This window comes from Pseudaeromonas pectinilytica (assembly GCF_054780855.1).
This window is the reverse complement of sequence record NZ_BAAGVN010000004.1, coordinates 1-41,636: the sequence shown is the minus strand read 5'-3', so window position 1 is coordinate 41,636 and position 41,636 is coordinate 1. Positions and strand designations below refer to the sequence as shown.

Genomic DNA, 41,636 nt, shown 5'->3' with positions numbered 1-41,636 from the left:
ACCAGTCTGGGCGAGAGCTTCAGCGTGGTCCTGGTGGATGACGACAACACCTCGCTGACCCAGAGCCTGGATGTGACGGTGGCCGACGATGCTCCGGTCCTTACCTCGGTCGAGTCTGCTGCTCTACTGAACAGCGATGCTGGCTTTGCCTCTGGATCCTCGGTCTTGAACCTGGGTGCCGATCAACCGGCGATAGGTGATTTGACCGGCAATATTCCGGGATGGGATGGCACCAGTGTGACTTATGCCCAATCGTCCCTGACCTCTAATGAAAAACCGGTCTACTTCTTCGTGGATCCGAATAATCCAGAAACCCTGTTTGCTTACACCAGTGAAACGGCGGGTGCTTATGATCCTGATTCATTGACACAGTCCCTGATCTTCACCCTGGATTATCAGGAGTCTGGTGATTACGCCTTGACCATGGACGGTAAACTGGATGCTCCGACTCAAGAGTTTGGGGCCTCATTCTCCACTACCATTGGTGGGAATCAGGATTACTTGGTGGTCACCAACACAGGAGGCATTTACAAACCCGGTGCTACCATTCCGGATGGTCAGACTGTGGTCATGATGATTGATTCTGCTCCGGGTGTAACCGTGAATTCCAGTCAACAAGGTCTGGGGGCTGACGGTCAGTGGATTGAGGGCGATGCGGTCATCAATTTCAACTTCACGACTCCAGTTGTCAGCGCTGAGTTCAAGATCGATATTCAGTCCGTGAACGAGGGTGCTGACACAACGAATGATGTCGATTGGGTAGTTCACGGCACCGATGCCAATGGCAATCTGGTGACCGAAAGCGGAACAACCCCCTTCACCGATGGCGTCATGACCCAGATCCCGACCACATTGACCCACATTACCAAGGTCGAGTTGTCGGATCATAGCGATCTTGACGGCAGTAGTTTCCGGGTGAGTGGTTATGAGGTTGTCGATCGGGTTGATGAGGAGCCGTTTGATAAGTCGTTTGTGGTTGGTGTGACGGATGCGGATGGTGATACGGCGAATGGTCAACTGACAGTTACCTTCAACCCGGATGGTGACACTCAGTTACTCGTCGGTTCGAATGCCAATGATGTTGCTGGTAGTTCAGCTCGCTTCATCACGACGGCAGATGCCGGAGCCATTGCGACAGGGAGTGGTGATGACATTCTGGTGGGCGATGAAGGGCGTAGTAGTTTGGTTGGTAAGAGCGTCAATCTGATACTGATGCTGGACACATCCGGCAGTATGGACTCCAAGATCAGTTTTGATGGTGGCCATAACAACACGACCCGTCTGGAGGCCATGCAGGATGCAGTGAATAACTTGCTGGCTAATCTAGCCGGTGGGGCTGCCGATCATGTGCGGGTTCATATCATCGACTTCGACAGTACTGCGACCAGTCTGGGTTCGTTTGATGTCAAAGATGGTGAGCTGACGGCGGCGGAACAGGCAGTTAATCAGCTGAAAGAGGGTGGTATAACGAACTACGAGGCAGCCTTGCAAGCGGCGTTGAACTGGTTAGGCTCAAGCGGAAGTGATGCGCCGTTAACTGGGGCTAATGTCATCAACCAAGCCATCTTTATCTCCGATGGTCAGCCCAATAGTTGGCTGATAGGGAATAGCTCCGATTTGGCTAATTACAAGCACCCGGACGGTTCAGAGGCCGAGGCTCTCAAGCAGATTTTGGGACTGTCTGGATCCGATAGCGTCAATGAGGTCGCCTTGTTGGAACAGTTGTTTGCCCAGATCCAGGCCATTGGCATCAATGTTAGTGCCAATGATCTGAACGTTCTGAATCGGGTCGAAGGCGAATTGGCGAATGTAAGCCCTGACGCGGCCACTAATATCACCACCGCTCAACAGCTCGATGATGTATTGGCGAACCTGGATCCATCATTGGTATTGCGTGACGCCGGTAATGACCAGCTTTCTGGTGATGGCGGTAATGATCTGCTGTTCGGTGATGCACCCTTTACCGATACGCTGGCACATAATGCCGGGCTTATGCTGGCGGCTGGCGCAGGCTGGCAAGTCTTTTCCGAACTGGAGGCGGGTCAGAGTACGGTCGATGGTTATGATCACTGGACTCGCGCCGATACCGTTGCTTACATCCAGAATCATGCCGAGGAGTTAGCGCAAGAATCGGGTCGTAATTTAGGCAATGATATCCTGGATGGCGGCGCCGGTAATGACTATCTGTTTGGTCAGGAAGGCGATGACCAGCTCGATGGCGGCGTGGGTAATGATCAACTGTATGGCGGTTCCGGTAGTGACGAGATGACGGGCGGTAACGGCAATGATGTCTTTGTCTGGTTGAAGGGGGATGCTGATAAATCAACCGATACCATCACTGATTTCACCATCGGTCATGACAAGCTGGATCTGGCCGATGTCTTGAACGATCCGACGGGTAATCTCTCCAACTATCTGTCCGTTACCGGCAGCGGGGACGATGCTCTGGTCAAGGTTTACAGTGCGGGTAATGCCAGTGGTGGCGGCACTGCAAATTTGACCATTGTTCTGGACGGTTTGGCCTCAACGTCTACCGAGTTGCAACAGTTGCAGGATTATCTGCTCAATCAGGATGGAGTCATCAAGTAAATCGTGGGCAACGGATTGGGCTCTCGGGCCCAATCCGGATAGTCCTTGGTCGGTTAGCATGAGTTGTCGAGCGATTGGTGCACAAAGCAGTTGCTTGCCAACTGATGAATTGGTTAACTAGCGGCGAATTGATGTGGGTATTTGATGGCGTTTCGGGAGGCCGAGTGGCGATGATTAACTGGCTGGAAGTAGAAGGCGTTCGCTATGAAGGGCAAGGGGATACGATCCATTGCCAGACGGCGGTTGGCTTCCATTCTCAGTTGCCGGGCCACACGCTGGATGGACTGGAGGTTGCCGATGCGCAGGGTAATCCATTGGGATACCTGAGCGTTGACTTTGAATCGGGGAATTTGGCGATTTCACCTTTGGCCTCGACGGCGGAGTTGGCCTCGACCCAGATCCTGATGTCCGATGAGAGTGGTGTGCATGCGATCAGCCTGCACGAGATCGAATCGTCGCCTATGGATTTATCCTGGTTGGCAGCAGAGTCAGATTTTTTGGATCCGGCTGTGTTGGCGGCACCGCTGGAGCCGCAGGAGAATTACACCTTAGCGTTATCCTCGGTGGTGTCAGATGGTGACGAAACTCTGGATGCTTTTTTTGGCGAGAGCTCGACTCACGAGATCCCGGCTCATGAGGTACTGTCAACGGACACCTCGTTGCAGATGACATCCGTGTATCTGGAATATGGCGTCGAACCGCTGCATATGCCGTTATTGCCTGAACATACCGATTTACATCATCTGTTCTGATCGGTGTTCTTGTTAACACCTACCTATCTATGACTCTGCGATGGAATAACCTGTCATGCTGAAAACTAGTGCTCTTCTTACTTGCCTGTTTATCTGTGCGGTTCAGGCTCAGGAACAGGGCGTTCCGGCGAATGCACCCCATATAGTGACCACCGGAAGTGCGGAAATTCGGGTACCAGCCGATATGGCAACGCTGGATTTTTCGATTAGCTTGTTGGAAAAAGAGACCCTCAAGGCTCGGCAGGCGGTGGATGCTCGGGTGGCGGCGTTTGTGAACGCCTTGGAAGCTGCCGGATTTAAACGCCAGGATCTGGTGGCGGGTAATCTGCAATTAAGCCCTGAGTATGTGTATGCCGACAATCAGAAGCCCAAACCCAATGGCTATCGGGCGACACGGGAAGTGAGTGTACGCCTCTACCAGTTGGAGCGTGTCAGTCAGATCATCGATGTGGCGTTGAAAGCTGGCTTGGAATCGGTGCAACGGATCCAATATGGTGTGCGTGATGAGACTCGCTATCTGAATCAAGTGCGCCAGCAGGCCATTGAGGATTCCAAAAGTAAGGCGAACGAACTGGCCAAGGCCTATACCATGACGCTGGGTAAGGTTTATTCGATTCAATACAATACCACGACGCCACAACGCCCCATGGTGATGGGGAAGATGATGATGGCAGAGGCGGCCCCGGCAGACAGCTATATTGCCGATGATATCCGTTTTAGTGATAACGTCAGTGTGGTGTTCAATCTGGAGTAATGCCGCGGATTGTTTAAATTCAAGCCATAAAAAAAGAGCCCTTGCGGGCTCTTTTTTGTGCATCCAAGTACAGGATTAATGCAGGATCCGGGCGCGGATGGTGCCATCGATTTGCTTCAGACGTGCGAGGGCCTCTTCGCTGCGTTCCGTTTCAACATCAATGACCACATAGCCGATGTCCGCTGTGGTTTGCAGATACTGACCGGCGATGTTGATCCCTTCGTCGGCAAAGGCTTGGTTGATCTTGTTCAACACCCCGGGCTGGTTGCGGTGAATGTGCAGCAGACGGCTGGAGCCGCGATGCTCGGGCAGCGAAACCTCCGGAAAGTTGACCGCCGACAGCGTGGAGCCGTTATCGGAGTACTTCACCAGCTTGCTGGAGACTTCCAGGCCGATGTTCTCTTGAGCTTCCTGAGTGGATCCACCGATATGGGGGGTCAGCAACACATTATCGAAAGCTTGCAACGGAGAAACAAACGGCTCGCCGTTGGCTGTCGGTTCAACGGGGAACACATCGATTGCGGCTCCAGCCAGATGACCACTGGCCATGGCGGCGGTCAGGGCCGGTATATCGACCACGGTACCGCGTGCGGCGTTGATCAGGATGGCGCCAGCCTTCATCTTCGCCAACTGGGCTTCACCGATCATGTCTTTGGTCGAGGCAGTCTCAGGCACATGCAGGGTGATGACATCGGACATCGCCAGCAGTTCATCCAGGGTGGCAACCTGAGTGGCGTTGCCCAAGGAGAGCTTGTTCTCTATATCGTAGTAATAGACTTTCATGCCGATGCTTTCGGCGATGATCGACAATTGAGTGCCGATGTGACCATAGCCGATAATGCCCAGCTTCTTGCCGCGAGCTTCGACGGAGTTGTTGGCGCTCTTGTCCCACTCGCCGCGGTGAGCCTTGGCATTCTTGGCCGGGATACCCCGCAACAGCAGCAGGATCTCGCCCAGCACCAGTTCGGCCACACTACGAGTGTTGGAAAACGGCGCATTGAAGACCGGGATGCCACGCGCCGCAGCTGCTTTTAGATTGACCTGATTGGTACCAATGCAGAAACAACCAATGGCGACCAGCTTCTGTGCGGAAGCCAGCACTTGTTCGGTCAGGTTGCTCCGTGAGCGGATACCGACGAAATGAACATCCCGGATTTTTTCAATCAGTTCAGCTTCTTCCAGCGAGCCTTTGATGTATTCGATATTGCTGTAACCAGCGGCCTTGAAGGTGTCGACTGTGTTGGGGTGTACACCTTCCAGCAGCAGGATTTTGATCTTGTCTTTTTCCAGTGATACTCGGCTCATTTCGGTCCCTCATGCGCAACGTTATGGATGCAACGTCAAGTCACTCAGCTTGTCGTTCCATGTCTGGTGAGGGGAGTAAACTAGCAAAAAATAGCAATGTTGGGCAATCAGCTTTCGGTGCCGGAGTGCAGTTTCCTCCGGCATTTCCATGAGGACGGCGCATCTTGGCACCCGATGACCGGTGGTGCCTGAACAAAATATCTGCGGTTGTCGCGCTTGGTAGGCAAACGTTTACGAGGTCAGGTACTCCATCACCCGTTCCGTGTTCAGTAATTGTACCGGGTCGGGGATCAGTAAATTCTGCCACATGAAGTTATGGTGCTCGATGATGCGAGTTGCTTCCAGATGGGGGCGATTAGCCGTGGTATGGGCATCTTCAACGGCGATGAGTTGATAATCGAGACTGGCGGCGGCACGCAGTGTGGTATCGACACAAAAATCGGTGGCACAGCCTGTGATGATGAGACGGCCAACGCCCAGTGAATAGAGCAGCGGCTGCAGCCCGGTGCGGTAAAACGCATCACAAGCTGTTTTGCGGATCAGGTGATCCGTGGGTTCACGGTGTAGTTGTGGCAATAAGTGCCATCCGGCGGTATGAGGCTCTAAGGCATCATCCGTCGGGCCATCATGTTGAATAAACACCACGGGCGTGCTTTGCTGATGACAAGCATCGATGAGCAGATTGATATTGGCGACGACACTGGCGCTGCGGTATCGACTTTGTTCCGAGGCAAAGAGTCCCTGCTGCATGTCGATGACCAGCAAGGCTAGGCGGGAATGAGTTAGCATGCTCAGCTCCAATTGAGATGAGATGCCATGCTAGCAGAGCCGACTGCGGCCCGCTATCTCGGGTCGGGCACCTGGAAACACAATAGGAAAATAATATGATTGCATCACGTTGGTTGTTCGCCATGTTGCTGGTTGCCAGCAGCTCTTTTGCTGCTGATTCTGTGGTGGTGGGTACTGACAGCGCCTCCGGAAACACCATCATCTCGACGGGGCCGCGTCGTACCGACGTGCTCATTCCGGTGGATGGCACCGCCGAGCGAGTGTGCTGGTTTGATGGACAAAAGTTCTCTAAAGGCGCTCGGATCAAGGCCGGAGATGAGTGGTTAGTCTGTGCTCGGGAAAATGATTATGAAACCAACGGTAGCTTGAGCTGGCGAGCGGCCGCCGAGCTGTCGCAACAGAGCGGCAGTAAAATCCAGATCAATTAGCGTCAGCTGGGTGATGGCTGAGCGTCAATAAGCGGGAAAAGAGTACAAGATAAGGTTTAAAACGCCTCCAGCTTGTACATTTGTTGCTCTGTTTTCTAGTCTTTGGGAAGAGATAAAGCTCTGACAGGAAATGAGCATGACGCTTTCCCGATTATTTAATGTCTGCATGATGGTCATCTTGCTATTGGTCACCTTGTTACTGGTGCGGGTCCAGATCAGCATGGTGCGGGATTCCATTCATGACCAGATGGCCGCGAATTTGGAAACCGCATCAACCTCGCTAGGCTTGGTGTTGCAAGGGGCCTTTTTAGGTGGCGATCCTGTGATGGCGGAAACCATCGTCAATGCGATGTTCGATGGTGGCTACGTCAAGTCCATCCGGTTAGTGGATCCGGATGGCAAGGAACTATTCAAGCGTGAGTTTGCTGATGATGAGGCATCCGCTCCGGATTGGCTGGTGCAGATGTTGGCATTTCCCCGCACCGAGCTATCCCGTGAAATTACCGATGGCTGGAATGTGCTCGGTACCTTGCACATCGAAGGTCACCGCGGCTATGCCTATGGCTACTTATGGCGAGCCGTGCAGTCGCAGCTGTGGATCCTGGGAATTGGTTTGCCTCTGGCCGTCGTGGCGATAGCGCTTCTGGGCCATGTGCTGTTGCGACCATTGCGCCGTGCCATCATGCGTATTGCTATTTTATCTCTCAATCACCTCCCGGGTACCCTACCGGGCTCTGCCATCCGCGAACTGGATGCGTTAGCCCAGTCCGTCAACCAGCTGATCCAGGAAAAACATCGCAACTACCTGCGTCGTAAACTAAAGCTGCTCAGGTGGCGGCAAAGTCTGGGGTTCCATAAATCGCCTCGGGTTGTTACCTCCCTGACTCCACCTAGCCAATTCAGATCTACCCAGGGCGATATGTTGCTCTATCAACGACTGCCGATCCCGATGTCGACACTCTTGACCTGGCGTCAGAGTGAGAGTCGGGATTCTGAACGCATCTGGCTGGAGTTTCAGCGGATATGGCCTCTTGCGTTGGCAGAGCCCGGGCGCGGGGTGCCGATTGCATTAACATTACTGGCGGATCCCTGGTGGCCGCAGTTACGCGCTTTGTTATCGAGCCAAGGCCCTTTGCAACTGGAGTGGCAGGCCACAGCGGATGCCTTGCCTGAATGGTGTTTTGAGCGGTTGTTCGAACTCTCCCGATTGGGGTTTATCCATCAGCTAGGCAATTTCATGGCCGATAAATCCAGTTTCCTGCTGCTGGAAAAAATGCAGCCACAGTGGGTGATTACGCCGTGGCAGCCCGATATCCCGCCAGCCTATTGGATTTTGCATAATGTTACTGTCCATGATCTGGGGGCCGGGGTGTTGCTCGAGGACGCACCGCAGACGGAATCGCTGCTGGAGCTGGAGTTTAATGGCTATTCATTGGCGGGAGGTGGCGATGGGCTCACCTCTTAATCGGCTCCTCTTCGGAGTGCTTCTCTGGAGCCTCAGCCTGTTGAGCTGGGGCGCAACGCGAGGACCGATCGTGATTGCCGGTGGCGATCTGAACGGCGTCTATTTCCAGATCGCGGGCGAGTTTTGCCGTTTGGCCTCGCTGGACAATCCGGATCTGGTCTGCTCTGTGATGCCGAGCGCTGGCTCGACTGAGAATTTGCAGCTGTTGCGTGAAGGTCTGGTCAATTTGGCGCTGGTCCAAGGGGATCTTCTGTATTGGGCGCAGCGCGGCGAAGGTCCCTATCAGGGACGAGCTATCCCGCAACTACGCTCTGTGATGGCGACTCATGCCGAGCCGTTCACCTTGATGGTGCTCAGTACACAAACGGCCAATCTGGCCTCACTACAGGGTAAGCCGCTCTATCTGGGGGCTGAGCATTCAGGCTCGCGAGCCACGGCCTTGCTGGTGCTCAAACAGTTGGGATTACCCGATGTGGAGCAGCAGGAAGTTGCGGTTGATGACCCGATGACGGCACTGTGCGAGCAAAAAATCGCGGCCTGGGCTATGGTCATCGGTCATCCTAACAAACAGGTATTGGATACGGTCAAGCGCTGCGCCATTCGCTTCGTTCCCATACTACCGAGGAATAAGCCGGGGGCGGCCGAAAAGTATCCCTTTTATCGCGTCAGCCAAATTCCGGGACGTCTCTACCCCGGGGTGCTGACCAATACGCCAACCTTGGCATTGCCAGCCATCATGGTGACGACGGATCGCATGGACGATCAGTTGGTCAGTGGGCTGATCACGGGCTATTGGCAACACCGTAAATCCTTTAACAAGAAAGTATCGGCCTATGCCAATCTGTTTTGGCTACCTGCCCATATGCAGCAAGCGGCCATGCTTATTCCCATGCACCCAGCTGCCGCTCCTGCGCTAGCGGGCCTGCGTTAATCCGGATGATTACAGAACCATGCGTGGCGATTTGAAGTTACCGTTGCCGATGCGACTACGATAATCGGTCCACAGTTTGAGCCGATCCGCATCACCGACCAGTTGCGTTTCTTTGCGCTGATTCATGATCCACAGGCTCTTGGCATCAAAGCTGTAAACAGGGAATAGATCCGGACGCTTGCTGGCTGGATATAAGGCGGCTTTGATATTATCCAGCACCAATGGATCGGACTTCTTGGTCGGGTAATAAGCCAGCACCATATGAAATTGGTTGTAATCCAGCGCCTTGACGTAGACCAGTCGCAACTTCTCCTCGGCAACCCCCAACTCCATCAGGGTGTAATACTTAGCCAGGCTGTAATCTTCGCAGTCGCCACCGCGCGCCCCTAAAAACTCCAGCGGGCGTGCCCAGAAATCATCCTTTCCCCACAGACGCTGATCCGGTACGTAGATCAGTTGATTGAAGAAGTTGTTGACGCTCTCGATCTTGCTGCGCTCGGCCATACTCTCCTGACGTTTCAGGGTGGCGAGCCATTGATCGATGCGCGGTAGTACGGCGGCACCGTAGGTTGCCTGGAGTTGATCCCGGAGTGTTTGCTGGCGCAGATAGGTTTCCAACGGTGAGTCGGTGGCTTGTGCGACGCCACACCATAGGCCGGTGAACAGACTTCCGAGCAATAGCAGTAGAGAGTGATGAGACATAAGTGCCAATCCCGAGGCTATCAATACTCTCTTGAGCTTAGGATCCCCACCTGACAAGTCAAAACTCGCGGTCGCGAACCATGGCTGATGCCGTGTGTACCAGTGCGGATATTGCGGGGCGAGGGAGAGCGGGGAATACGCCAGTCTGTGGTCAGCCTCAGGCCAGTGGCATGACCACCTCGCACGACGGCTCTGCTGCCGACTGTGCCACTTCAACCTGCAGGGAGATTGGACCCCGGCTTTGGCAGCAACAGGGCAATACTTGACCTGGCCCGACATAGGCGAGCGGTGGGGAGGGATAAACCAGATGTGCGGCTTGCTCCGGCTGCGCCAGCTGCAAGCGACAAGCACCGCAGTAACCGCTGCGGCACTGATATTCGACGGCATGTCCGGTACGCTCCAACGCGGTGAGCAGGGTCTCACCGGGCTGGAGTTTGAAACGGCCGCGCGGAGTGATCAGCATGGGGTCCGTCATGATGCGCTCACGGTTGGGGTCGTTACAGGCTGAAGCCATCCAGATCACCGGCGTTCATTTCGCTGTCGATCTGGCCGACTAGATACGAGCTGACCTCCACCTCTTGTGGCGCAACCTGCACATTGTCGGAGCTGAGCCAGGCATTGATCCAGGGCAGGGGGTTTGGCTTGTCGGCGAAGGGAGGGGTCAGTCCGACGGCCTGCATGCGCACATTGGTGATGAACTCCACGTACTGGAACAGTATGTCCCGATTCAGACCAATCATGGAGCCATCCTTGAACAGGTATTCGGCCCACTCTTTTTCCTGCTCGGCGGCGCGTAAAAATAACGCCTGACTCTCGTCACGACACTCGGCGGCGATTTGTGCCATCTGCGGATCATCCTTGCCACTTTGCAGCAGGTTGAGCATGTGCTGAGTGCCGGTCAGATGCAGGGCTTCATCCCGGGCAATCAGCTTGATGATCTTGGCGTTGCCTTCCATCAACTCGCGCTCGGCAAAGGCGAATGAGCAGGCAAAGCTGACGTAGAAGCGGATCGCCTCCAGCGCATTGACACTCATCAGGCACAAATAGAGTTTCTTCTTGAGCTCATACAAGGAGACCTGAACAGTTTTGCCGTTGAGCAGATGTTCTCCCTCGCCAAATTGCTGCCAGAGCTGGGTGGCGGCAATCAACTCATCGTAATAGCTGGCGATATCATCGGCCCGCTTGATGATCTCCTGGTTGACCACGATATCGTCAAACACCAGCGCCGGATCCTTGACCAGATTGCGAATGATGTGGGTATAGGAGCGGGAGTGGATGGTCTCGGAGAAGGCCCAGGTCTCGATCCAGGTCTCCAGCTCGGGCAGGGATATCAGCGGCAGCAAGGCCACGTTTGGACTGCGGCCCTGGATCGAGTCCAACAGGGTCTGGTACTTGAGATTAGACAGAAAGATATGCTGCTCGTGAGCAGGCAGAGCCTGATAGTCGATGCGATCCCGCGAGACATCGACCTCTTCCGGGCGCCAGAAGAAGGAGAGCTGCTTTTCGATCAGCTTCTCGAAGATTTCATGCTTTTGTTGGTCGAAACGCGCCACATTGACTGTCTGCCCAAAGAACATGGGTTCTTGCAGCGAATTATTGGCGGGTTTGCTGAATGTACTGTAAGCCACGGTCTGGATCCTTCAAGGCTATCTCACGGGTTTCATTGGCCTCATGGCTATCCCCTCCGCAGAGGGGATACCGGGCATTAAATTTTGCAGGCACCGCCCGCGCAGCCATCATCCTGGGTCTGCTGGGCATCATCGGCACCATCACGGGTGTTGTGATAGTAGAGGGTCTTGATGCCGAGCTTGTAGGCATTGAGCAGATCAGTGAGCAACTGCTTCATTGGTACCTTGCCACCGTCAAAACGCGATGGATCATAGCTGGTGTTGGCCGAAATCGACTGATCGACAAACTTTTGCATCACCCCCACCAGTTGCAGATAGCCTTCGTTGGAGGGCTGGCTCCACAGCAGCTCGTAGCGCTCTCTCAAGGTGGCGTAGTCGGGTACCACCTGACGCAGAATGCCATCCTTGGAGGCCTTGACGCTGATGAGTCCCCGTGGTGGCTCTATGCCGTTGGTGGCATTGGCGATCTGGCTGGATGTCTCGGAGGGCATCAGCGCCGTCAGGGTGCTGTTGCGCAGGCCGTGAGTGGTGATGGCGTGGCGCAGGCTCTCCCAGTCCAGTTGCAGCGGCTCGGCACAGATGGCATCCAGATCCCGCTTGTAGCTATCAATCGGCAACACGCCCTTGGCATAGGTGGTTTCATTGAAACGCGGGCAGGGGCCAAGCTCCTTGGCCAGTGCTACGGAGGCCTTGAGCAGATAGTACTGAATAGCCTCGAAGGTTCTGTGGGTCAGGCCCAACGCGGAACCATCCGAATAGCGTACGCCGTGTTTGGCCAGGTAGTAGGCGTAGTTGATGACGCCAATCCCCAGCGGACGTCGCCACATGGCACCATTTTGTCCCGCCGGAACCGGATAGTCCTGATAATCGAGCAGTGCATCCAGGGCGCGAACGGCCAGATCGGCCAAATTTTCCAGTTCATCCAGCGAGTCGAGAGCCCCCAGGTTGAAGGCCGACAGGGTGCACAGGGCAATCTCGCCATTGTCATCCCGCAAGTCGTTCAGCGGCTTGGTCGGCAAGGCAATTTCCATACAAAGGTTGCTTTGCCGTACCGGTGCCACGGCCGGATCGAAGGGGCTGTGGGTATTGCAGTGATCGATGTTCTGGATGTAGATACGCCCGGTTCCGGCTCGCTCCTGCATCAACAGGGAGAAGAGCTCGACCGCTTTGATGCTCTTTTTCCGGATCGCAGGGTCTGCCTCATACTGCAGATACAGGCGTTCAAATTCGACCTGATCGGCAAAGAATGCATCGTACAGGCCGGGGGCGGCCGAAGGGCTGAACAGGGTGATGTTGCCGCCCTGGATCAGACGCTGGTACATCAATTTATTGAGCTGCACGCCGTAGTCCATGTGGCGCACCCGGTTGTCTTCGACACCGCGGTTGTTCTTCAGTACCAGCAGGGATTCCACTTCCAGATGCCACAGCGGGTAGAACACGGTCGCCGCACCGCCGCGTACACCGCCCTGGGAGCAACATTTCACCGCGGTCTGGAAGTATTTGTAGAACGGGATACAGCCAGTATGGAAGGCTTCGCCACCACGGATCTCAGAGCCCAAAGCGCGGATCCGACCGGCATTGATGCCGATGCCCGCTCGTTGCGAAACATAGCGCACCACGGCCGAAGCGGTGGCGTTGATGGAATCCAGGCTGTCATCACACTCCACCAGCACGCAGGAGCTGAACTGGCGGGTCGGCGTACGGACGCCTGACATGATCGGCGTCGGCAAAGAGATTTTGAAGGTGGAGCAGGCATCGTAGAAACGGATGACATACTCCAGGCGAGTATCCTTGGGGTAACGGGAGAACAGGCAGGCGGCAACCAGCATGTACAGGAATTGCGGACTCTCGTAGATGTCGCCGGTGACGCGGTTTTGCACCAGATACTTGCCTTCGAGCTGCTTGATGGCGGCATAGGCAAACAGCATATCCCGCTCATGATGCAGGTGGCGATCCAGCTCCTGGAGCTCCTCGGCGCTGTAATCCTGCAGCAGATGAGCATCGTAACGGCCTTCAGCCACCAGTTTTTTCACATGCTGATACAGAGGCGGCGGGGTGAATTCGCCATAGGCCTTCTTGCGCAGATGAAACATCGCCAGGCGCGCAGCCAGATACTGGTAATCCGGGGCATCGGTGCTGATGAGATCGGCGGCGGCGCGGATCAGGGTCTCGTGAATATCGGCTGTCTTCATGCCCGCATAAAACTGGATATGGGCGCGCAACTCGACTTGGGAAACCGAGACATTATCGAGCCCTTCGGCAGCCCAGGTGACCACGCGGTGGATCTTGTCCAGATCCAGGGGTTCAGTGCGACCGTCGCGTTTGGTGACTAGCAAATTGGTGTTCATTCCCGTACCCATTCCTTGTTGTATGCCGGCCGTGTCGGCGCGGTGAAGTCTCAGGAACACAGCGATGCGTGATCAGGACTATGCCCGAGGGCCCCGGAGACAGCGGGTGACGGTAGTGCCAGGAGCTGGCATGCATCACAAGGCGCGGGGCAGGATGCAAACAGGGTGCATCCCTGGTGGGCGATGTCGGTGATAAATACTACATCTAGTGTTGTTGTGGTTTCGAGGCACAACATAGCGGGCATCGACGGCTGCTGCAAGGGACTGCCGCGGGGACGAGTTGTGGATAGATCTTTACAAGGCCCGTACAAAGCGGCTTTGCGGTGGTTACAAAAAAATACATTTTTTTTTCATGTTTAGCCTTGCGCCAATAGGTGGCTCAGGGAAGCGCCAGATTGGCGCACGACTTGAGTGTGGATGGGGCGCCAGATCAGTGAGGGACTAGCCACCGGTGCAAGGCGGCTACATCATCAAAGTTCCAGTCGGCCCCCCATTCGGTCGTCGCTTCTGCTGGGTCCATATAACCCCAACCGGCAATGGCGGTCCGCATCCCGGCGGCGCGTCCGGCTTCGATATCGCGGATGTGATCGCCGACATACAAGCACTCTGCTGGCTCGACGCCGAGCTGGGCGCAGGCATAGAACATAGGATCGGGATGGGGCTTGCGCACCGGCAGGGTGTCGGCGCTGACAATCACGCCGCAGTGGGGTAGCTCCGCCACTTGTGCCATCAAGGGCTCGGTGAGAAACGCCGGTTTGTTGGTGACGATTCCCCAACGGATGCCTTGGGCGTTGAGCCAGGCGATAAACTCCGGCATGCCCTGGTAGGGACGCGTACCTTCGTAGAGATGGGCGGCGTAGTAATCCAGCAGGGCTTGCCGCAGGGCGGGGGTATCCATGCGCGCCAGCTGCTCCTCGCCAAATCCAGCCTTGAGCAGTCCCAAGGCTCCATCGGAGGCGATGCGGCGGATCACTGTGTCCGGCAGTGGTGCCATGCCCTCGCGCTGGAGGACATGATTCACTGCCGCACCCAGATCGGGGGCTGTGTCGAGCAGGGTGCCATCCAGATCAAACAGGACAGCGGCAAAGCGCGGAGCAGCAGAGTGTGACATCAGAATTACTCCGGTTTGTGGCAGTGCAGCATGTAATTGACATCCACCTTGTGGGTCTGGCTGAACTGGCCCAGCAGCGGGTTGTAGCGCACGCCGCGCATCTGTTTGAGCTGCAAGCCAGCCTGTTCTGCGAAGCGGGCGAGCTCCGCCGGTTGGATGAATTTTTTATGATCATGGGTACCTTTAGGAACCATGTTCAGCAGGTATTCAGCGCCCACGATCATCAGCAGCCAGGATTTCGGATTGCGATTGATGGTGGAGAAAAACAGCTGACCGCCGGGTTTGGCCAGCCGTGCGCAGGCGCGCACCACAGATGCCGGATCCGGCACATGCTCCAGCATCTCCATACAGGTCACCACATCGAATTGCCCCGGTTGCGCTTCGGCCAGCGCCTCGACGGTCCCCTGGTGATAGTGAACCTCGATGCCGCTTTCCAGGGCATGCAGGCGGGCGACCTGCAGGGGCTCCTTGCCCATATCCAGGCCGGTGACTCGAGCGCCCTGACGGGCCATCGCCTCGGAGAGGATGCCGCCGCCGCAGCCTACATCCAGGATCTGTTTGCCAAACAGGCCATTGCTGTGCTCGGCGATCCACTCCAGACGCAAGGGATTCAACTGATGCAATGGTTTGAATTCACCCTCCAGATCCCACCACCGGCTAGCAACGGCTTCAAATTTGGCGATTTCCTGATGGTCTACGTTCATGGCGACAGCTTCCTAAACGGCATAGTGGGAATGGCGAGCCATTATAACCAAGCTCTCGCCCTGTGACAGCAAGCCATTCTGGATGCTGGGGAATCACCCATTTTTGTGCTAGAATGCCGCCCTTATGCTTTCAAGTAGATTGAAGTAGGGACCTAGGGTTATATGAGTGAGCTGGCCAGAGAAATCACGCCAATCAACATCGAAGATGAGTTGAAGAGCTCCTACCTGGATTACGCCATGAGCGTCATCGTGGGTCGAGCTCTGCCGGACGTGCGAGATGGTTTAAAGCCTGTGCACCGTCGTGTCCTGTTCGCCATGCACGAACTGGGTAACGACTGGAACAAGGCCTACAAGAAATCGGCCCGTGTGGTCGGTGACGTAATCGGTAAATATCACCCGCACGGGGATATTGCTGTTTACGACACCATAGTGCGGATGGCACAAAATTTTTCCATGCGCTACATGCTGGTCGACGGTCAGGGTAACTTCGGTTCCGTGGATGGCGACTCCGCGGCGGCGATGCGTTACACCGAAATCCGGATGAACAAGATCGCCCACGAATTGCTGGCCGACTTGGACAAGGAAACTGTGGATTGGGTGCCGAACTATGACGGCACCGAGATGATCCCGGCGGTGATGCCGACCAAGATCCCCAACCTGCTGGTCAACGGTTCGTCCGGGATCGCGGTCGGGATGGCGACCAATATTCCGCCCCACAACCTGACCGAAGTGGTCGAGGCGTGTCTGGCGCTGATCGACAATGGTGAACTGACCATTGATGAGCTGATGCAATATGTGCCGGGTCCGGACTTTCCGACTGGCGGTATCATCAACGGCCGCTCCGGCATCATCGACGCCTATCGCACGGGTCGTGGCAAGATCTATGTCCGCGGCAAGCATCACATCGAGACCGATGAGAAAAACGGTAAAGAGAGCATCATAGTCACCGAGTTGCCGTACACGGTGAACAAGGCGCGTCTTATCGAGAAGATTGCGGAACTGGTCAAAGACAAGAAGCTCGAGGGCATCACAGCCCTGCGCGACGAGTCGGACAAAGATGGGATGCGGATGGTGGTCGAGTTGCGCCGCGGCGAAGTCGCCGAGGTGGTGCTCAACAACCTGTATGCCCATACCCAGTTGCAGAACGTGTTCGGCATGAACATGGTCGCCTTGGTCAATGGTCAACCCAAGACCTTGAACCTCAAGGAGATCTTGGCCGCCTTCATCGACCACCGTCGTGAAGTCGTCACTCGTCGTACCGTATTTGAACTGCGCAAGGCGCGGGATCGTGCCCATATCTTGGAAGGTCTGGCGATTGCGCTGGCCAACATCGATGCCATTATCGAGCTGATCCGGAACTCACCGAGCCCGGCGGAAGCCAAGGCGGGTTTGATTGCTCAGGCTTGGGCTCTGGGATCCGTCGCTGCCATGCTGGAGCGTGCCGGTGATGATGCCGCACGTCCTGAGTGGCTGGAGCCGGAATACGGCATCCGCGAAGGCCAATACTTCCTGACTGAACAACAAGCGCAAGCCATCCTCGATCTGCGTCTGCACAAGCTGACAGGCCTCGAGCATGAGAAGATCCTGGATGAATATCAGGAACTGTTGAACCAGATCGCCGAACTGTTGCGCATTCTGAACAGCCCGGCACGCTTGATGGAAGTGATCCGTGAAGAGCTGGAGCTGGTGAAGAGCCAGTTTGGCGATGCGCGTCGTACCGCCATTCAAGCGGCAAGCATTGAAATCAATATGGAAGATCTGATCACTCCGGAAGATGTGGTGGTGACGCTCTCCCATGAAGGCTATGTGAAGTATCAGCCGTTGTCCGACTATGAAGCCCAGCGTCGAGGAGGCCGCGGTAAATCGGCCACCAAGATGAAGGAAGAAGACTTCATCGAGCAACTGCTGGTGGCCAACACCCACGACACCATTCTGTGCTTCTCCACGCGCGGCAAGGTGTACTGGCTCAAGGTCTATAATCTGCCGGAAGCCAGCCGCGCCGCACGTGGTCGCCCCATCGTTAACCTGCTGCCACTGGACGAGAACGAACGGATCACCGCGATCCTGCCGGTCAAGTCCTATGACAGTGACAAGTACGTGTTCTTCGCCACCGCTGACGGTACCGTGAAGAAGACGGAACTGTCGGCCTTCTCCCGTCCGTTGAGCTCCGGTATTCGTGCCATCACGCTCAAGGATGGGGATGAACTGATTGGTGTCGATATCACCGATGGCAGCAACGAGATCATGTTGTTCTCCGATGCCGGTAAGGTGGTGCGCTTCGCTGAAGGTTATGCCCGCGGCGACGCAGACAGTGACACCGATGATGACAGCGAAGAGCTCGAGACTGAGTCCGAGAGCGATAGCTCTGAGGCGGTCGAAGGCGCTGATAGTGCGGAAACCAAGGTCAGCACCAAGGGCGTCCGCCCAATGGGCCGGACCGCAACTGGGGTTCGTGGTATCAAGCTGGCGAGCGGTGATCGCGTGGTGTCGCTGATTGTGCCTCGTGAGGATGGCGCCATCCTGACGGCTACGGCCAACGGTTATGGGAAACGGACTGCCTTGTCCGAATACCCGACCCGTAGTCGTGGTACTCAGGGCGTTATCTCCATCAAGGTCGATGAGCGCAATGGTAAGGTCGTCGGGGCCGTGCAGGTGACTGAGCAGAATGAAATCATGCTCATCACCAATGCTGGAACCCTGGTGCGTACCCGCGTTACCGAAGTGAGCATCATCGGTCGGAATACCGGCGGTGTCCGTCTGATCCGTACCATGGAAGGCGAAGAGGTGGTAAGCCTCGAACGTATCGCCGAGCCGGTGGTCGACGAGAGTGACGAGTCGTTGGTCGATGATGCCATCGAGACCGGGATTGATGCGGAAGCCAATACCGACGTCGAAGGCGATGCGCCAGCCACCGAACAGGATGCTGACGAATAACGTCTGATGACACGAGGCGGCCTGCGGGCCGCCTTTTATTTATCCATCATTTGGTCAATGCCGGGAAATGGCATCGACCGAGTCGATGAAAAACCTTTTGCGCCGGATCACGGTTCGGTGTAAAAGCTGGTAGTTCCAAGGAAGCCAACGGAAGAGAAGATGAGCAAGGTTTATAACTTTTGTGCAGGCCCGGCCATGCTGCCGGAAGAGGTAATGGCGCAAGCCCAACGCGAATTCATCGACTTTAGTGGTCTGGGTGTCTCCGTGATGGAGCTGTCCCACCGTGGCAAGGAGTACATGGCGGTTGCCGCCGAAGCGGAGAAGGATCTGCGCGATTTGATGCAGGTGCCGGACAACTACAAGGTACTCTTCATGCACGGTGGCGGTCGCGGCCAGTTCGCGGCAGTACCCCAGAATTTACTGGGCGGAGCCAACAAGAAGGCCGACTACCTGCTGTCAGGTGTCTGGTCCAAAGCGGCACTGACCGAAGGTCAGAAGTTTGGTGATATTCAGGGCGTCGAGGGTGTGGTCAAGCACGATAATGGTGGTTTCTCGCTGATCGAGAAGCCTCAGTTCCGTGCTGATGCGGCCTACGTGCATTTCTGCCCGAACGAAACCATTGAAGGCATCGAGATGTTCGATCTGCCGGCGACCAACGGCATCCCGCTGGTGGCGGATATGTCCTCGACTATTTTGTCCCGCCCGGTGGATGTCAGCCAGTACGGCATCATCTATGCCGGTGCCCAGAAGAATATCGGTCCGTCCGGTTTGGCGGTGGTGCTGGTACGCGATGACTTGCTGGGGAATGCCCGCCCCGATACACCGGCAATCTTTGATTACAAGGTAACTGCCGATAACGATTCCATGTTCAATACCCCGCCGACCTATTCCTGGTATCTGGCCGGTCTGGTGTTTAAGTGGTTGAAGCGCCAAGGTGGTCTGGAAGCCATGGAAGCCCGGAATATCGAGAAGGCGAAGTTCCTGTATGACTATATCGATGCCAGCGACTTCTACAGCAACCATGTGGCGCTGAACTGTCGTTCGCGGATGAACATTCCATTCCAGTTGAAGGATGCCGCTCTGGATGCCGCTTTCCTGAGTGATTCCAAGGCTGCCAATCTGATGGCGCTCAAGGGACATCGCATCGTCGGTGGCATGCGAGCCAGCTTGTATAACGCCATGCCGCTGGACGGGGTCAAGGCGCTGGTATCCTTTATGGAGCGCTTTGCCAAGCAGCACGGTTGAGTCAGATTAAGCTCCATTCATTAATAGAATCAGGGCCCTACGGGGCCCTGATGTTACCGATTGTCATAGCAAAGAGATCAGTATTATGGACTATTTGGCATTGGCCAACGCCGGGGTTTCCGGCTTGCAACCCTATCAGGCCGGCAAACCGATTGAGGAGCTGGAGCGTGAGTTGGGGATCAGCGACTGCGTCAAACTGGCATCGAACGAAAATCCATTGGGGTTGAGTCCGAAGGCGAAACTGGCGATTGAAGCGGCATTGGCCGATTTAACCCGTTATCCGGATGCCAACGGCTTCTATCTCAAGCAGAAGCTGGCTCAGACCTTCGGCCTGGATGCGGCGGGTTTGACCTTGGGCAATGGTTCCAATGAGGTCATTGACTTGATTTTTCATACCTTCGTCAGCCCAGGCGACGAGGTCATTTATGCCCAATACTCCTTCATCGTCTATGCCCTGGCCACCCAGGCGCACGGTGCCGATGCGGTAGTGGTGCCCGCTAAAAACTGGGGCCACGATCTGGACGCCATGCTGGCGGCTGTTACCGACAAGACCAAGCTGATCTGTATTGCCAATCCGAACAATCCGACCGGAACCGTACTGCCTCCGGCCGAACTGGAAGCGTTTCTGGCGCGAGTGCCAGAGCATATTCTGGTGATCCTGGATGAAGCCTATAACGAGTACATGGATCCGGCATTGCGAGCCGATAGCGCGGCCTGGGTAGCGCGATTCCCGAATCTGGTGGTGACTCGGACGTTCTCCAAAGCTTACGGCCTGGCGGGTTTACGCCTGGGCTATGCGGTGACGACCCCCGAGCTGGCCAGTGTCCTGAACCGGGTGCGTGAGCCCTTCAATGCCAATGCTCTGGCCCTGGTTGCGGCGCAAGCCACCCTGGAGGATAGCGATTATCTGCAGCGCGCTGTGGCGTTGAACCGGCAGGAAATGGCGCGCTATGAAGCCTTTTTCAACGAGTTGGGATTAACCTTTATTCCATCGAGCGGGAATTTTATCACCGTCGATCTGGCTCAACCCGCGGCGCCCATCTACCAAGCGTTGCTGCAACAAGGGGTGATCGTGCGTCCTATCGCAGGATACGGCATGCCGAACCACTTGCGGATCAGTATTGGGACCGCGCAAGAAAACGAGCGCTTCTTCAGTGCCTTGCGGCACATTCTGCAATAACTAGATCCCTTTAGTGAAAACGCCGGCTTGTCCGGCGTTTTTTGTTTCTGCGCCCAGCATCAGTATCCACCTGAATACAAAGAGAAATGTTATGGTTCTGCCGCTGTGAGCGGATAGCCATTCCTGACAAATTTGCCATAGTTGTATAAAGATTAATCCCACTTTGTAACGTTCGTCATGCTTGTGGGTGCACTGATCTGGTATCAAAAGAACATATACACTAACTGGTGGTTTGTAATGTCCGATTCAGTCTCTTCGCTGTCTGACGCTTCGTTATTTGGGGCCGGAGATCTGGGACCCGATTTCTTTTACCTCTCTTCTGATGGCCAGTTTGTCTTGCTCGCCATCGAGCCGGTAGAGGCGCATGTGGATGCCAAGGTACTGGCTGCTCTGCTGCAACATTCCAACTTTAGGAATTATCAGGTCAGTGACAAGGCACTGCAGGATGCGGCCAAGAATTTTCAGGAACTAAAATCCCAGTCGTCGCCCGATCAGGCCTCTTCACATTCGGTGATGATCGTTGCTCGGCGTCAGGATGGCCAAGTGACGGTGGCATTGAGCAAAGATGCCATGACGGCCACGGCAACCGTGACCGCTCCCTTTGCCGGCAAACCGGTCGATGTGGCCCAGGTGCGGGCCAGTTTGCATGCCGCCAGCATTACCCATGGTATCAGTACCCAGGCGATCAGTGAGTTATTGGTCCAGGTGGCGGCGTTGCCGCCCGGTGCACAGCTCAGTGCTGTGGTGGCCGAGGGGCAATTGGCTGTCAATGGTGCAGACAGTCGATTCGAAAAGCTGGTGGAAACCTTGCGCGAGCGTATCTTGCGCCCTCAGGTGCAAGATGCACGACAAGATCGTGTTGATTTACGGGATCTGGGCGTCATGGTGACTGTGGTGCCTGGTGATGCGGTCATGTGTCGCTATCCACCGAAGCCGGGGATCCCTGGGTTCAAGGTCACCGGTGAGTCGCTGCCGGCTAAACCCGGTGTGGAGGTGCCCTGGAATATAGGGGCTGGAACCCAGCTCAGTGCGGATAATCCAGAGCTGCTTGTTGCGACGCAAGAAGGGCTCCCTCAGGAGATTGAGCACGGCATGCAGGTGGATGAGGTGCTGAATATCCAGAATGTCGATGCCAAGTTTGGGCATGTCACTTTTTCCGGTAGTGTCATGATCAGCGGGAATGTGTGTGAGGGGATGCGGATCAAGGCGGGTGGCAGTGTGACAGTGGCGGGTCTGGTGGAATCGGCCTCGATAGAGGTGGGAGGGGATCTGTTAGTCGAAAAAGGCATCATAGGTCACCCCTTGCATCAGCCGGGACGTTATTCCTGCAACATCCGCTGTACTGGTGCTGTCTCCGCCCGTTTTGCCCAATATGCGGACATTTGTGCAGGCCATGATGTCACCGTGGGTAGTCAGTTGCTGCACTGCCGGATTGAAACTCCTGGTTCATTGACTATCTCGGATGCCAGCCGGAGTAAAGGCTCACTGTTAGGCAATGATATTGTTGTTGGCAAACAGGTTCTGGCTGTGACGCTGGGGGGAATGGCCGACACCTCGACCCAGATCACTATTCGCGGTTGCTATCCAGAATTACTGGCGCGCAAGAAAGAATTGCGCGGAGCGATTGAAACGAGTGAGCTCACCATCAAACATCTCGAAGATGCCGAAGCCAAAGTGCACCAATTGCCTATTGGCGAGAAACGTAATCTGTTGAGTCAAAAGATTGCGGCGACGCGTACTCATCTGGTCGAACAGCTGATCGAGGAACAGCGGGAATGGGATCAGGTCAATGCGGACCGCGAGGCTTTTTTGGCACAAGCCCGGGTCTTGTGTGCTCGCCATCTGTATGCTGGGGTGAAGGTCGAGATTGCCGGTTTCAAGCTTACCAGCGAGCGGGATTACCCAACTTGCCAGATTATTCACCAAGAGGGGCAGTTGATCGTCGAACCGCTGTTGGCCATTCCAGAGCCGGCACCATCGGACAAGAAAACCTGAGCTCGAGTTTTCCCGTGCAATCCCTTCTTGTCACTCCCTCGTCAGGGCGCTTATGGCTTGCCCTGTTCGCGTGTGGCTGATACTGTCGCCAGACTGTCCGTTATCCACCCGTTGTAAGAGAACAGGAAGTTATGAAAACCCTGACATTGGAACCCATAGCCCGAGTCGAGGGCACCGTCAATTTGCCAGGCTCCAAGAGTGTATCGAATCGCGCTCTGTTACTGGCCGCGTTGGCAAAAGGTACAACCCGCCTCACCAATCTATTAGACAGTGATGATATCCGTCACATGCTGGCCGCGCTGAAATTATTGGGGGTGAAATACGAGTTATCCGCCAACAAGACCGAGTGTGTCGTCCACGGTCTTGGCCGCCCATTCTCCGTGAGCGAACCGCTGCAACTGTTTCTGGGTAATGCGGGTACCGCGATGCGGCCCCTCTGTGCCGCTCTTTGTTTGGGAAATGGCGAGTTTACTCTGACGGGTGAGCCGAGAATGGAAGAGCGCCCCATTGGGCATCTGGTCGATGCCTTGCGTGAGGCGGGCGCCAAGATCCACTACTTGAAGAATGAGGGCTACCCACCGCTGACCATTGATGGCAAGGGGCTTTGGGGCGGCGAAGTTCATATTGATGGCTCGGTGTCCAGCCAGTTTCTGACTGCGTTTTTGATGGCGGCACCTCTGGCTGCCGGTGATATCCGGATCAAGATCAAGGGGGAGCTGGTTTCCAAACCCTACATCGATATCACCCTGCACATCATGCAGCAGTTCGGGGTTCTGGTAGAACATGACAACTATCAGATCTTCTACATTCGCGGTAATCAGCAGTACATGTCGCCGGGAGACTTCCTGGTGGAGGGCGATGCTTCATCCGCGTCCTACTTCCTGGCCGCCGGTGTGATCAAGGGCAAGGTCCGGGTCACCGGGATCGGCAAGCACAGTATTCAGGGGGATATCCGCTTTGCGGATGTGCTGGAAAAAATGGGTGGCAAGATCACCTGGGGTGAGGATTATATCGAGGCGGAACAAGGTCCGTTGCATGGCATCGACCTCGATTTGAATCATATCCCCGATGCGGCCATGACCATAGCCACCACGGCATTGTTTGCCACCGGTAAGACCGTGATCCGCAATATCTATAATTGGCGAGTCAAGGAAACGGATCGCTTGAGTGCTATGGCGACCGAGTTGCGCAAGCTGGGGGCTGAGGTTATCGAGGGTGAGGACTACATCGAAGTCACGCCTGTTGCACATCTACAGCATGCTGCCATCGATACTTACAATGACCACCGGATTGCCATGTGCTTCTCATTGGTGGCCTTGAGTGATACCCCTGTCACCATCAATGATCCGGGTTGTACCTCCAAGACATTCCCGGATTATTTTGAAAAGTTGGCCAGCATCAGCCATTCATGATGTTGATATGAGGGTGAGCTCAAGATTGGGGCGCCTGATGAGGCGCCCCTTTGTTTTGGTTTTTACTCCGATGTTTTTATCCGGCTCGACGTCATGGATCGCCCGGCTCGCTTTCTTTGCCGTGAGGATGCATCGATATCCCTGGCGGGATGAAAACTAAGATAGACTGTCGGATCTGGCTCAGCTCAGTAATGGGGACGGCAATTTGTTTACATTTTCATGCTCCGGACAACAAACAGGCCAGGCCACTATCACAGTCCATGCGGTTGACTGGTCAATGATTGGTGACGTGGCATTCAGCTGTAACGATGATGCCTTGGCTTGCTCACTGCTGACGGGATGTCGGTGTGATGCGGCTGGTTTTTTCAATCTGCTGGCGGGTTGTAAACCGGTGCAGGTCGAGCAATGGCTGGAGTACTTGAAAGAACGCGGTGTCATTCGGGATCTTCAGGTCACCATCCTTCACCCCGGAGACGGGGAGTATGCTCAAAAAACCGGGCTCAAAGGGGAGGAGCTTGAAGCATTACTGTCGTTATTTTACCGGATTGGCGGTTTTAACCGCTTGCAGATCACCCGCTATATGAAACAGCGCGGAAACGCTTCCCTGCTCTCCACGCGCTACGGTAAAGAAGAGCTGGAGCGGTTTCGTTTGCTTAATGAGGTGTTGCGCTTACTACACCGTCTCAAACGCGAATAACCTTACGCTATGGGCTCTATGCTGTAGCCATGGGTCAGTGGGGTTGGCCTGGCAATCAGGTACCCCTGGATCGCATCGATGTACATGGTTTCCAGCAACTGTTTCTGCGCGATATTTTCAACTCCTTCGGCGATCACCACACATCCCAAGCGGTGAGATACTTCGACGATCATGCGAATGAATTGTTGACTGGTATGTTCCCGCTCCAGCACGTTGATCAGACTCGGGTCCAGCTTGATGTAGTCAGGTTTAAGCTCGCGATACAGCCGGAATGACCCCAGGCCCTTGCCAAACTTCGAAATGCTAGAGCGGCTGCCTACGCGTCGCAACATCTCAAACAGACGGGTACTGGCCGCCAGGTTACAATCCAGCAGGTCTTCATCAACTTCAAACACCAGATTCGCGGCAACATTGGTGTCCCGCAGCAGTTGCCGCTCCAACCAGATCAGGAATGCCGTATTCATCAGGGCATTGGCCGACAGATTGATGCCCCAACGCTGATTGGCAAAATTTTGTTGGCTATGCTGCTGCATGATCAGCTCGATGATTTGTTGTTCCAGCCGGATGAGCAGGTCATGGCGTTGCGCCATGGCGAGCAGGGTTTCTGTCGGCATCACCTGGCCATTTTCACCCACGAAACGGGCAAATATTTCGGTATAGGTGCGGATCGAGATATTCATGCTCTGGATTGGTTGTTGCATCAATAAGATGGCCTTACGGGCTATGACATCGGCGATCACCTGTTTCCAATAACTCTCGCCTTGCAGGTAATCCTCACTGTCTTTTTCTTGCAGGTACCACCCATTGGTCACACTGGTCTGGGCTTTGGCTAACGCCAGATCACTGCGGCCCAGGATCTGCTCCGGCTCTTGTCCCGGCTTCAGCAGCGTGAGGCCGGTATAGGCCACGCTTTCCAGTTGGTTATCTTGTTGATATTGATCAAACGCTACTTTCAGTTCTCCGCCTAGTAGCGTTGCCTGATTGCTATTGCCAACCTTAAGCAGCACGCCAAAGTCACTGCCTCCCATCCGGTAGACGCGGGCATTCGCTAGTCGTTTGGCGCTCTTGTTGATCAGATTGGCAACGTCGATCAGGTACTTATCGCCAGCCACGAAGCCTCGCTGCTGGTTGATGGTTGCTAATTCGGTGGCTCGAACTATGGCCAGTAGTGAAAAAGAAACCTGCTCTTCATCATGCAGGATCTCGGTCAGATCCTGGCGAAAGCTGGTTCTATTCAATAGATTGGTCAATGGATCCTGGTTGACGCGCAACTCTAGTGCCAATGCATGTTGCTCGGCTTCTGCCAACTGCAGTTCCAACTGCTGACGCATGCTATGTATGGCTTCCGAGACTTGGTGCATCATGTCGTCGGGAAATGAGTGTGGCTGTTGAATCTCGTCCAGTAGCCTGTGTTGGAGGGTCTGTACCATCTTCTTCTGTAATGCCAACATGCCGCCGATTGCCAGAATGATGGTCAGCAACGCCAGAACACTTTGTATGGCCAATATCGGAACGAGCTGAGCGTGCTGGAGATGGTAAATCGCCTTCTGCCCGGGTTGTGGCAGGGCGACTTCCCCTGTTAAAGCTGGATAGAGCAGCTCCAGAAACCCTGTCGTGGCCTCGGAGGTTTGCATCAGCGTGCGCTGACTACTTTGTTCATAAATGGTAATGGCGGCGAGGTTGAGCTTATTCTGGATGTCGGTTAGCAATTGCGGCGTGAGGCTCGCGTTCGCTAACTCGGCCTGTAACAGGGTCGCGATATGCTGATTGCTCTGCTGCAACTGTTGGCTTTGCAGCAGATAGATGGCTGCGCCATTGAGCAACAACAAGCTAGCCATGAGCAACAAGGCCTTCTGCTTGAGCGTGGTCATCGGATTGCGCATCTTGTTCCCATCCCTATCCAAAAGAAACTGTTACGGCCTGCCGATCCTGAATCATCCATAGCCAGTTGGCTATGTTGATCCTTCAGCTACTAGATAATATCCATGTCTACTTATTAAGCAAAGACGATAAGCAAAGAGAGTGCCATCTCGCTCATGCGCTACGGGCTCACTTCGTGAACTCGCGCCGGATGCGCAACATCCATTTTGTGTCTTATTTGAATCCAGAATAGCAAATTGGCAGCAAAATGAAGGGAATCAGAACGACAGAAACACAAAGGGACACATGATTGTGTCCCTTTGTGTTGAATTGGCTCCTCCTGCTGGACTTGAACCAGCGACATACGGATTAACAGTCCGCCGTTCTACCGACTGAACTAAGGAGGAATTGAAATTTGGCTCCCTCGACTGGACTTGAACCAGTGACATACGGATTAACAGTCCGCCGTTCTACCGACTGAACTACGAGGGAATTGAAACTGGCTCCTCCTGCTGGACTTGAACCAGCGACATACGGATTAACAGTCCGCCGTTCTACCGACTGAACTAAGGAGGAATTGAAATTTGGCTCCCTCGACTGGACTTGAACCAGTGACATACGGATTAACAGTCCGCCGTTCTACCGACTGAACTACGAGGGAACAGAGTCTCTTCGAGACGCCGCGCATGTTACTGATTGGCCTGGAGACTGTCAACCGCTGCGCCGCTTATTTGGGGAAAAACGGCCTGTTCGGTGAAATGCTGCACAACGACGTATTATTCTTAATCAACAGGCGGTTACTCCGTCGATGTTCGTATGAAAAATCATGCGCTGACAGACGGGATGGATGGCTTGATTGCTTGCAGAGGGTGGGCAGGTTCAGAGAGCTTCAAATGGTGAAATCCTCTACCGGTCGGGCGTCTGAATTTATGCACAGCGTGCGGAAGTCGCGTGGTGTCTGGCTTGGCGCAAGTTATCCACGGTTTCTGTGGATAACCATGTGAGTTAAAGTTTCAAACCTTGCTGTAACCCGCATGTCATAAGGCTTTGCACGAGTTCAATAGAAAAGAGTTGAAATAATTTAATTGAATTAAATCAATGTGTTGCTGTTTATGGTGTTTTGTGCTGAAGCTGAGGCAGGTTGAAAAATTTCGGGTAAGCGAACGCTATGCCAATTGTGCATTGTTTTGGCGCATTGTGCTCTTTTTTGGTGGATAACTGCAGGAATGATGCCGAAATAAACTGGCTCCCTCGACTGGACTTGAACCAGTGACATACGGATTAACAGTCCGCCGTTCTACCGACTGAACTACGAGGGAATCGCTAGGCGAGGCCGACAATAGTAGAGATGGACTCCATTTAGGTCAATAGGGAATTGTGTGATGAACTGCAAACTCGGTTCGGTTTTTTCAAATGCTCGATAAGGCTAAAGGATCATTTTGCTTGGCTGTTTACCCATCGAATTGCAGGGTAGAATAGCGAAAAATCGCTGGAATTGAGCTTTTGAACGTCAACTTGCTGTCTGGTCCTATTCGTCCGCAACTTATTCGCATGACTCTGACCTTGATGGTCGGCATGTTGACCATGATGAGCTTTAATTTGCTCGATACTTGGTTTATCGCCCAGTTGGGAACCCGTGCGCTTGCGGCAATCAGTTTTACCTTTCCGATCACCTTTTCGCTGATTAGCCTGACGATTGGCATGGGGGTTGGCACCAGTGCCATTCTGGGGCGTTATTTGGGACAGGGGCGCGAGGAAGAGGCCAAGCGTAAGGCTCTGAGTGCCATTCTCTTTGCGTTTGGCTTCATGGTCGTCGGGGGTGGGGCTGGCTTGCTGTGGAGTGAGCCACTGTTTGTCGCTATGGGCGCCGATGCGGATGCCTTGCCGCTGATCCTCTCGTATATGCACATCTGGTTTGCCGGTTGTGGTCTATTGGCCGTTTCCATGGTCGGGAACGCGATCTTCCGGGCGTTTGGCAACACCCGCATCCCCAGTGGCATCATGGTCGCCGCCAGTTTGGTCAATGCCGTGCTAGATCCGGTGCTGATTTTCGGGGTTGGGCCTGTGCCTGCGCTGGGGATCCAGGGGGCTGCCATTGCCAGTCTGCTCTCTTGGGCGTGCGGCTGCGGTTTGATGCTGTGGATGTTGTGGTTTCGTCATCGTCTGCTGTCATGGCGACAGTTTGATCGTTATGGCTTATCCGATGGTCGCGAAATTTTACGTATCGCCATGCCTGCGGCGCTCGCCAATATGTTAACGCCACTGGCCACGGTACTGCTGACCGCATTTGTGGCTCGTTATGGTCAGGAGGCGGTTGCGGCGTATGGGGTTGGTAGTCGTCTCGAGTCCGTGGCTTGCCTGTTTATTCTGAGCCTTTCTATGAGCTTACCCCCTGTTATCAGCCAGAACAGTGGTGCTCGCCAGTTGGCGCGGGTCGCGGAGGCCTATCGCAGTGCCTTACAGATGGTCTTAATGATTCAACTGGCTATTTACCTGTTGCTGCTGCTCGGGTCGCCCTGGATTGCTACTGCGTTTAGTGATCAAGCCGAGGTGCAGCGCCTGTTATTGCAATATTTGTGGATCCTGCCTTTAGGGTATGGGCTACAAGGGGTGATCATCTTGACCAGTTCCTCCTTGAATGCCTTGCATCAACCGCGACTAGCCTTTGGCTTGAGCCTGTTGCGCTTTTTTGTGCTGTTTGTGCCTCTTTCGTGTCTGCTCGGATATGGCTTCGGACTGTTTGGGATGTTTATCGGTGGCGTTGTCGCCAACCTGCTCGGTGCCTGTCTAGCCTATCTGTGGTTCAATAGCACGCTGCGCCGCCTGACCTTGGAGTCCGTATGAGTAAAGCATTTCAACTGGAGAGTCAGTTTGAGCCCGCCGGCGATCAGCCGCAGGCGATTGCCCAATTGATTGATGGCATAGAATCTGGTCTGGCTCATCAGACGCTGCTCGGGGTGACCGGATCGGGCAAGACCTTTACCATGGCCAATGTGATCGCCCATTGCAATCGACCCACCATGATCATGGCGCATAACAAGACCTTGGCCGCCCAGCTGTACGGTGAGATGCGCGAGTTCTTCCCGCACAATGCGGTGGAGTATTTTGTCTCCTATTACGACTACTACCAGCCTGAAGCCTATGTACCGTCGACCGATACCTTTATCGAGAAGGATTCGGCAATCAATGATCACATCGAGCAGATGCGCTTATCAGCCACCAAGGCGCTGATGGAGCGACGGGACGTGATCATAGTGGCATCCGTCTCAGCCATCTATGGTCTAGGGGATCCGCAAGCTTATCTGAGCATGATGTTGCATCTGCGTCAGGGCGATATCATCAACCAGCGCGAGATTTTGCGCCGTCTGGCCGAGTTGCAATACAGCCGCAACGATGCCGCGTTTGCGCGGGCTACGTTCCGGGTGCGAGGGGAGGTGATCGATATCTTCCCCGCCGAGTCGGACAAGTTGGCGCTACGGGTCGAGTTGTTCGATGAGGAAGTCGAGCGGTTATCGCTGTTTGATCCGCTGACCGGCGCGGTGGAGAAGCAGGTTCCCCGCTACACCATCTTCCCGAAGAGTCACTATGTGACACCACGGGATACCATCCTCAATGCCATTGAGTCGATCAAGGTGGAACTCGGTGAGCGTCGTCAGCACCTACTCTCGGCCAACAAGCTGCTCGAAGAGCAACGCATCACTCAGCGCACCCAGTTTGATATCGAGATGATGCAGGAGCTGGGTTACTGCTCGGGCATCGAAAACTACTCTCGCTACCTCTCGGGACGGGCACCCGGTGAGCCGCCGCCCACGCTATTCGATTACCTGCCGGCGGATGGCTTGCTGATCATCGATGAATCTCACGTCACGGTGTCGCAGATTGGCGCCATGTACAAGGGCGATCGCTCACGCAAGGAGACATTGGTCGAGTACGGCTTCCGACTGCCTTCGGCACTGGATAACCGGCCGTTGAAATTTGATGAATTCGAGGCGCTGCAGCCCCAGACCATCTTTGTTTCGGCGACACCAGCCAACTATGAACTGGAAAAATCCAGCGGTCAGGTGGTCGAGCAGGTGGTGCGACCAACCGGTTTGCTGGATCCGGTGATTGAAGTGCGTCCGGTGGCCAGCCAGGTGGATGATGTACTGTCGGAGATCCGCATTCGCGCCAAGATCGACGAACGAGTGCTGATCACCACACTCACCAAACGCATGGCGGAAGATCTGACTGAGTATCTGGACGAGCACGGAGTGCGGGTCCGTTATCTGCATTCGGATGTGGATACCGTCGAACGGGTGGAGATTATCCGCGACTTGCGACTGGGCAAGTTCGATGTGCTGGTCGGGATCAACCTGCTACGGGAAGGGCTGGATATGCCGGAGGTGTCGCTGGTGGCCATTCTCGACGCCGACAAGGAAGGATTCCTGCGCTCGACCCGATCCCTGATCCAGACCATGGGTCGCGCCGCCCGAAATCTGAATGGTAAGGCGATCCTGTATGCCGATCGCATCACCGACTCCATGCGCGCGGCGATTGGCGAAACCGAGCGTCGGCGTGTCAAACAGCAAGAGTTTAATACCGAACATGGCATAGTCCCGACCGGCCTGAAGAAGAAAATTGTCGATATCATGCAGGTCAGCGGCAGTGGACCGAGTGATGAGCGGCAGTTGCGACAAGTGGCAGAGTCCGAGGCCTTCTATCATCCGGAGAGTCCGGAAAAAATGGCCAAGCGTATCAAGCAGCTTGAGGGGCAGATGTACGAACATGCCCGCAATCTGGAGTTTGAACAGGCCGCAGCCCTGCGGGATCAAATCCAGCTGCTGCATGAACAGCTGTTTCGTGAGCAGTGATGCGCTGGGGGATGAGCGGGAAGCTCTACGCCAATGGCCGGGCAATCCGGCCGTTGGGGGGTGATGGGACAATAGGTCTTGCCCGCACCGTTCTATGGTGTGGTTTAGCGGAAAATATCGCCCTGGGTATGTAGGATAAAGTTTTTAGCTTTCTCCACCATCAGCCGGGATGCCTCTTCCTTGTCGCTGATAATATCGGAGCGAATAAACAGATTAGTCTGCAACTCGCCGTCGATCTGCTTGCAGATACGTCCGGCCAAGCGGTATTGGCTTCCTTCCGGTTGTGGCTCGGGATAGATCAGAAACCCTTCATGTTCAATCGGCTCTACGGTGTTGGCAGATGCCGATGTGCGGTGATCGGACGGAGTCGCGGCGCCAAACAGACGGCGGAATAGGCTCATGAACATGGAAAATCTCCGGTAGACGATGGGGGGAGCGCGCGAGTGGCGGACTGCCACCAGGCCTGACTACGATCAAAATGGTGAAGCTGTTGGTTGCTGCTGCCGTGCCAGACCAGTGCCGGATCCGCCAGCTCCTTGATAAATTTGCCATCGATCAGGGTATCGACCAGATCAACCACGGCTTGCTGCTCCGCCGTCAGCTCGTCGAGCGTATAACCCGTCCAGCACCAGATATCCTTATCCGGACACTCCTGCCGTACCCGGGTCACCAGCGCCAGTACCGCCGATAGATTGGCTGGATGCAGCGGATCACCCCCGGACAGACTCAAGCCTCGACGCTTGATCTGTGGGTTATTCAGATCGGTGATGATCCGATCACTCATCGCCACAGTGAACGGATGCCCCGAGTCCAGCCGCCAAGTGGACTGGTTATAACAGCCCTTGCATTGATGGACGCAGCCGGAAACGAACAGCGTGCAGCGGGTGCCGGGGCCATTGACCACATCAATCGGGTAATACTGGTGATAATTCATGACAAACTCTCGATGTATCGAAATCGATGCCAAGTGATGGCGCGCCATTCTAGCATGGCTGGGCTCACAACTTCAGTGGCGTCAAATGGAGTTGGCTGTTACAGCTTGTTACCATGTCCGTGATCTTGGTATCAGAATGCCGGATCATGGAGTGGCTGTGCAGTCACAACACATAATCAAAAAAGGAATGCTAAAGGAATGAACTGGTATATCGAAGTTTTAAAAAAATATGTCACCTTCAGTGGCCGTGCCCGTCGCACTGAATACTGGATGTTTTTGTTGTTCAGCGTGATCGCCTCCATTGTGTTGGGTGTTGTCGATGGTGTCATCGGTACCGCTCCGGTGCTGGGTGCTCTGTACTCCCTGGGCGTACTGTTGCCGAGTCTGGCGGTTAGTGTGCGCCGTCTGCATGACACCGACCGCTCTGGCTGGTGGTTGTTGCTGGGGCTGATCCCGCTGGTTGGGCCGATCGTGTTGCTGGTGTTTTTCTGCTTCGAAGGGACTCGTGACGAGAACCGTTTCGGGGCCGATCCGAAAGCTGCCTGATAGCCATTGAGTGATCATAACAAGGGCGCCGTTGGGCGCCCTTGTTGTTTTCTATACCGCGTGTCCCATCCAGGGATTACAGTGCTTCACCCGGCGCTTGACCTCTTCTTGCTTGCCGCTGTTAAACGGCCGGGCATCCGGGCTGCCGAGATAACCGCATACCCGACGGGTGACCGAGACCTTGGTGGAGTCATGGTTGCCACATTTGGGGCAGGTGAACCCCTTGCTGGTACATTCGAATTCACCGGTAAAGCCACACTCGTAGCATTCGTCGATGGGGGTGTTGGTGCCGTAATAGGGGACCCTGTTGTAGCTGTAGTCCCAGACGTTTTCCAAGGCTTCCAGATTGTGCTGGATATTTGGATATTCGCCGTAGCAGATGAAACCACCACTGGCTAGGGGCGGGTAGGCCATCTCGAAATCCAGCTTGGCGTAAGGGTCTACCTTCTTCTCGACATCCAGATGGAAGCTGTTGGTGTAGTAGCCCTTGTCCGTTACGCCGTCGACCACCCCGAACTCGCGGGTGTCCAGTTTGCAGAAGCGGGTGCAGAGGTTTTCGCTGGGCGTGCTGTACAGACTGAAGCCATAGCCGGTTTCGGCTTTCCAGGCTTCGACTGCATCGCGCAGGGTCTGGACAATCTGGATGCCCTTCTGGCGCAGAGTTGCGTCATCAAACAGGTGCTTGTCGTGGCCATACAGCGCATTAATGGTTTCGTGAATGCCGATAAAGCCCAGTGAAATCGAGGCGCGTCCGTGCTTGAAGATCTCGCTGACGTTGTCATCGGCCTGCAAACGAACGCCACAAGCGCCTTCCATATACAGGATGGGGGCGACCCGGGCTTTGACGCCTTCCAGCCGCTCGATGCGGGCCATCAGCGCTTTTCTCGCCAGGCGCAGACGACTATCCAGCAGGTCGAAGAAGTGGGCTTCATCGCGAGCTTCCAGCGCAATCCGCGGCAGGTTCAGACTCACCACGCCGAGGTTGTTGCGCCCCTCATGGATCATCTCGCCATCCTCTTCATAGACACCGAGGAAGCTACGGCAGCCCATGGGCGTCTTGAACGAGCCGGTGACTTTGACCACCTGATCGTAGTTGAGGATATCCGGATACATGCGCTTGGAAGCACACTCCAGCGCCAGTCGCTTGATATCGTAATTCGGGTCGCCCAGTTTGTGGTTCAGACCATCCTTGATGGCAAACACCAGTTTGGGGAACACGGCCGTTTTCTTGTTTTTACCCAGCCCGGAGATGCGGTTCTTGAGGATGGACTCCTGGATCAAGCGGGATTCCCAGCTGGTTCCCAAGCCGAAGCCGAAGGTCACAAAAGGGGTCTGACCGTTGGCGGTGTGCAGGGTATTGACCTCATACTCCAGCGACTGGAAGGCGTCGTAGCACTCCTTTTCGGTCCGCGAACGCGCAAAACCTTCGGCATCCGGGATCTGCCACTCTTGTGCCACTTCCTTGTGCTTTTCATAGCTGATGGTGACGTAAGGGGCCAGCACCTCATCGATACGGTTGATGGTGGTACCGCCGTAGATGTGGCTGGCGACCTGGGCGATGATCTGGGCTGTCACCGCAGTCGCGGTACTGATCGACTTGGGGGTGTCGATCTCGGCATTTCCCATCTTGAAGCCATGGGTCAGCATGCCATGCAAGTCGATCAACATGCAGTTGAACATGGGGAAGAAGGGGGAGTAGTCCAGATCGTGGAAGTGCAGCTCTCCACGTTCGTGGGCTTGCACCACATCCCGTGGCAGCATGTATTGCTTGGCGTAGTGCTTGGCGACGATCCCGGCCAGCAGATCCCGCTGCGTTGGGATCACCTTGCTGTCTTTGTTGGCATTTTCGTTGAGCAGGTCGGCATTGCTCTGCTCGATCAGGCCGCGGATCTCCTGACTCAGACGGCCCTGTTTTTCACGGGCCATATCGCGGTCATGGCGATACTCGATGTAGGCGCGAGCCATCTCCTTATGCTCGCCCGCCATCAGCAGGTTTTCCACCATGTTCTGGATATCGTGAATCGCGACTTCGTCTTTGTCGGCCAGTTGTTGGGCAATCTGCTCGGCGATACCGGCACAATAGGCCAGATCCTTGACGCCGACCGCTTCGGCCGACTTGGCGACCGCTTCGATAATGCGCATGCCATTGAAGGGCACACGGCAGCCATCCCGCTTGATGATAACCGGTTTCACGATATCGCTCCTGATTTCAAAAGATCCATATTGCTGATGGCCTGCCAGGGATCGACTGGCGGGGCCTGATGCAGCAAAACACCGGGATCCGCGCTGGATCCCGCATGGTGACTGCATTCCCGTGATGGTGTGTGTTCACCAATGGAACACTATATGTAGGTGCCAATTCATTGCTGGCATCAAGATGTGGGTATTTAACCGCAAAGCGCCTCGCCGTTTTATTGATCTGGCGCAGAGAATTGGGGGGATGGATTAATCCGCCAGCAAGATTGCGATCGAAGCCGAAAAATGGTGAAAAATCGCTGGAATCCAGACGCATCCCTGATGCTTTGGCATGCGGCTCTCCAGGATGGCGGTTCGCTGCTTTTTACCCTGACGTACCGCGAGGGTGACGAGTGGGAAGGCTTTGCCATGCTTGGCTGGTTCCGTGTACTCTAGCGCCCGTTACGCGCTGGCTTTAGGCGTTGAGATTGCTATCGTTTTGGCTGTTCCGGATATTCCGGACCCCATCGTATTTAAATTGGTAAGGAGTAAGCCATGAGTTTCCGCGCTTTGATCGGGTCCCGGTGGTTACTGGCCGGTTTCGGCGGTCTGGTTGCGACCAGCTGTCTGGCGGCCGATACGCTGCCGATGGCTCAGAGTGCATCGGCTGCCGCCAGTGGTGTGACGTCTGGGGCTGTAGCCACTGTCAGCGCCGCTGTCGCCATCCAGGCTCTTGGTGATCAGGTGATCCCCCTGACGGAGGCGCAATTACCCAAAGGATTAACGGGTGATGAACGCAAGGCTCGGGATTCTGCCCGTAACCGTATGCTGCGGGAAAAATGTAAGGCTATCCCTAAGGATACCTTCGAGAAATATCAGTGCGAGCGCCCGGCGCAAGTGGATTTGATCGAACAGCTGGATCAATTACTCGCCGAGGTGACCCCTCTGCAGTCGGCATGGCCGGGCGTGGATGTCGCGGCGGATCAGGCGCAATGGGTGGTGCGTCGGGATGCCTGTCGTCAGGACCGGGATATCAAGATGTGTCTGGAGTTTGTCTATCTGGAGCGTATTGCCCAGTTACAGGCACAATTTGAGCGGGTGCCGACCGAGGGGCCCATCTCGTATCACTGCGATGGTTTAGCGCAACCCCTGGTGGCGACCTTCTACTCCACCGAGCCGCCTTTGCTGGTGGTGCAACAGGGCGACAGCCGAATTCTGACCTGGATGCGGCCTACCAGCGGCGGAGTCAATTTCGAGGGGGATGGAGTCAATTTTCATGAGTTCAAAGGCGGTGCCGATTGGACGCAAGGGGATAAACAGTACCGTTGCCAACAGCAACCCTGAATCGAGATTCCGTGATCCTGATGCAATAAAAAACCGGAGCACACAGCTCCGGTTTTTTTATGTTCGTCTGCAGCCAGACTCAGGTGCGGATCTTCATCTGCCCGGTGGTAAATAACTGACTGGCAATCTCGTACCAGGCGATGGCGTCGTGTTGCTGTCGCGCCTCATCGATGGCGGGAGCTTGCTCCACGACAGCGGAGGTCACAGGCTTTTTCTTCGGGTTCAGGATGCTTAAATGCTCCTGCTTCAGATAACCAAGCCCTTGATAGGTTGCAAGAAACGCTCGTTCGGGTCCTTTAGGTGTGGCAAACACATCTTGTCCCAGAAATTGTGAGCTGTAGTTGAAGTTCAGCAGCCCTAACAAAGTTGGTGCTACATCGATCTGGCTGCTCAGTCGCGCCACCTGCTGCGGGGCGATATGGCCTGGCGACCAGATGATCATCGGAATATGGTATCCCTCTACCGGGATTGCCGTCTTGCCGGCGCTGGAAGCGCAGTGATCGGCCACGATCACAAACAGGGTGTCCTTGGCCCACGGATGTTGCTGGGCGCGGCGCAGGAAGTCGCCGATGGCCCAGTCGGTGTACTTGACCGCACTCTCCCGACTGCCTTGGGGACGGTCGATACGATTCTCCGGGAAGGTGTAGGGTCTGTGGTTACTGGTGGTCATCAAGTGCGCGAAAAATGGACGCCCCAGCTGTGTTTCCTTGTCAAATTCCCGCAGTGCCATGCTGTAGAGGTCTTCATCGGCGACACCCCAGATATTCTCCTGGGTGATCTGATCCTTGTTCAGTGCCGTCCGGTCCAGCACCTGGTAGCCATTGCCGCTGAAATAACCATTCATATTGTCAAAGGTGCCATAGCCGCCATACAGGAAGTGGGTCTGGTAGCCCTTGCTGCGAAACACGGATCCCAAGGTGAACAGATTTTCGTTGTTCGGACGACGGACTATGGATTGACCCGGGGTTGGCGGTACCGCCAGGGAGAGCGCCTCCAGGCCACGAACAGTACGATTGCCGGTGGCATAGAGTTGGGTAAACAACATGCCCTGGCTGGCCAGCTTGTCGAGTTCCGGCGTCAGATTCTGGGTATTGCCGAAGCTGCCTAGATACTTGGCCGACAGACTCTCAACGGTGATCAGCACCACGTTCAGTCGTTTCTCGGTGCCGCTATGGCGGATGAGCCGGCGCATATCCAGCGGATCGTTGCTGACGAACGTGGCATCCGGGGTCGCGAGTTGCTCGCGAACTCGCTGCGCAGCCTCATTCACCGGCAGCGTGGCGTAGAAACGTTGAAAGTCGAGTTGATTATTGCGAAAGGCTCCAAACAGACTGAACAGGCCATTGCCAGCCAGCTCATTGGCATACTGATTACGACGCTGGTTGCTATCCTGGGCATTGAGGCCGACGCTGACCAGCAGGGTAACCAGCGCAGAGCTGAGTAATACTGGCCAGCGCCTATTGTGGTCGAGCAGATGCAGGACTGGACGCGGTAGCCACTGTGTGGCCACAGGATGATTGGAGAATAAAACCCATAACAGTGCGACACCGGCACATAGCGAAAGCCAGAGACCTATGGGGTAGGACTGCTGGATATTGCCGATCACCTCATGGGTATACACCAGATAATCGACGGCGATGAAATTGAAGCGGCTGTCGAACTCCTCCCAGAACACCCACTCACTGGCCACCTGGAACAGCAGGGCGAAGACGGTGAACAAGCGTACGCTCCAACCGGCGACTCGCCAAACCGGATGGTGCCGCCATCTCAACGGCGTCAGACTCAGCCAGAGTACAAAAGGCAGGATCAGATAGCCGAAACTGGCGATATCAAACAGGATACCGGCACTATAGGCAAACAGCAGATCGGTCAATGACAAGGCACCTTTATGCCAACTCATCCAGGTTAGTCCGAGGCGGCTAACCAGATTCAGAAGCAGATAACTGGCTGCAAACCAGTAGATAAAGGCATAACGGCGTGGGGAATTGGGCACAAACTGCTCCGACCATGAAATCCAATGAAACAGGATTATCAACAGGCAAGCTTAAGGGGGCCTTAAGCTCGCGGACTGTGCATGGTGGGACGAGAATAACCTGCTCTAAAAACCAGTGGTTATTCCCTTGAATTCACGGGTTATTGGTTCGAGAAATGACTCTTTAGAGTGAGATTTTTTGAAATATTTGGTTATTTATCAGTTTGTTACATTGCTGTGGCGGGTGTGTGGCCCGGTAATGGCTGACGCCAGAACTGGCAGAGCAAGACGCCGAGCAGCGTCAGTCCGCCCCCCCAGAGATGGAAACTATGGAGTCGTTCTCCCAGCCAACCGACGGCAATCAGTGCCGTGAACAACGGCAGCAGGTTCATGAAAATCGCGGTGCGATTAGCGCCCAGCAAGCGCACCCCCTGCAGCCAGAATAGGGTACCCAGCAGTGAGGCCGGAAGTGCAGCGTACAGGACCAGCGGCAGGTTATCCCGGCTTAGTAGCAGGTTGTCAGAACGCAAAAAATCGGGGAGTAGCCACAACAGGGCACAGCTCATTTGCAGGTAGATAAACTGCCAACCGGTGAAGGGTAATTGCCAGCGCTTGAGTAAGACGCCATACAGGGCGTAGGAAAGCACCGCTACTAGCATCAGCAGATCGCCACTGCTGATCCCTTGTTGCAGCAAGCGCTCCGGCGAGCCTTCACTGACCAGACCGAGTAAACCGGAAAACGACAGCACTGAACCACAGAGAATACCCAGTGTTGGTGTCTCCTTGAGCAGGAACAGGCTGAGCACTACGGTAAACAGCGGGATCAGGGCATTGTGGATGCCGATATTGACGGCGCTGATACTCTGGGCTGCGTAGTAACCCAGACTCTGGTTCAGCATCATACCCAGGCAGGCCAGCAGCATGAATTTCTTCATATAGGGGCGGATCTGTTGCCGCTGTTGCCATAACGGGCGCAGCATAAAGGGCGTCAGAAGTATCCAGGCGATGAACCAGCGATAAAAGGCAATGGCTCCTGGCTCAATGGTGCCTGCAGCGAGCTTGCTGACAATCGCGTTACCGCTCCAGATTAATACGGCCAGCAAGGGGTACCAGAACATAGTGTGACTCCAGACAATGATGTGGCGCGATTCTACGCTGTCCTATTTTCTGCATATAATGATAATCCGCCAACTCATTGCCATATTCAGACATGCTAAAGCCGCCCCGGATCAACCCATCATCATTGACCCCTGCATCGCCTGCCGCCCCTCGCCAACGGCGTCATACCGAGCCCTCGATCAGCTCGGCGCCACGAACCATTCGCTTTTGCGAGGCTCATCTGGCGGCAATGACCGATCTGGAAGAGGAGTGGCACGAATGGGGGCAGTTGGCTTTTATCCGGAGCGGTCTGATGGAGCTCTCCATCGCCGGGGAGAGCTTTATTGCCCCGCCGCGATTCGGGGTCTGGATCCCGCCTCGGGCACGACATCGCAGCTATAACCACAAGGCCATCGATTTCGGCACTATTAATGTGGCCAGTGAGCTCTGCCAAGCCTTGCCGACGTCACCCTGCGTGCTGGATTTATCCCCGTTATTGCTGGCGATTATCGACCATTTTCACCAGCACCAGTTGCTGGAGCCGGAAACCCCGGCGGACAGGCGTTTGAGTCTGGTGTTGATCGATCAGTTGGTGGCTTCGCCACGGCAATTGCGTTATCTGCCGATGACAGAGGATCGTTTGTTGGCGCCCGTGCTTCGGGCTTTGGAGATGCAACCTGCGGATAACCGCTCCTTGCAGCAGTGGGCCAAGATTGTCCATAGCACCGAGCGAACCCTGTCGCGGCGTTGTGGTCTGTTATTAGGCATGTCGTTTAGTGAATGGCGACAACGGCTGCGCTTTATTCATGCCTTGTCACTGCTGGAGCGCCAGATGAGCATTAAGGAGATAGCGCTGGAGCTGGGATATAGCTCACCGTCAGCCTTTATCACCATGTTTCAGTCGTTGGCCGGCGTGACCCCGGATCGTTATCGCAAGCGGGGAGTAGAGACGGTGGGGCTTGACGTAACCCTTCAGGGCTGAGCTGCGATCTACTAGCAAAGGGTTGGGGTAAGAGGCTCATATAACAGAGGCTCGCGGCATGAGAGGCATGCCGCAGCCTAGGTCACGATGCACACCGACTGTGCTATCAGGCGTTGTATTCGTCGAAGTTCTCGATGTAGTCGTCAAGATTGTCCATCAACAGCTGCCGATACTGCTCGGTGAAGTAGGCCACTGCATCCTCCTTACCGCTTTGAATATCACCGGCACTCTGGGCGGTGGAGGCAATCAGAAAGGCATTGAAGCGGGCGGTGGCATACAGCAAGGAGGCGCTGACATCATCACTGCTCTCGGCTTTCTCGCATTGTTCATTGGCCAGGTTGATGATCTCGTCTGCCCGTTGCCAGAAGGCATCATCCAGTGCTTCAGTACTCATAAGGTTCTCCTGCTGGGGTTCAGCATCTAGTTTCTAGTTCAGTGGCTTGCCCGACAAAGCATCGGCCAAGCGGCGCTGGCTATTAAATCAATCGCCATCCACTTCGCCAAGCCGATTTTCATCGGCAGGCCATTTTCACCGTTCTCGCGGCCGAAGCGAGTCTGGTGGTAAATGGTCACTCAGGTGGCTATGCTCTTCATGCGACACCCATTTATATTCCATCTGACCATGGTCTTCCGCTCTGGTCGCGTACGGCAAAAGGATTTCAGTGATGATGACAATGACAAAAATGACTCTGTTGGCCGCCATGATAGCAGGGATTGTCGGCTGCTCGACCCAACCGGATGAAGCCTTGGATACCAAGGTCAATACCGAGGTGACACAGGTGAAGGGTACCCCGGGCGGTATCGTGACGCAGACCCAGGTGTTGACCAGGGCGGGAGCACACTTTGTTGATCTTTTAACCAAAGAATAACTGAGCCCGATAGTCGTCATTCCAGCCGGCTCTTTTT

Annotated in this window: 33 protein-coding genes and 5 tRNA genes; 18 read left to right on the top strand and 20 right to left on the bottom strand. The window is 55.1% G+C overall.

The window, feature by feature from the left end; translation table 11 throughout:
- The 3 genes from ACYVG7_RS00360 to ACYVG7_RS00350 all read left to right on the top strand — a co-directional run.
- On the top strand, positions 1–2,589 hold a 2,589-nt coding region (locus ACYVG7_RS00360), incomplete at its 5' end, for a VWA domain-containing protein (RefSeq protein ID WP_460881274.1).
- A 164-nt stretch (positions 2,590–2,753) separates the two neighbouring features.
- The gene (locus ACYVG7_RS00355; RefSeq protein WP_460881273.1) at positions 2,754–3,341 is read left to right on the top strand and encodes a hypothetical protein; all 588 of its coding nucleotides are present in this window, start codon (positions 2,754–2,756) and stop codon (positions 3,339–3,341) included.
- A gap of 55 nt (positions 3,342–3,396) precedes the next feature.
- Complete coding sequence (locus ACYVG7_RS00350) at positions 3,397–4,095, top strand: SIMPL domain-containing protein (protein ID WP_460881272.1); 699 nt, start codon at positions 3,397–3,399, stop codon at positions 4,093–4,095.
- Between the two features lie 75 nt (positions 4,096–4,170).
- On the opposite strand, the gene serA is transcribed toward ACYVG7_RS00350, so the two are convergent.
- Both serA and ACYVG7_RS00340 read right to left on the bottom strand, forming a co-directional pair.
- Positions 4,171–5,400 (bottom strand): phosphoglycerate dehydrogenase, encoded by a 1,230-nt coding sequence (gene serA / locus ACYVG7_RS00345; protein ID WP_460881271.1) that lies wholly within the window; start codon positions 5,398–5,400, stop codon positions 4,171–4,173.
- 231 nt (positions 5,401–5,631) lie between these two features.
- A complete protein-coding gene (locus ACYVG7_RS00340; protein WP_460881270.1) occupies positions 5,632–6,189 on the bottom strand; it encodes a cysteine hydrolase family protein in 558 nt (185 codons plus the stop codon).
- Positions 6,190–6,284: 95 nt separating this feature from the next.
- On the opposite strand from ACYVG7_RS00340, the gene ACYVG7_RS00335 reads away from it, so the two are divergent.
- The 3 genes from ACYVG7_RS00335 to ACYVG7_RS00325 all read left to right on the top strand — a co-directional run bounded on the left by ACYVG7_RS00335 (position 6,285) and on the right by ACYVG7_RS00325 (position 9,013).
- A complete protein-coding gene (locus tag ACYVG7_RS00335; RefSeq protein ID WP_460881269.1) occupies positions 6,285–6,617 on the top strand; it encodes a DUF1496 domain-containing protein in 333 nt (110 codons plus the stop codon).
- 136 nt (positions 6,618–6,753) lie between these two features.
- The gene (locus ACYVG7_RS00330; protein ID WP_460881268.1) at positions 6,754–8,082 is read left to right on the top strand and encodes a LapD/MoxY N-terminal periplasmic domain-containing protein; all 1,329 of its coding nucleotides are present in this window, start codon (positions 6,754–6,756) and stop codon (positions 8,080–8,082) included.
- Positions 8,039–9,013 carry a TAXI family TRAP transporter solute-binding subunit gene (locus ACYVG7_RS00325; RefSeq protein ID WP_460881267.1) on the top strand — a complete coding sequence of 325 codons (975 nt, stop codon included), beginning with the start codon at positions 8,039–8,041 and terminating at the stop codon, positions 9,011–9,013. Before ACYVG7_RS00330 ends, ACYVG7_RS00325 begins: the two co-directional genes overlap by 44 nt.
- A gap of 9 nt (positions 9,014–9,022) precedes the next feature.
- On the opposite strand, the gene ACYVG7_RS00320 is transcribed toward ACYVG7_RS00325, so the two are convergent.
- The 6 genes from ACYVG7_RS00320 to ubiG form a co-directional block, all read right to left on the bottom strand.
- Positions 9,023–9,715: a transglutaminase-like cysteine peptidase gene (locus ACYVG7_RS00320; RefSeq protein WP_460881266.1), complete on the bottom strand. Its 693-nt coding sequence runs from the start codon at positions 9,713–9,715 to the stop codon at positions 9,023–9,025.
- Positions 9,716–9,872: 157 nt separating this feature from the next.
- Entirely contained in the window at positions 9,873–10,229 is a 357-nt protein-coding gene (gene yfaE, locus ACYVG7_RS00315; RefSeq protein ID WP_460881265.1) for a class I ribonucleotide reductase maintenance protein YfaE, read from the bottom strand.
- The gene (nrdB, locus tag ACYVG7_RS00310) at positions 10,213–11,343 is read right to left on the bottom strand and encodes a class Ia ribonucleoside-diphosphate reductase subunit beta (RefSeq protein ID WP_460881264.1); all 1,131 of its coding nucleotides are present in this window, start codon (positions 11,341–11,343) and stop codon (positions 10,213–10,215) included. Before nrdB ends, yfaE begins: the two co-directional genes overlap by 17 nt.
- A 77-nt stretch (positions 11,344–11,420) precedes the next feature.
- Complete coding sequence (nrdA, locus tag ACYVG7_RS00305; protein WP_460881263.1) at positions 11,421–13,691, bottom strand: class 1a ribonucleoside-diphosphate reductase subunit alpha; 2,271 nt, start codon at positions 13,689–13,691, stop codon at positions 11,421–11,423.
- A 430-nt stretch (positions 13,692–14,121) separates the two neighbouring features.
- A complete protein-coding gene (locus ACYVG7_RS00300) occupies positions 14,122–14,802 on the bottom strand; it encodes an HAD family hydrolase (protein WP_460881262.1) in 681 nt (226 codons plus the stop codon).
- Between the two features lie 5 nt (positions 14,803–14,807).
- Complete coding sequence (ubiG, locus tag ACYVG7_RS00295) at positions 14,808–15,506, bottom strand: bifunctional 2-polyprenyl-6-hydroxyphenol methylase/3-demethylubiquinol 3-O-methyltransferase UbiG (RefSeq protein WP_460881261.1); 699 nt, start codon at positions 15,504–15,506, stop codon at positions 14,808–14,810.
- Positions 15,507–15,668: 162 nt separating this feature from the next.
- Between ubiG and gyrA the strand changes: the two genes are divergently transcribed.
- The 6 genes from gyrA (at position 15,669) to ACYVG7_RS00265 (ending at position 24,969) form a co-directional block, all read left to right on the top strand.
- Positions 15,669–18,440: a DNA topoisomerase (ATP-hydrolyzing) subunit A gene (gyrA, locus tag ACYVG7_RS00290; RefSeq protein ID WP_460881260.1), complete on the top strand. Its 2,772-nt coding sequence runs from the start codon at positions 15,669–15,671 to the stop codon at positions 18,438–18,440.
- Positions 18,441–18,599: 159 nt separating this feature from the next.
- Positions 18,600–19,685, top strand: a complete 1,086-nt coding sequence (gene serC / locus ACYVG7_RS00285) for a 3-phosphoserine/phosphohydroxythreonine transaminase (RefSeq protein WP_460881259.1) — start codon at positions 18,600–18,602, stop codon at positions 19,683–19,685.
- 85 nt (positions 19,686–19,770) lie between these two features.
- Positions 19,771–20,865, top strand: a complete 1,095-nt coding sequence (hisC, locus tag ACYVG7_RS00280) for a histidinol-phosphate transaminase (RefSeq protein ID WP_460881258.1) — start codon at positions 19,771–19,773, stop codon at positions 20,863–20,865.
- A 237-nt stretch (positions 20,866–21,102) separates the two neighbouring features.
- Positions 21,103–22,860, top strand: a complete 1,758-nt coding sequence (locus tag ACYVG7_RS00275) for a DUF342 domain-containing protein (RefSeq protein WP_460881257.1) — start codon at positions 21,103–21,105, stop codon at positions 22,858–22,860.
- Between the two features lie 131 nt (positions 22,861–22,991).
- Positions 22,992–24,272, top strand: coding sequence for a 3-phosphoshikimate 1-carboxyvinyltransferase (aroA, locus tag ACYVG7_RS00270; RefSeq protein ID WP_460881256.1), 1,281 nt, complete (start codon positions 22,992–22,994; stop codon positions 24,270–24,272).
- Positions 24,273–24,477: 205 nt separating this feature from the next.
- On the top strand, positions 24,478–24,969 hold the full coding sequence (locus ACYVG7_RS00265) for a hypothetical protein (protein ID WP_460881255.1): 492 nt from the start codon (positions 24,478–24,480) through the stop codon (positions 24,967–24,969).
- A 2-nt stretch (positions 24,970–24,971) separates the two neighbouring features.
- Here ACYVG7_RS00265 and ACYVG7_RS00260 read toward each other — a convergent pair whose 3' ends face one another.
- The 6 genes from ACYVG7_RS00260 to ACYVG7_RS00235 form a co-directional block, all read right to left on the bottom strand.
- Positions 24,972–26,852: an EAL domain-containing protein gene (locus tag ACYVG7_RS00260; protein ID WP_460881254.1), complete on the bottom strand. Its 1,881-nt coding sequence runs from the start codon at positions 26,850–26,852 to the stop codon at positions 24,972–24,974.
- A 308-nt stretch (positions 26,853–27,160) separates the two neighbouring features.
- Positions 27,161–27,236, bottom strand: a tRNA-Asn gene (locus ACYVG7_RS00255).
- 9 nt (positions 27,237–27,245) lie between these two features.
- A tRNA-Asn gene (locus tag ACYVG7_RS00250) sits at positions 27,246–27,321 on the bottom strand.
- 8 nt (positions 27,322–27,329) lie between these two features.
- A tRNA-Asn gene (locus ACYVG7_RS00245) sits at positions 27,330–27,405 on the bottom strand.
- Positions 27,406–27,414: 9 nt separating this feature from the next.
- A tRNA-Asn gene (locus tag ACYVG7_RS00240) sits at positions 27,415–27,490 on the bottom strand.
- A 582-nt stretch (positions 27,491–28,072) separates the two neighbouring features.
- Positions 28,073–28,148, bottom strand: a tRNA-Asn gene (locus ACYVG7_RS00235).
- A gap of 184 nt (positions 28,149–28,332) precedes the next feature.
- Between ACYVG7_RS00235 and ACYVG7_RS00230 the strand changes: the two genes are divergently transcribed.
- Complete coding sequence (locus ACYVG7_RS00230) at positions 28,333–29,673, top strand: MATE family efflux transporter (RefSeq protein WP_460881253.1); 1,341 nt, start codon at positions 28,333–28,335, stop codon at positions 29,671–29,673.
- Entirely contained in the window at positions 29,670–31,679 is a 2,010-nt protein-coding gene (uvrB, locus tag ACYVG7_RS00225) for an excinuclease ABC subunit UvrB (RefSeq protein WP_460881252.1), read from the top strand. Before ACYVG7_RS00230 ends, uvrB begins: the two co-directional genes overlap by 4 nt.
- Positions 31,680–31,783: 104 nt before the next feature.
- Here the strand turns inward: uvrB and ACYVG7_RS00220 are convergent, their stop codons facing one another.
- Both ACYVG7_RS00220 and nrdG read right to left on the bottom strand, forming a co-directional pair.
- Positions 31,784–32,086 (bottom strand): HlyU family transcriptional regulator, encoded by a 303-nt coding sequence (locus ACYVG7_RS00220; RefSeq protein WP_460881251.1) that lies wholly within the window; start codon positions 32,084–32,086, stop codon positions 31,784–31,786.
- Entirely contained in the window at positions 32,077–32,613 is a 537-nt protein-coding gene (gene nrdG / locus ACYVG7_RS00215) for an anaerobic ribonucleoside-triphosphate reductase-activating protein (RefSeq protein WP_460881250.1), read from the bottom strand. The genes ACYVG7_RS00220 and nrdG overlap by 10 nt, the downstream gene beginning before the upstream one ends.
- Positions 32,614–32,811: 198 nt before the next feature.
- On the opposite strand from nrdG, the gene ACYVG7_RS00210 reads away from it, so the two are divergent.
- Entirely contained in the window at positions 32,812–33,159 is a 348-nt protein-coding gene (locus ACYVG7_RS00210) for a DUF805 domain-containing protein (protein WP_460881249.1), read from the top strand.
- 51 nt (positions 33,160–33,210) lie between these two features.
- Here ACYVG7_RS00210 and nrdD read toward each other — a convergent pair whose 3' ends face one another.
- Positions 33,211–35,352, bottom strand: a complete 2,142-nt coding sequence (gene nrdD, locus ACYVG7_RS00205; protein WP_460881248.1) for an anaerobic ribonucleoside-triphosphate reductase — start codon at positions 35,350–35,352, stop codon at positions 33,211–33,213.
- A gap of 537 nt (positions 35,353–35,889) precedes the next feature.
- Between nrdD and ACYVG7_RS00200 the strand changes: the two genes are divergently transcribed.
- Positions 35,890–36,678 carry a lysozyme inhibitor LprI family protein gene (locus tag ACYVG7_RS00200; RefSeq protein WP_460881247.1) on the top strand — a complete coding sequence of 263 codons (789 nt, stop codon included), beginning with the start codon at positions 35,890–35,892 and terminating at the stop codon, positions 36,676–36,678.
- A 79-nt stretch (positions 36,679–36,757) separates the two neighbouring features.
- On the opposite strand, the gene ACYVG7_RS00195 is transcribed toward ACYVG7_RS00200, so the two are convergent.
- A complete protein-coding gene (locus ACYVG7_RS00195; RefSeq protein WP_460881246.1) occupies positions 36,758–38,671 on the bottom strand; it encodes an LTA synthase family protein in 1,914 nt (637 codons plus the stop codon).
- A gap of 206 nt (positions 38,672–38,877) precedes the next feature.
- Positions 38,878–39,768, bottom strand: coding sequence for a DMT family transporter (locus ACYVG7_RS00190; RefSeq protein ID WP_460881245.1), 891 nt, complete (start codon positions 39,766–39,768; stop codon positions 38,878–38,880).
- A 92-nt stretch (positions 39,769–39,860) separates the two neighbouring features.
- Here ACYVG7_RS00190 and ACYVG7_RS00185 point away from each other — a divergent pair, with 92 nt between their 5' ends.
- The gene (locus ACYVG7_RS00185) at positions 39,861–40,730 is read left to right on the top strand and encodes an AraC family transcriptional regulator (RefSeq protein ID WP_460881244.1); all 870 of its coding nucleotides are present in this window, start codon (positions 39,861–39,863) and stop codon (positions 40,728–40,730) included.
- A gap of 106 nt (positions 40,731–40,836) precedes the next feature.
- On the opposite strand, the gene ACYVG7_RS00180 is transcribed toward ACYVG7_RS00185, so the two are convergent.
- A complete protein-coding gene (locus ACYVG7_RS00180; protein ID WP_460881243.1) occupies positions 40,837–41,124 on the bottom strand; it encodes a DUF3144 domain-containing protein in 288 nt (95 codons plus the stop codon).
- A 271-nt stretch (positions 41,125–41,395) separates the two neighbouring features.
- Here ACYVG7_RS00180 and ACYVG7_RS00175 point away from each other — a divergent pair, with 271 nt between their 5' ends.
- A complete protein-coding gene (locus tag ACYVG7_RS00175) occupies positions 41,396–41,599 on the top strand; it encodes a hypothetical protein (RefSeq protein WP_460881242.1) in 204 nt (67 codons plus the stop codon).
- Positions 41,600–41,636: the final 37 nt, after the last annotated feature.

What these genes read in the sequence shown, in the direction of transcription:
- ACYVG7_RS00350 (WP_460881272.1), top strand. Translation starts at nt 3,397, where the DNA reads ATGCTGAAAACTAGTGCTCTTCTTACTTGCCTGTTTATCTGTGCGGTT.
- serA (WP_460881271.1), bottom strand. Translation starts at nt 5,400, where the DNA reads ATGAGCCGAGTATCACTGGAAAAAGACAAGATCAAAATCCTGCTGCTG.
- ACYVG7_RS00340 (WP_460881270.1), bottom strand. Translation starts at nt 6,189, where the DNA reads ATGCTAACTCATTCCCGCCTAGCCTTGCTGGTCATCGACATGCAGCAG.
- ACYVG7_RS00335 (WP_460881269.1), top strand. Translation starts at nt 6,285, where the DNA reads ATGATTGCATCACGTTGGTTGTTCGCCATGTTGCTGGTTGCCAGCAGC.
- ACYVG7_RS00330 (WP_460881268.1), top strand. Translation starts at nt 6,754, where the DNA reads ATGACGCTTTCCCGATTATTTAATGTCTGCATGATGGTCATCTTGCTA.
- ACYVG7_RS00325 (WP_460881267.1), top strand. Translation starts at nt 8,039, where the DNA reads ATGGCTATTCATTGGCGGGAGGTGGCGATGGGCTCACCTCTTAATCGG.
- ACYVG7_RS00320 (WP_460881266.1), bottom strand. Translation starts at nt 9,715, where the DNA reads ATGTCTCATCACTCTCTACTGCTATTGCTCGGAAGTCTGTTCACCGGC.
- yfaE (WP_460881265.1), bottom strand. Translation starts at nt 10,229, where the DNA reads ATGGCTTCAGCCTGTAACGACCCCAACCGTGAGCGCATCATGACGGAC.
- nrdA (WP_460881263.1), bottom strand. Translation starts at nt 13,691, where the DNA reads ATGAACACCAATTTGCTAGTCACCAAACGCGACGGTCGCACTGAACCC.
- ACYVG7_RS00300 (WP_460881262.1), bottom strand. Translation starts at nt 14,802, where the DNA reads ATGTCACACTCTGCTGCTCCGCGCTTTGCCGCTGTCCTGTTTGATCTG.
- ubiG (WP_460881261.1), bottom strand. Translation starts at nt 15,506, where the DNA reads ATGAACGTAGACCATCAGGAAATCGCCAAATTTGAAGCCGTTGCTAGC.
- gyrA (WP_460881260.1), top strand. Translation starts at nt 15,669, where the DNA reads ATGAGTGAGCTGGCCAGAGAAATCACGCCAATCAACATCGAAGATGAG.
- serC (WP_460881259.1), top strand. Translation starts at nt 18,600, where the DNA reads ATGAGCAAGGTTTATAACTTTTGTGCAGGCCCGGCCATGCTGCCGGAA.
- hisC (WP_460881258.1), top strand. Translation starts at nt 19,771, where the DNA reads ATGGACTATTTGGCATTGGCCAACGCCGGGGTTTCCGGCTTGCAACCC.
- ACYVG7_RS00275 (WP_460881257.1), top strand. Translation starts at nt 21,103, where the DNA reads ATGTCCGATTCAGTCTCTTCGCTGTCTGACGCTTCGTTATTTGGGGCC.
- aroA (WP_460881256.1), top strand. Translation starts at nt 22,992, where the DNA reads ATGAAAACCCTGACATTGGAACCCATAGCCCGAGTCGAGGGCACCGTC.
- ACYVG7_RS00260 (WP_460881254.1), bottom strand. Translation starts at nt 26,852, where the DNA reads ATGCGCAATCCGATGACCACGCTCAAGCAGAAGGCCTTGTTGCTCATG.
- uvrB (WP_460881252.1), top strand. Translation starts at nt 29,670, where the DNA reads ATGAGTAAAGCATTTCAACTGGAGAGTCAGTTTGAGCCCGCCGGCGAT.
- ACYVG7_RS00220 (WP_460881251.1), bottom strand. Translation starts at nt 32,086, where the DNA reads ATGTTCATGAGCCTATTCCGCCGTCTGTTTGGCGCCGCGACTCCGTCC.
- nrdG (WP_460881250.1), bottom strand. Translation starts at nt 32,613, where the DNA reads ATGAATTATCACCAGTATTACCCGATTGATGTGGTCAATGGCCCCGGC.
- ACYVG7_RS00210 (WP_460881249.1), top strand. Translation starts at nt 32,812, where the DNA reads ATGAACTGGTATATCGAAGTTTTAAAAAAATATGTCACCTTCAGTGGC.
- ACYVG7_RS00200 (WP_460881247.1), top strand. Translation starts at nt 35,890, where the DNA reads ATGAGTTTCCGCGCTTTGATCGGGTCCCGGTGGTTACTGGCCGGTTTC.
- ACYVG7_RS00190 (WP_460881245.1), bottom strand. Translation starts at nt 39,768, where the DNA reads ATGTTCTGGTACCCCTTGCTGGCCGTATTAATCTGGAGCGGTAACGCG.
- ACYVG7_RS00185 (WP_460881244.1), top strand. Translation starts at nt 39,861, where the DNA reads ATGCTAAAGCCGCCCCGGATCAACCCATCATCATTGACCCCTGCATCG.
- ACYVG7_RS00180 (WP_460881243.1), bottom strand. Translation starts at nt 41,124, where the DNA reads ATGAGTACTGAAGCACTGGATGATGCCTTCTGGCAACGGGCAGACGAG.
- ACYVG7_RS00175 (WP_460881242.1), top strand. Translation starts at nt 41,396, where the DNA reads ATGATGACAATGACAAAAATGACTCTGTTGGCCGCCATGATAGCAGGG.